This window comes from Pseudomonas sp. MF6394, from assembly GCF_002018845.1.
GTDB lineage: Bacteria > Pseudomonadota > Gammaproteobacteria > Pseudomonadales > Pseudomonadaceae > Aquipseudomonas > Aquipseudomonas lactis.
Genome location: NZ_MVOJ01000019.1, coordinates 57,672 through 115,342 on the forward strand (window position 1 = coordinate 57,672; position 57,671 = coordinate 115,342).

The following is a 57,671-nucleotide window of genomic DNA, read 5'->3' on the forward strand; positions in this document are numbered from 1 at the left end:
TGATAGAACATTCAATGAGGATTTGAGCAATGTGGCGAGCATCCTGAACGACACGCAAATACGACCTTATCTGAAAATCCTCAAAGAAAATGACGACAACTCAATAAAGTTAGAGTTGAGAAAGAACCTTCAAGATGTAAAAACAAACCTTGAAGAGCTTGCGCGGCGCATGACTGCGGCACTGGATGGTTTTGAAACAGTGACTCTTACTGATAACTCGGGAGAAATTGCCACACTCGAATCAGAGCGCATCAAATTATTAAGCAATCTTCCAGCAGATCAAAAAGAGCTTAGTGGAAAGCGAGGGAAATATGAAACGCTTGAAAAAGCAATTATTGAATTTGAGTCAAAAACATTCATTGACAGGGGGCAGCCTATTTTTGATGAAGTAAAAACAGCGGTGACTTCAGCCGTTAACTCCCCATCAAAAAAAGCGACAATAGCTGTAGAATCAGGCTTGAACGTTGCGCAAAAAGTGCTCAATATCTTGAACGATCAGCTTAAGTATAACCACCTAGTAGAAGCGCGTGATAAATTAGCTGGGGAGATTTCCATTCGGCAATCCCAGATGAACTACGAACAAAAGAAAGTAAACGAAATTGATGATAAAAAAAGCGCATTGACGGCGATACAGGATATCTTCGAGCCGCGGGAATTGTACGTGGCAGAGGCTCGAAAAATCATCGGAATGTTGACTGGACTCATCAACGAAGTTTTTTCTCCGTACGATATAAATTCCACCGATGGCCTGATTTCCATTGGCGACAAGTTCCTAGAAAATTTACCGGATGTCCCTCGGCATATTGATGCTATTGCATTTTACTGGTTGCGCCGCACTAACTGACTCAACGGTTTAGATTTAAGCTTTCCGGCGCATATATCTATTATGCCCCCCTTATTAAGCATGGCTGCACCTCTATCTTTTAGAGTTGGCAATTTCGATAAATAGATTGCATTTTCTCGAATGGCAAGCGGCCTTCTATCGCGTCACTCGCAATCAATGAGAGGATTAACAATGGACGCAGCTACAGTAACCCTTTTCTTCCGAGACCCCAAGCTCACTGCATTCAACAGAAATCAGCCCGATTTCTTAGTACACTATAATGAACAAATTGAATTTGCTTATATCAAGGACCCTTATATTGCTTTCGAAGAGAATTACGGCGACGTGCCTCACTATTGGAAAGGTAAAGGTGCTGAGCTTGACAGGTTCATCAAAAATGCCATTAGATTTCATAGAGATGGCGATGCCATAGCTGAAAGGTCTTTGCTTGTTCGCTCTGAAATCATAGACATCGCAAACAATGTCCAGCGCTTTGGCGAATCAGTTATAAGCATCATCAACAACACCTCAGCTGAAACCAAAAGAGTTGACCATTTAAGCCAGTTTGAAATTGACCAATTCGATGCCTCGTTACTCAGCGTCGAAGATATTTGCCAACGCAATTCACTCTCTAGCCATATGGAAGCACTGCAAACCACAACGTCTACGGCTTTCAAACGAGTCAGTGCATTTCAAAATACTGTCTCCGAATTCAAACACTTTGTTGTGAATGATCTTCGCCCTTATGTAGAAGGTCCGATAAATCAGGCTTTTCCAAAAACGGCACCGCTTCTTGAAGCTGTACGTGAAGAGATTCGACAAGCCACAAAGGAAGAGAACACTGAGAAATTAATAGAGGCTGAGTCTCGAGAAAAGATATTATTAGAACAAAGAGAAGAGGAAGCATCGCCGAGGAATCACACAAGGATTATGTCCCCCTTGATCTCCCTGGTAGTATGTGGTTGGTATCTAGGATTATCTGAGTCTGTGGCACGCGTAGATCCAGCCATTGTGAAATTTGAAAAACTTTGGATAGAAACTTCCAGCTTTATCCAGAACGCTCAACGCAACACTGACCAAATCACAAATATTAAAATGCTTAAAGTCTTTAAAGTGACAATGCAAAATATTATGAACGATTGGGCCAGCGTCAAAGTCCTGCTAGGATCCATATGACTCGCTATAAACTAGGTCTCTGCAACTTCAAAAGACGATCAATCTGGCCTCGATGGCTTGGAATAGTAAAGGAATTAGTGAAGAGCACATGAATTGAATCCGGCTTTTCACTATTTAAGAGATGAAGTGGGCGTTGCTCGCGAGTGAGAAATGCAGTAGCCAGCATGGGGCTGTCACAGCTAGCAAATCGGCTTACCGCGATAGTGCTCTCTTAAACGCGGCTTATTCGATGAAGGCGGTGAGGGCGGTGAAATAGTCCAAGGGCCGACTCAGGGCAGGGCGGTGAGAGGTGCAGGTTGTTGAGTTTTGGCGGGGGCTGTCAACTCGAACAGGCAGCGCGCTTTGCTGACACAAGATTGATCTCGATCAGGTGACCCCGCTGGCTCGCTCTATAACCTTGGGCGCTTATCGATGGCCAGGGACGGCTCAACGAGCAGCTCTGGTCGCACATTCTCAAGGAAGAGTCAGCCATGCGATCACTGAAGATCCTGTTGTTATCATCGGCATTCAACGGTTTAACCCAACGGGCCTGGCTGGATCTGCGCCAGGCGGGTCACGACCCCAGCGTTGTGGTATTCACCGATCAAGCCACCGTGTGCCAGCAGGTGGAGGCGTCCGGCGCCGATCTGGTGATCTGCCCCTTTTTGAAGGACCGTGTGCCGCACCAACTGTGGAGCCATCCCCTGCGCCCGGTGGTGATCATCCATCCGGGCATCGTCGGCGACCGTGGCGCCAGTGCGCTGGATTGGGCGATCACCCAGCAGGCCAGCCGTTGGGGCGTCACCGCCTTGCAAGCGGTGGAGGAAATGGACGCCGGGCCGATCTGGTCCACCTGTGAGTTCGACATGCCCGACCAGGTGCGAAAATCCGAGTTGTACAACGGCCTGGTGAGCGACGCCGCGATGGTTTGCATCCGTGACGTCGTGGCGAAATTCGCCAAGGGCTTCGTGCCGACACCGCTCGATTACACCCAACCCAGTGTTATCGGACGCTTGCAGCCGAACATGACCCAGGCTGACCGCACCTTCAGTTGGTTCGATTGCGCAGCCTTTATCAAGCGCAGCATCGACGCTGCCGATGGCCAGCCCGGCGTGTTGGCGAGCCTGTTGGGCGGGCAATATTACCTCTACGACGCGCACTTGGACGCCCGCCAGGGCACCCCCGGCGAAATCCTCGCGGTACAGGACGACGCCGTGCTGGTGGCGGCTGGGGATTACAGCCTGTGGATCGGCTCGCTCAAACCCAAAGGCCCAGAGACCTTCAAGCTGACGGCACGGCATGTTCTGGCGCAACGGCTGGCCGGCGTTCCAGTGCTGGACAGTTCAATCGCCCGCCAGCCGTTCAACGAGCGGGTCTATCAACCTATTCGCTACCAAGAGTTCGGCCACGTCGGCGAACTGACGTTCGAGTTCTACAACGGCGCCATGAGCACCGAACAATGCCAGCGGCTGGTGGCAGCGTTGCGCTGGGCCAAGGCGCGAGACACCCACGTGTTGCTGATCAAGGGCGGGCGCGGTAGCTTTTCCAATGGCGTTCATCTCAATGTCATCCAGGCCGCCGACGTGCCGGGGCTGGAAGCCTGGGCCAATATTCAAGCCATCGACGATGTGTGCCTGGAGCTGCTCACCGCCAGGCAACTGGTGATCAGCGGCCTGACCGGCAGCGCGGGCGCAGGCGGCGTGATGCTGGCGCTGGCCGCCGACATTGTATTAGCCCGCGAAGGTGTGGTGCTCAACCCGCACTACAAAACCATGGGGCTCTACGGCTCCGAATACTGGACGTACAGCCTGCCACGGGCCGTGGGCAGCGAAATCGCGCATAAACTCACTGAAGAATGCTTGCCCATCAGTGCCATTCAGGCCCAGCAATACGGCATGGTCCAGGCCATCGGCCCGCGTTGCCCACAGGCATTTGGCTTGTGGCTTTTGCAACAGGCCGACAGCGCGTTGACCGATGATAAGTACCTTCACGCACGCACACGCAAAGCCACGCTGGATACTCAGAAAGTTGAACGCTGTCGCGAGCAGGAACTGGCACAGATGCGTTTGGATATGGTGGACAACCGCCAGCAGTTTGCCGAGAAGTGTCGCAACTTCGTGTTTAAACGCAAAACCTGCCAGACCCCGCAGCGGTTGATTGCGCCGTGGGCGTTGAAGTACGAGGCTGGCGTGCCGCAAAGCCGGATGCTGAATGACTGACCGTCGACGCGGGGAGGGCGCGGCGGCCAGTCCAGCCTCGCATTGGGTCATAGGGTTGCCCATAATGGAGGCCAACTCGCCCAACCGCAAAGACCCCGAGGCCCCATGGAACTGCACAACCTGAACGATAACGCAGCGCTCGTATGACTCGGGCGCTGTTTATTTCGTTGGATGGGCCCAAGGGCACCGGCAAAACCACGCTGTTGGAGGCCGTTACGACAGCATTGAGGGCCGACAATAAAAAGGTCGTCCGACTGTGCGAGCGCAAGAGCGATCCCTATCGAGCGCAAACGATGGCGCTGGTTAACAAATTCGCCAGAGACCCCAGCCGGGACCTGGAACTTGAGGTGTGTGAGCGCTTTGCTGACAGCCGCAGTTGGATTACCCAGCACGTACTGGCCGCACAGCCACCTGACAGCATCATCCTGATGGATCGCTGGTACCCGTCTGATGCAGCGTTTCGTCGATTGATACCCTTTGCAGACATTCTTGAACTGAACATTCATCGACAGGTGCAAGTGCCGGATCTGCATGTGGGGGTTGTCACCGCGGCGCAAATATCCTGGGCACGGGCGGCAGCACGACGGCGCGGGCTGAGCAGTACGGTGATGTCTAAGCTGGAGGAGCAAGTTGTGTGTACCGAGGCTTTTGAACGAGCAGCTGTGGGGCAGGGGTGGGTGATGTGTCGCAATGAGGGGACGATTGAGGAGGCGATGAGGCGGGTGGTTTCGCAGATATATAAAGTCCTTTGATCTAATTGATCTGGACCAAGTGAGGTTCATCAATTTGAACTAATCGCTAAGCCTGTCCAACTAACGCTTTGCACGTTGCCTCAAGTCCAGGTTTCTCCTGGGTTACCCAATTAAAAACGAAGGTTTGGTTCATCATGAAGAGCGAACAGGTAGAAGGCGTTGTAGAAAAGGTTGCTGGCAAAGCGCAGAGCGCAGTCGGGAAGCTTTTTGGCGATTCGAAGTTGGAAGCTGAGGGCGCTGGACGCCAGGCAGCCGGTCAACTGACGCAAACTTATGGCGACGCACTGGACAGTGTTTCTACATTCGCCAAAGAGAAGCCGGTTGCTGCACTGGCAATCGGAGCTGTTGCTCTATTGGTGCTGAAGAGATTGCTTGGTCGCTGAACCTCAGCAAGATTTCCCTCGTACTCCTTGGAGTTCCGCGCCAGGAGGTACGAGGGCGGTAAGCCATAGCCCTTAAACCAAGCCTTCGCGTTTGTATTGATTTGCCGAACTGTCAGCGGGCTTGGGTTTTCTGGAACAGGTCAACTGGTAAGCAATTGCCAACCATATGAACCACCCCGGCATGACCATCAAGGCAATTCGGGTGTCGGGTCTCAACGCCAGCAGACAAAGAACAAAGCCCAGAAACGCCAGAGAGAACCAGGCCATCGGTGCGCCGCCAGGCATCTTGTAGGTCGATTTTGCATGCAGGTCAGGACGCCTGTTGCAATAGGCAATGTACGACGCGAGGATCGTCGACCAAGTGAAAATCACCAGAATTGCTGACACGGTAGAGACGATGGTGAACGCGGTCATGACTTCTGGAACGATGAACAGCAACAACACGCCCAGCAGCATCAACAAGGTGGTGAACGCCAAGCTCAGCAGAGGCACGCTATTGCTCGACAGACGCCGGAAAATCCCCGGAGCGTTGTCCTGATTAGCCAGTCCGAACAGCATCCGGCTGGATGAAAATACGCCACTGTTGGCCGATGAGGCGGCGGATGTCAGCACCACAAAGTTGACGATACCGGCCGCTGCGGGGAACCCCGCAACAAGAAACAGCTCGACGAAGGGGCTCTTGTTGGGCGAAACCTGTTGCCAGGAAGTCACTGCAATAATGCAGGCCAGTGCCAGCACATAAAACAAGATGATTCTGAGCGGAATCGAGTTGATGGCTTTAGGCAGGGTCTTTTCGGGGGAGCGCGTTTCGGCGGCTGCGGTGCCGATCAGCTGGGTGCCCGCAAATGAGAAAATCGCCATCTGAAACCCGGCAAAGAAACCGAACAAGCCGTTGGGGAATGCGCCCTGTTTATCCAGCAAGTGGTTCAGGGACGCGGTGACGCCACTGGGTGAGACAAAGGAGCTGGCAATCAGCACCATGCTCACCCCAATCAGGGCAACGACGGCAATGATTTTGATGATCGCGAACCAGAACTCCACTTCACCGAAGAGCCTGACAGTCAGCACGTTCAAGGCGAACAGTGTTATCAGCATGCCGATGGCTGGTATCCAGGCGGGTATATCAGGGAACCAATACTGAAAAAATCCACCCACCACGACTGCATCACCTATCACTGCAACGCTCCAGCTTAGCCAATATGACCAGCCGAGAAAGAATGCTGCGCGTGGGCCAAGATAGGCACCGGCAAAATCAGCGAAGGTTTTGAAGCTCAAATTGGAAAGTAACATTTCGCCCATGGCACGCATGACGAAGTAGACGAACAGTCCGATGATCATATAGATGAGGATGATCGACGTGCCGGAGAGGGCGATGATCTTCCCGGAACCCATGAACAGGCCTGTCCCGATAGCACCGCCCATGGCCATTAACTGAATGTGACGATTGCTGAGTGTGCGCTGCAGCGCGGGCTGTTCAACCCGCTCGGACGGAGTCGATTTCATTACAAAACCTCTTGATTTTATGTTTTTGAGTTTTGGTAGAAAAGTGGGAATCAGGTGACCTTGATCGAGATGTAATGGCTACTGACGGTTGTGGTTTGCGGAGTTTCAGGCCCGTTTGCTCTCGTAACCATGCAGCACATTGACTGCATTGATCCCGATTTCATCGACCATGTAGCCACCCTCCATCACAAACAGGGCAGGGCAGCCCACGCCGGCTATCAGCTCGCCGATGCCGATGAAGTCTTCGCTTTCAAGCAAAAAGTGGCTGATGGGGTCGTCCTTGAAGGTGTCGACGCCCAGTGAAATAACCAGCACGTCAGGGGCAAATTGCTGGAGTTTCTTGCAGGCGTGGAGCAAGGCGTTGCGGTAACTTTCCCAAGAGGTGTTCTTCGGCAGCGGATAGTTCAGGTTGTAACCTTCGCCGTGACCAACGCCGACTTCGTGGCTGTAGCCTGAGTAGTACGGATAGGACACCGTCGGTTCGCCGTGCAGCGAGACAAACATGACGTCACTGCGCCCGTAGAAAATATTCTGGGTACCGTTGCCATGATGAAAGTCGACATCCAATACCGCGACACGCTTGGCGCCTCGGGTAATAGCCTGCTGTGCGGCAATGGCTGCGTTGTTCAGATAGCAATAGCCGCCCATGTATTCACGTGCTGCGTGATGGCCGGGTGGGCGGCATAGGGCAAAGGCACTGTCGTGACCTTCATCGATCAGCGCAAGTCCGGTCAGCGCGATATCGGCACTGGTTTTTACCGCTTGCCAGGTGGTGGCGGTAATGGGTGAGCCGGCGTCCATGGCGTAGAAACCCAGCTTGCCGTCGATGAACGTCGGGACTTGCTCGTTGGCCAGATCACGCACTGGCCATACCAGCGGCAAGGCATCGTGGGTGCGCCCGGTTGCACACCATTCAGACCAGGCAGATTCCAGAAAAGTTACGTAGCGCTCGCTGTGCGCGTTGACATAGCACGACCGATCAAATGCTCGCGGTTCGATGATCTGGCCAAGACCTACCTGTTTGACCCGATGGTGGACGGTATCGGCCCGACTGGGCTGTTCGAAGGACGGCTTGAGCACGCCGTCTTTCAATTCGGTGCCGTGGTGCAAACGGTGGGAATCACTGAAAACTGTAAACATTGTGCGCATCCGCTGATATGGGCCAGTGCAAATATTCTGTTCCGGCTCTGATGCGCTTTCTTTGCTTTGTTTTCGTGGTTTACTGGATTATTCGGGCGTTTTTACTCAGGAATGACGTAATGCAGAAAAAAACATCCAAACGCATCAGTCTCGACGACACCGACCTGGCGATTCTCGCGTTGCTGCAGGAGGATGCGAGTATTTCCAACTCTGAGCTCAGTGAGCGCTTGTCATTAAGCCTGACACCTTGTTGGAGGCGGCGTAAGAGAATGGAGGAGGCGGGCGTGATTAAAGGCTACCAGGCGAACCTTGATCGACGAATGCTGGGGCTGGATATCATGGCGTTCGTGCACATCCGTTTTTCCACCCACGCCGACCACGCTCCCGATGCTTTTGAGGCAGTGATTGCTCAACTGCCTGAAGTGTTGGCCTGTCACAAGATCACTGGGGATGCCGATTACGTGCTGCAAGTGTTGGCAGAGGATCTTGATAGCTACAGTGACTTTATCGAGCAGGTGCTCAGGCGTCAGGTGGGTATTGCGTCCATCCAGTCCAGTCTGGCTTTACGCGAAATTAAGACCAGTAGCCGTATCGCGATACCCAAATCGATCAAGGCGTGAATGGGCAGGGGTTAGATCACGAAGTGGAACCCTGTCTTTAGCAGCGATTGGCGCATTTGTATCGTTTTGTATCTGCGCTTTGGATAGATACACAGCGATTCCTTTAAGTCGGTTGATGACACATACGGGATACCTGCGGGGCTTTAAATGAACCCATCGAGAAGGCGCAAACCTTCTCCAATGGATGACTCATTTAACTCGCGGCTATCTCTGCGCGTTTCGCGACGTTGTCGACCAATGACTTATAGGAAATTCAAAATGCCTGCAGCTACGTTCGGTTTCACCTGGCGCCATTGTCTGGCTTCTTCCGTGAGCATGGGCGCTTTGGGGTTGGCCCTGATAGCCGGCAGCGGTGCTGCATGGGCTGCTGGCCCGGCCGCCGATGCGTCAGTTGCCAGCTCGGCCTCGACCCATCCCGAATCGATTAGACCTTATCGAATTCACGTCGATGAAGCTCAAGTGACCGATCTGAAAAAGCGCATTGCGGCGACCCGCTGGCCGGACAAAGAAACCGTCAATGACGTGTCCCAAGGCGTGCAGTTGGCCCAGGTCCAGGCGCTGGTGAAGTATTGGGGCAGCGGCTATGACTGGCGCAAGGCTGAAGCGAAGCTCAATGCGCTGCCTGAATTCATCACGACTATCGACGGCGTCGATATTCAATTCATCCATGTTCGCTCGCCAAACCCCAACGCGATGCCGCTGCTTCTGACACACGGATGGCCTGGCTCACAGTTTGAGTTCCTGAAGACGATCGGCCCGCTCACGGATCCCGTTGCTTACGGCGGTAAGGTTGAAGATTCGTTCGACGTGATCATTCCATCGATTCCGGGACACGGCTTTTCCGGTAAGCCAACTGAATTGGGTTGGGGGCCGGATCGAGTCGCGAAGGCTTGGGATGTGCTCATCAAGCGTCTGGGTTATACCCACTATGTTTCCCAGGGCGGAGATCACGGTTCGGTCATATCGGATGCATTGGGCCGCCTGAATCCGCCGGGGCTGTTGGGCATTCACTTGAACATGCCGGCCACCATCCCGCCCGAATTGGTCAAGCCGATCAATAGTGGTGACCCGGCCCCTGACGGGCTCACTGAGCCTGAACGCAAGGCGTTTGATTCCTTGAGCACCTTCTTCGGCCGCAATGCAGCATACGGCGCGATGATGGTGACGCGCCCGCAGACTATCGGTTACCTGCTGGCCGATTCGCCTACCGGAACTGCGGCGTGGATGTACGAAAAAATCGCCGCGTGGACGGACAGTGATGGCCAGCCTGAACGGGTATTGACCCGTGACGAGATGCTGGACGATATCAGCCTGTACTGGCTGACGAACGCAGGCGCATCGTCATCGCGTTTCTACTGGGAAAACAACAACAACAATTTCAGCGCTGCCGCGCAGAACACCGCAAGCATCAAGGTGCCGGTGGCGATCACGGTCTTCCCGCACGAGATCTATCAGGCGCCAAAAAGCTGGGCGCAACGCGCTTACCCATCACTCTCCTACTACAGCCAGGTTAACAAGGGCGGCCACTTCGCTTCCTGGGAGCAACCTCAATTGTTCAGCGAAGAATTGCGGGAGGCCTTCCGGCCGCTGCGCGCCAAGCTGAGCGCAACCAAGACAGCCCAGTAGCTCAAACCCAATCCAGTCAACACACCGGGCCGCTATTCGGCGGCTCGCTACGGAGAAACACCATGGAGATGACCTTGCTGAACAATCAAAAATCCAGCCGCCTGCGGGGTCTTGCCCCATCGCTGTTGGCAGCAGCGATGCTGCAATTCGCAGCGTTGGCTGTCGGTTTTTCCCAAGCCAGCGCGGCTGATGTGCCCGCGTCCACCATTGGGGCTATCACCCCGGGAGCTCACACCTCTCTCGGTGCTCTTAAGCATGTGAAAGCGGGGCTGCTGGACGTTTCTTACGCGGAACTCGGCCCAGCCGATGGCCCTGTGGTCATTTTGTTGCACGGCTGGCCCTACGATATCAACGCATACGCTGATGTCGCTCCTGCTTTGGCGGACAAGGGATATCGAGTGTTGATCCCTTCTGCGCGTGGTTATGGCGATACGCATTTTCTCTCGGCCAAGACAGTTCGCAATGGTCAACCTGCTGCGCTGGCGACCGACCTGATCGACTTCATGGACGCGCTTAAGATCAAGACGGCGGTACTGGGTGGGTTTGACTGGGGCGCCCGTACTGCAGATATCGTTGCCGCACTGTGGCCGGAAAGAGTGAAAGCCCTGGTCGCTGTGAGCGGTTACCTGATAGGCAGCCAAGAGGCGGGCAAGGCGCCATTGCCGCCAGCCGCCGAACTGCAGTGGTGGTACCAGTTCTACTTCGCGACCGAGCGCGGGCGTCTGGGCTACGAGAAAAACACCCATGACTTCGCCAAGCTCATCTGGAAGCTGGCGTCACCACAGTGGAATTTCGACGACGCCACTTATGGGCGCAGCGCGGCGTCCTTGCAAAACCCTGATCACGTGGCCGTGTCGATTTTCAACTATCGCTGGCGCCTGGGGTTGGTCAAGGGCGAGGCCAGATACGACGCGCTGGAGAAGAAACTCGCGGCATTTCCATCCATCAGCGTGCCCACCATCACCCTGGAAGGTGATGCGAACGGCGCACCGCACCCACCTGCCGAAGCGTACGCCAAGCGCTTCACTGGCAAGTATGAGTACCGATTGATCACCGGTGGTGTAGGCCACAATTTGCCGCAGGAAGCGCCGAAAGCCTTCGCCCAGGCGGTGATCGACGCCGATCATCTTTGAAAACCGGCTGAGAGGAGGGCGATGATGAAGCTGAAATTTCTGGCCGCGATGTCGGCTGCCATTGCAATCGCAGCGTTGACCGCTACCGGTGTCGCCTCGGGCGACGCCAGTAAGGGCGACGCCTCACCGATCTATGGCGTGAAATTGCCGGAAAACTACCGCCTATGGCCGCTGATTGCGCCGGCGCAGGAAGCGGCCCCCCTGCACGAACTGCGAGCCGTGCTGGGCAATGACTTGGCCATCAAGGCTTATCAGGATTCAACGCTGCCATTCCCTGATGGCACGGTGCTGGTAAAGCTGGCCTGGAAACATGTGCAGTCTTCGGAATTCGAGCCGGCGTCCATCCCGGGGCCGGCCACGACCGTGCAGGTGATGGTCAAGGACTCGAAAAAATATGCAGCAACCGGTGGTTGGGGATTCGGGCGGTTTATCAACGGTAAACCGGCCGATGAAGCCCAACACGCAACCTGCTTCGCCTGTCACCAGGCGCGAGTGCGTAATCACGACCTTGTCTTCACGCGCTTCGCTCCCTGATTTCCCGTCAAACCCGGAGTTAACAATGAAAAAAGTATTAACCACACTGGCCGTCGCCGTCAGCCTGAGCATGGCGACACACGCCTGGTCGCAAACTGAAAAACCCACGATTGTGCTCGTGCATGGCGCCTTTGCCGATGCGTCGAGTTGGAATGGCGTGGTGAAGATTCTCGAGAAGGACGGTTACCCGGTGGTTGCCGCTGCCAATCCATTGCGCGGTGTAAAAAGCGATGGTTCGGCAATCTCGGCATTGCTGACGAGCATTCATTCGCCGTTGGTGTTGGTCGGCCATTCCTATGGCGGCAACGTTATCAGTGATGCGGCCAACGATCATGCAAACGTCAAAGCCCTGGTTTACGTCAGTGCGTTTGCACCTGAGGCCGGGGAAACCGTCGCCGGGCTGGCCGGCAAATTCCCGGGCAGCACGCTGGGCCCAACGCTGGCTGCGCCTGTACCGCTGGCCGATGGGGGCAAGGACTTGTACATCCAGCAGGACAAGTTTCACAACCAGTTCGCCGCTGACGTCCCCGCGAAAGAGGCAGCATTGATGGCCGCCACCCAACGCCCGGTAACGGAAGCGGCGCTCAACGAAGCGTCCGGCAGCCCTGCCTGGAAGCACATTCCGTCCTGGTACATCTACGGCGACAAGGACAAGAACATTCCCCCGCAAGCCATGGCATTCATGGCCAAGCGCGCCGCTGCCAAAGCCGTGGAGGTGGTCAAGGGCGCTTCCCATGTGGTGATGGTTTCGAACCCGGAACCGGTTGCCCGCCTCATCGAAAAAGCCGCTACCGCGAAATGACACGCCAAGGGCGAAGCGGCGTTTTCAGCGCTCTACGCCGAGGCGAGTTTTGCACGTCGCACGGCGGGTTTCGTTTTGAAGTTGTGCAACGCTGAAACGCGGGAGAGGGGGGTATTCGACGCGGCCAACGCCTGGGCATACCGGGCGTTGTGCTTATCGCGGGCAACCGCAATCAATCAGGTACGCGACGATGTGGAAGATCAATCACAGTTACATTGACGGAGCATTCGTTCCCGTTCATGGCAATGAAACGGTGCAATGTCGTTCGGTCGGTGACGCTACCGTGGTGATGGAGCCGGTCGGAGTCGCGGCGCTGTTTGCCCCCTGGAACAGCACCGCCGGGACGATATGCAGCAAACTGGCATTGCCATCGCGGCGGGTTGTGCCTCGGTCATCAAACCGAGCGAGTTGAGCCCCTTGCAAACCACCGTGCTCGCCCAAGCGCTGCATCGCGCAGAGTTGCCCAACGGGGTTTTCAATATTCTGTTGGGACGCGGCAGTGATGTGGGTGACGAAATCAGCGCCAGCCCACTCATCGCGAAAATTTCATTCACCGGGCCCACCGCCACCGGAAAGCTCATTGCACGTGCCGGAATCGAGACCATGAAGCGAGTGAGCCTGTCGCTCACGGGGAAGTCGGCCTCTATCATCCTGGATGACGCCGAACTCGACATCGCCATTCCCCTGGCTCTGAATGCTGCGTTCATGAACAACGGTCAGGCATGTGTCGCTGGCACACGTCTGCTGGTGCCACGCTCGCACGCCGAGGACATTATCAAGCGCGTGAAAAGCCTGGTTGAAGCGATGGTCGTCGGCGATCCGCAGGATCCGGCCACTGCTCTCGGGCCGCTGGTCAATCGCGCCCAATTCGACCGCGTACAAGCTTTCATCCGCCGCGGGCAGGCGCAAGGCGCGACGTTGATTATCGGCGGGGAGGGCAGGCCGACCGGCTTGAACAAGGGCTATTTCGTCAGGCCTACGGTCTTTGCCGACGTCAGCAATGACATGGACATCGCGCAAGAGGAGATTTTCGGCCCGGTGCTATCGATCATTGCGTATGACTCGCAAGAACAGGCGATCGCTATTGCCAATGCCAGTCTCTACGGTTTGCAGGCGTATGTATTTTCCCGGCAACCGGAGCGTGCCCAACGCCTGGCGACCCAGCTGCAGGCCGGCTCGGTGTTGATCAACAGAATTTCGCCAGAGCTGCTGGCGCCGTTCGGCGGGGTAAAGCAGTCCGGTGTCGGCCGGGAGTTTGGAGTCTTTGGGCTGCAAGCATTTCTTGAGGCCAAAAGCATCGTGTCCGATTAGCCTGGGGTGGGCGGGAGAGGGTGGTCGCGCAACCCAGGCCGCAGGAGAAAAAGCTAATGGCCCACAGCGCGTTGCCTGTGGGCCATGGATTTTCAAGGGTTACGCGGCTGGAGCTTTCGCCTCCTGCAGCAGTTGCTGAATCATCTTTTCCTGCGTCTCGTAGCGACCTTCTCCGAAGTGGGTGAAACGCACTTGCCCTTTGGCGTCGATCAGGTAATGCGCGGGCCAGTACTGGTTATCGAAGTTGCGCCAGATCGCGTAGTTGTTATCGATGGCTACCGGGTAAGTGATGCCGAGCTTTTTCACCTCATCCCTGACATTGCTGATGATGCGTTCAAAACCGTATTCCGGGGTGTGGACGCCGATTACCACCAAGCCATCCTTCTCGTACTTCTGCGCCCAGTCCTTCACGTACGGCAGGGTGTGCTGGCAATTGATGCAGTCGTAAGTCCAGAAATCGACGAGCACCACTTTGCCTCTGAGCGATTCACTGGTCAGTGCGGGCGAATTGAGCCATTCCACCGCGCCGGACAGCGACGGCATCGGGCCTTGGGCGTTGTCGAGGGTGGGTTCGGCCTTGGCCTTGCTTACCAGGTATTCGACGACTTTGGGGACGCTTTGCAGCACGCCTTTTTCCAGCACGCTGACGCCTTCGGACGACGCCCCGGCCAACAGCGTCTTGTCGGCACCGGTAGAAATCATCAGCGCTGCGGCCAGGACCGCAAAACCGGTGGCGCGCCGCAGCCAACCCGTGACCGGAATCGAGGCCTTCAGGCGATTGACTAAACCGCGTCCGGCAAAAATCAGCATACCCAACGACAGTGCACTGCCCAGGCCGTAGGCCACCAGCAGCAGGCTGGTTTGCGCATTGGCGCCTTGCAGCATGGCGCCGGTAAGGATCACCCCGAGAATAGGCCCGGCGCACGGCGCCCAGAGCAGGCCAGTGGCGACGCCGATCATCAGCGAACCCAGCGGCCCGGACATGTTGCGCGTCTGGGGGTCGAGGCGATTGCCCAGTAACACGAACGGGCTGGCCAGCCAGCCACTGATCCGCGCCGAGATCAACGACAAGGCAAACAGCGCCATCACCACCAGTGCCACATGACGTCCGGTGTTGTTGGCCTGAATCACCCATTCACTGCTGACCACGGCCAGGCTGGAAATCAGCGCGAAGGTCAGGACCATGCCACCAAGGGTAAGCAGGATCGACGAGCGTGTGCGGTCGATACCGGCGAACAGAAACGGCACGACCGGCAGGATGCAAGGGCTGAGGACGGTCAATAAGCCGCCCAGGAATGCGATGAGGAACATAAGGGTCTCCTGATGAAATGTGGGCCGGGCTCAGTTATCGCTGTGGCACTCGGCAAATTTGCGATAGTTCAGGATCTCGGTCTTGCCCTGCGAATTCAGGTAGGTCAGCTGGGCATCGACAATGCCGCAGGCAGCCCCGGCATCCTGTGTCAATGCCACCACTTTCTGGATGTCCAGGTGCGTGCCGTAGGTGTAGGTCTGCGGCGTGACGTCGGCGTCGGCGCGGGCCGAGAAGGTGCAGATATTCAGGGCGGCAAACAGGCAAGTGGCATAGAGGGTATTGGTGTTCATGGTCGTTTCCTCAAGGCTTCAAGGGTTGGGTCGTTCAGTTGAGCCGAGGCGCTTGGGTTGGCCTCGATGTGGCTCATTAGAAGCCCGCGAGGTATCTCGTCTGTGTCAAAAACAGGCGCGGATAAATCGGTTCGTATCAGGACCCCGTCCCGATACACAGCCATACAAAACCCCGGAAATTGTTGTTTTTGCCTCTGCATGTATCCTTCGCCACAGCAGATACACTGCAATACAAACCGCCGCGGGCGAACGAGCTCAGCCTCTATAGACTGAGCCGCAATTCCCATTGACAGAGGCTTGGCCCATGGAACACGTTGATCACATCCTCATCGTGGACGATGACCGTGAGATTCGAGAGATGGTAGGCAACTACCTGAAGAAGAACGGCCTGCGCACGACCGTGGTTGCGGATGGCCGTCAGATGCGCTCGTTTCTCGAGTCCACGCCGGTAGACCTGATCGTGCTTGACATCATGATGCCCGGCGACGATGGCCTGGTGCTCTGCCGCGACATTCGCGCCGGCAAACACAAGGCCACGCCGGTGCTGATGCTGACCGCTCGCAACGACGAAACCGACCGCATCATCGGTTTGGAAATGGGCGCTGACGATTACCTGGTCAAGCCGTTCGCCGCCCGTGAATTGCTGGCGCGCATCAACGCTGTGCTGCGCCGTACGCGCATGCTGCCGCCCAACCTGGTTGTTACCGAAACGGGAAGGTGGCTGGGGTTCGGGCGCTGGCGCCTGGACACCTCCGCCCGCCATCTGCTTGATGAAGACGGCACCATGGTCGCCCTCAGCGGCGCTGAATATCGCCTGCTGCGGGTGTTCCTCGACCATCCGCAGCGGGTACTCAATCGCGACCAGTTGCTCAACCTGACCCAGGGCCGTGACGCCGACCTGTTCGACCGTTCCATTGATCTGCTGGTCAGCCGCCTGCGCCAACGCCTGCTTGACGATGCTCGCGAGCCGGCTTACATCAAAACCGTACGCAGCGAGGGGTATGTCTTCTCGCTGCCGGTGCAAGTGCTTGGAGCACCGGCATGAAGCCTTCGCTGCATTGGCCTCGTACCCTCATCTCGCGGCTGTCGCTGATCTTTCTGGTAGGGCTGACCCTGTCGCAGGCCTTGTCCTTCGGCGTGCAGTATTACGAGCGTTACGAAACCGCAAAAAACACCATGCTCGGTAACCTGGAAACCGATGTATCGACGTCCATTGCCATCCTTGACCGCTTGCCCGCCGAGGAACGCATGAGTTGGTTGAAACAACTGGATCGACGCAATTACCGCTATTTGCTCGACGAAGGCTCGCCAGGCGTCGCTCTGCGTGACACGCCGATTGCAGTGACCTCGATCAAGGAGGCCATCGGCAAGGATTACCCGATGACCGTGACAGACATTCCCGGGCCTATCAAACATTTCCAGGTCCATCTGAAACTGGCCGACGGCAGCCCGGTGACCATCGACGTGCGCCCCTCGATGGTGCCGTTGTCGCCGTGGCTGCCGGTGGTTTTGCTGGGCCAGTTGGCCTTGATGATTCTATGCGCGTGGCTGGCTGTGCGCATTGCCATACGCCCGCTGACCCGCCTGGCCCAGGCCGTGGAAAACCTCGACCCCAATACTCACCCGGTGCATCTGGATGAACAAGGCCCGACCGAAGTCGCACACGCGGCCATCGCCTTCAATGCCATGCAGGCGCGCATTGCGGCCTATCTGAAAGAACGCATGCAACTGTTGGCGGCGATTTCCCACGACCTGCAAACCCCAATCACGCGCATGAAGCTGCGTGCCGAATTGATGGACGACTGCGGCGACAAAGACAAATTGTGGAATGACCTCGGCGAGATGGAACACCTGGTGCGTGAAGGCGTTGCCTATGCCCGCAGCGTGCATGGCGCCACCGAGGAAAGCCGCCGTACCGATCTTGATTCATTCCTCGACAGCCTCGTGTTCGACTACCAGGACATGGGCAAGGACGTGCAGCTGAGCGGCAAAAGCAACGCAGTGATTCACACGCGGCCCCACGCGCTGCGCCGAGTGCTGGTAAACCTCACGGATAACGCGCTCAAATTTGCCGGTGCAGCGCAGCTGCGGGTCGAGCCGAAGGAGGGCGACAGCCTCTCGGTGACCGTAATGGATCGTGGCCCCGGCATCGCCGAAGAGGAGCTGGCCCGGGTGATTGAGCCATTTTACCGCGTGGAAAATTCGCGCAACCGCAGCACCGGCGGCACGGGCCTGGGGCTGGCTATCGCACAGCAACTGGCACAAGCCCTTGGCGGCTCCCTGACCTTGAGAAATCGCGAAGGCGGTGGACTGTGTGCTGAACTTAGATTACCGGCGCGCTTATCGTAGGAGGAGCCAATCACCAGGGTTGTGGCACGGGGCGTCACGCCGCTGCTCGCCGCACCGTAGGCGCTGACCATGGTGCTTAACGAAAAGGTCGTGACCGCGAGCATGCTTGAGGCAATGATGCCCAATATCTTATCGACGGCGTCGGCACCCATGCGGGCGGACAACGACTCGGGAATGTAGTCCTTGAAGACAACGGCGAGTAACGCGGTCGCAATACCCAGCAAGGAAAACAGGCTCGCCCTGAACCAGAGCCGTTTGGTCAATTGGTGTAGCACCCAGCGCCAGCGTGCGAGCATTTTTGGTTACCGCACACGGAATGACTCGCTTGAACATATCTGACATAGCACATGATTTAACATAATATACATTATGCGTACCTTCGTATTTTTACGTGGGGGGCTCGGGTGGTCAGATTTGAAGCCTGACGCGCGTCTTATCGTTACTTGAATAATCACCCCATACGGCTACTTGCAGGTTCGTACTCGCTGCGGCAACCTGCTCGGCTCAATCATGATGGAACCTGATCTGTGATGTCACCAGTTGCAATGAACGATCCAAATCTGCAGGCATTCATCGCCCGGTTGATGGTCGACAAGCTGGCCGCTTGCTCATCAGTTCTTAACGCTCCGTTGCCAGGTGACGGTATTCAGTTCCCGGTCAACAAGCTCGTGGTCAAAGGATACGAACCCTTGAGGTGTCACCACAATTGCCGGGTGCATCAGCTTCGTAACCAAGGCGACGTCATCTACGGCTGGAACCTCTATTCCGGGATGATCGAGGGCGACTTGTTCTACGTGGCCCAGCCTCATGCGATTTGGAAGAAGGATGATCAGTACGCCGATGTTACCCCTGAATTCGATAAGCGGATCAGCCACATTCAGACGTTCACGTTCCTGCCCGATAACCGTGTGCCGATCGGCCACACCATTAGGTTCAAAATTCCACCCTTGTTCATCCACGGTGCAGGAATGTATTGCTGGGCTTCCGGTCTTAATAATAACAGCAGGTATTCGAAGGACTATTTCGAGGTAATGACGATGAGTTCAGATTTCGCCATCGAGGCGCTAAACCTCGCTCCGAGTTGACGCCGAGGGCGTTCAATTGCATAACTAAACTAAATGACTATTTAGTTTAGTTATATTGGTTAAACCAAGACAGGTGTCAGAAAAAGGACCAACTCAGTGCTGGTCGATACCGTCGATGTGCTGGTGAACAACCATTTGAATCCAGGGATTTTACCCAAGAATGGCACGCTTCTGACGACGGTTGTATTCAGATCCGAATAAACACCACCCACAGCAATGGTCTGGCCAAACGGCGAAAAAAACCGGGAAGTCAGCGAGGTTGTGTTGATTGGCGGCACGCCATTCATGGCATTGGAATAATCAGGCTCATCCTTTGAAAGGATGACATCCAGCAGCACGCCCTTATCGTTAACGATCGGAGTCACGTCGAGCGACAAAGCAGCCTGCTTGAAGGATGTCGACGTTGCACCATCGCCGGCCGATTGCTGATAAGGAACCTGAGAGCCTTTAACAATTTTGGCTTGATGACGGTCAGAGGTATAAACGCGAGGACTGGAAATCACCCTGCCCTTACCTTCCTGCTCCATCGCTGAAAGCCTGGCATCGAGCGTTAAAGCGCTTGAGACAATGCAAACAGCCCCGTTGGAGGCAGAGTTTGGGTCTACCTACCAGAGCTGATCGAGGGACCAAACGCTGGCCTTACAAGCGTGCGAGGAAAGCTACTATCCCTGACAGCGCAAATGGAAATGGCGATAGGAAGTGACCGAAAGCACCCGCTATGGCACTGCTTGCAAGAGCTGAAAAGCTGCGTAGCAGTCGACGATTAAAAGCAAACGGGAGGTATAAAAAAACCGCTCAAGAGAGCGGTTTTTTTTATCATTCTGTATTGTCGGGTGTGCGGTAGATTTGGAGCCAATGCCGATCTGGCTCGCTGGTCGGCGGAGCATATTCGTCGTCACGAATAGTGCAGTATCGACCATACTTTGAGACAACTGTCTTACCGTTCATCGTGACCTCCTGAAAGGAGCCGCCGTTTTTACCCACTTTTTGATGGGGGCCTACAAAAATTGCCATATAGATATCCTTGATGTGCTTTCCATGGCTCATGGCCATCACACATATCCTTGCATACGATGGTTTTTTTAGCTATCTAGCTTTGGTTGAAAAAAATAATGCGGCACATCCTCCTAGTTTTTGCCTGGTCTCGGCATGTTCTAGGCTCCGCATAATGCACGCTATGTGTAAATCCGACGCCGGAGCTTCGCGATGATCCCGGCGCCAGATTCGACCCTTGGCCGGCATCGCTAACATACGTGCACCACATTATGCGAACCGTACTATACGGAGCTGGGGGGCTCTGGTGGTCAGATTTGAAGCACGGTTGAGGCTCGGGGTTCAGATTTCTGCGGAATAGCCTTAGCCTGGCAATCTTGGCGTCAGGCTTAGCAGTGGATTCTCCTCAACTGAACACGCTCTGGCCTTGCGAGCTCTTTGCCGCTGCCGCAGGCTATGTCCTCAATCAAAAAGGAGTCTTTAATGTTACCCATGGCATTGAGCAATGGAAATTTGCCGAAATTCATCCAGAAGATAATGTCTGAAGAAATCACCGGGAATGCCTTGCCGCTCGGGAATCCTGAGCCAATAGACGGATCGTATTTCGAGGTAAAAAAAATCCTGGCCCCCATTTACCCGGTACTACAATGTCACCACAACTGCCGGATTCATCAACTCAATAATCAAGGTGAAGTGATTTACGGCTGGAATCTGCTGACAGGCGTGATCGGAGGGAATACGTACTGTGTTGCCCAGCATCATGCAATCTGGAGAAAAAACGGTTACTACTTGGACGTCACCCCAGAGCTAAACCCTGCGATCACAAAAATCACCTTCCTCCCCGATAACCGGCTGCAAATTGGTCATGGCATTACGATCAGCACTCCATCCCTGTTGCTTTGGGGCGCAGGAAGTATCGGATGGTGTGATGGCATTCAAGACGACAGCATAATGAAGCCCCATTACTTCGAAACGATCAAACAAAGTTCTACGTCAGCGACAGTTGCATTGGCATTGACTCCTCCCTGATCACTTGGCAGCCACTATCAATATAACTAGACCGAATAGTCATTTAGTTTAGTTATATGCAGGCTGCTTATCGCCTCTACTGGAACCCGGGCCAGGTTCTTAGGCTCCTACATCTTGAATCGATCAACCGACTGCGACAGCTGCCCTGCCAGGCTGGATAGCTCATCGGTGGTCGATGCCGTGCCCGCGATTACCCGGCTGTTACTTTCCGACATCCCCGCAATCCTCTCCACCTGATGAGCAATCTCATTACTGGCCAGGCTCTGCTCGCTAATAGTGCGGGAAATATCATTGACCAATTCAGTGGTACTCAGCGTAGCCTGGAGGATCTCGCGAATGGCGCGTTCCACTTCGGCAGTCACTGCCATGCCCTTGTCCACTTGAGCAACGCCCTCCTCCATGCTGATCACCGCTGCTCGGGTGTTCTGCTGGATGCTCCCAACCATGCTGGCGATTTCCTGGGTGGAGGCGCTGGTGCGTCCCGCCAGGCTGCGCACTTCGTCGGCCACGACTGCAAAGCCGCGCCCTTGTTCACCGGCGCGGGCGGCTTCGATGGCGGCGTTCAGGGCCAGCAGGTTGGTCTGGTCGGCAATCCCCTTGATCACCTGGATGATGCTGTAGATCGCTTCAGACTCCTTGTCCAGTGTGCGGATCACTTGGGCTGACTGTTGGGCAGAACGGGCGATGCCGTCCATGTCGCTGACCACCTGGTGAATGACGCGGCCGCCGTCCTTGGCCAGGGTTTCAGCCTGGCTGGCCATGTCCAGGGCACGCTGGGCGTGACGGGTGATTTCTTCGATGCTGGCGGTCATTTCGCTTGCGGCGGCGGCCATGGTGCTGGCGGCGACGCTTTGTTGCTGGCTGCTGCCTGCCACTTCATGGCAACCCTGGCTGAGGCGCTCGCTCATGCCATTGACGCCATGGGCGTTGCTGCGAACCACTTCGATCATGCCGCGCAAATCCCGCTGCATCGTCGCCAGGCTGCGAATCAGTGCACTGGCTTCGTCCTGGTTCTTGGGTTCGACAATCGGCTCGCTCAGGTTGCCATGGGCAATGCTCTGGGCAATATGGCTGGCGGTGCGCAACGGCCCCATGATGCTCAGGGTCACCCAACGTCCTTGTGCCAGCAGCAACAGCAGGCTCGCGCCCAATACGATAATCAAGGTCCAGTTGGCGTTACTGATGGTTTGCCGGGTACCGGTGCTGGTGAGTTGGGTATTGTTTTCGATCAGTTCGCTCAACGCCGCCATTTGTTCTTCCAACTGGCTGAACGCGGCATTGAAGGTCTGCAGTTCCCCTCGTGCGGCCTCGGGGTTCTCCAGGGCCAGGGCGACGATGCGCTCGCCGGCGCTGATGTAGGTGTCCAGACTGGGTTTGATTTTTTCCAGGCTGGCCTTGATCGAGGCGTCCAGTGGCAGCTTGAGGTTTTCCGCCAGCACCTCGCGGAAGTGTTCGGCATGCTCCTTGATCGAGCTGTTGACCTCGGCCGGCGTACTGGTGCTTTTGCCCAGCCCGACCAACATGGCAGAAAGCACATCCGCACGCAGGGCGTCGTGCATCATGTCGGCTTCCATGTGGTTGCGCAGTACCGTCATGCTGACGTCGTTGTCCTGTACCGCATCGGCCATCCGCGTATTGCCCAGGTAGCCAGCCAGGCTCATGATCAAAGCGGTGAGCAACCCGGTCGCAATCAACAGCACCAAGCGTAATTTGATCGTCATAGTGGTACCCCGTGCCAGGCCTGCCGGTTGGGAACCCAACCGTTTGAGTGTCGCTGCTAGCTGTATCGGCAGCTGTTGCTTGTTAGTGAAGCCTAAGTTTGCGGATCTGCGCGGTTCCCTTAAGCTGAGCGTCCGTTGCTCTACCTGGATCTGCCAAATGCCTCAACGTATCGCCCGTCTGGCCTTGTTGCTGGGCTTGATCACCGCCGTCGGCCCCTTTGCCATCGACATCTACCTGCCAGCGCTGCCCACCCTGGGCGCCAGCCTCCAGGCCTCGCCGGCGGCGGTGCAGATGAGTTTGACGGTGTTCTTCATGATTATCGGCGTGTGCCAGTTGTTCTACGGCCCCCTCAGCGATGTGTTCGGGCGTAAACCACCGATTTATGCGGGTTTGGTGATCTTTGCCATTGGCAGCGTCGGCTGCGCACTGGCCCCGACTATCGAAGTGCTGATCGGCTTTCGAGCCATACAAGCGTTCGGTGCCTGCGCGGGGATGGTGATCCCAAGGGCGATCGTCCGCGACCTGTACACCGGCCATGAAGCCGCGCGTCTGATGGCTTTGTTGATGCTGGTGATGAGTGTTTCACCGATCCTCGCGCCTTTGGCCGGTAGCCTGGTGATTTCGATCTGGAGCTGGCGCGAAGTGTTTGCCGTGTTGGCGGTGGTGGCCGTGCTGTGTCTGGTGATGACCGCTGTACAACTACCAGAAACCCACCCGGCCGAGCGCCGCCTGGGCAAGACCCTGGGCCAGGCGTTCGGCAGCTATGGCGCCCTCCTGCGCGACCCGGTTTTTACGGGATTGTCGGTGGTGTGCGGGTTTGGCCTGGCTACCTTCTTTGTGTTCATCGGTAGCGCGCCCTTCGTGTATATCGAGTATTTCGGCCTGACGCCTACCCAGTTCAGCCTGTGCTTTGCCCTCAACGCGGCCTCGTTTTTTGCCATGAGCCAACTGACCGCACGCCTCAGCGCCCGCTTTGGGCTGGCGCCGTTGATTCGCTGGTCGGTGGTGGGCGTGGCGGCGGTCATGAGCTTGCTGGCGGCGACTACGCTGTGGGGCGACAGCCTGGCCCTGATGATGGGGCTGTTGTTTATTGGTTTTGGCTTTCTTGGCCTGCTATTGCCGGCGGCCGGGGTGTTGTCGTTAGAGGATCACGGTGCAGTGGCCGGTTCTGCGTCTGCACTGCTGGGCGCGATCCAGATGGTCACTGCTGCTGTTGCGATGACCTTGGTGGGCGTATTTGCCGACCACACCCCGGCGCCGATGTTGATCGGTATCGCGTTGTGTGCGCTTGCCGCGATGCTGACCACCTGGTGGACGCTGCGGCGCTTACCGGCTCATTTGGCTTCAAGCGCCCCGCCCTCCTCCTGAGTATGGTTGTAGCAGCCAACGGTAACCACGATGCGAAGCGAGTCGCTCTTGATCTTGCCGTTGCTCTGCTTTTGATCTTGATCTCAGGCGCCCCGTTAAACCACGCTGGCCGAACGCAGGCTTGAATTCGTGGGTAACCCGGCAGGACGCCGGGTTAGCCGTCCTGGGCCAAGGATGGCCCATGACGGCGGCCCACGGATTCAAGCCGGAGTGAGGGCACACCGAGCCCAGGCGAGGTGCCGAGTGGTGGGGCAAAAGCGTTTTGCTTACTTTTGCGCTTTTCAAAAGTGAGCCGCTGTCAGAGCGGAACCCTAGGTGGCCGTTACCTAAATAACGGATATGTACTCGGTCTAACTGTGTTGACTGTCAGGCCATCATCGCAGGCAAGCCAGCTCCCACATGCCCCCGCCGCCTACAAATCAAACCGATCCACCGCCCGCCGCCGCTCATTGTCGTCACGCACGTCATAGCTGGCAGTGGTCTGGATGTTAGTGTGATGCGCCAGCTTCTGCGCAATCGACAAATCATGCTCCTCGATCACCCGCGTGATAAACGAACGACGGAAATCATGGGGCATGATCTTGACCCCCACCTGATCACCACGCTGGCGCGCGATGTAGTAAATCGCATGCTTGGTGATGCGTTCCCGGGTGATATGGCTGCCTCGACGGATGCGGTTAAACAGGAAGCTGTCGTCCTGCTCACCTTCCTTGAGCTGCTCGCGACGAAACGCCAGCCAGGCCTGAAGTTTGGCAAACGCCCAGTCCGGCGCGTACTTGACCAGTTCCTTGTTGCCCTTGCCGATCACGCGCAAACTGCGCTCGTCAAAGTTGACCTGCGCCAGGTCCAGGTTGACCGACTCCGACTTGCGCATGCCCGAGCCATATAACAGCCCGATCACCGCGGCATCCCGCAGGCCCTGGGGCCGAGGGTCGGCGGCGCAGACGTCGAGCATCTCGCGGATCAACGTGCGGCGCAGGTTGCGGCCCTGGCCCAGGCGCGTACCGGGTGTGGCCTTGACCGAGCGCATCTTCAACAGGTGGTCCTGGCTGATCAAGCTCATGCGCCACGCCTCGTTCATCACCCCGCGCACCGCATTCACATACAGCGACGAGGTGTTCGGCGCAAAGCCGTCCTCGCGCAAGGCAGCCACCAATGCAATAACGTGTTCGGGCTGCAGCAGGTGCCAGTCAATCTCTTCCAGGTTGAGGTCTTCAAAACCCAGGCGGTCGGCGGCATCCTGCAGCACGTAGCGCATGGTCAGTTGGCTGGAAGGCGCCAGGCGGGTGAGATAAAGGGTCAGCGGGTTGCAAATGGACTCGGTCAAGGTAGATCAGCCTTTGGATTAAATACACCGACCAACTATTTGATTAATCGATGTATTTAGTGGGTTGGCGAAGGCCGAGTCTAACCCAGGACCGGCCCTGGCACAAAATCACGGGGCTGTATCGTCGTCCTCGCTGGCTGCCTGGGGTTGGGCCAGGGACTGGCTCCAGTCGGCGTCCTGTTGCTGCATCAGCGCGAACCACTGCTGGCGCATAAAGGCGAGGTAACTGTCCGGCGCCTTGGCAAAGTCCTTCTCGTCGCCATAGCAACCCGGCAGTGGCAGTTCGGTGCCCTGCTCCTTGTATTGGCTGACCAACGCTTGCTGCGCCGTGACGCTGCAGTCAGTGGGTAGTGGCATGCCGCGCAAGGCGCCCGCGTCTTCATCCCACCAACTGGCGCCCACGCGGTCAAGACCACGCAGACGATACTTCTCGGACTTGCCGACATGCATGATCAGCTTGAATTCGTTGGGGCTGACGTCACTGGTGCAAGCGCGTGAATAGCCGACGGTAGCCTGGGTATTGCCATCGCCCAGCAGGTCGGTGACCTTGGTGGCGGCCCGGTCAAAGCGCAGCCCGGCGTCGAACTCGCAGTGCTGCACATCGTCATACAGCATCCAGACGCGCTTGGGGCGCTCGCCACTCAGCACGTACTGCGCCGCGTAGACAAAGGCCGATTGGGTACCATCGTCATCGCGCTCACCGGCTTGCTCGGCGAGTACCAGCAGGTTTTTGCCCTGGCGGTCATCCCAGGTATACGCGGCGACTTGCTTGCCGCGCACTTCCACCCCTTCCGGCACCTGCTCCAGAGGCGTCAGCGCAACGCCCTGATCGGCCCGCACGCTGGTGGCACAGGCCACCGTCATCAACAATCCCATCAGCACGGGCCGCAATGGGCCGCGCAAAAGCTGCACGCTATTCATCCGAGTACCCTGGCAAGAGAGGGCTTACTTTACCGGCACTTGAGCGCCAATGCAGAGAAGATTGTTGAAGGGCGCTCATTGGCCCGATCACCTCGCTCAAATTGAACCACGCGCCCTGCACGAAGCTCCGATATCGCCCTGTGAGGCTTACCTGTAACGCCTTGATTACTTAGCTGAACCCTAGCTGTCTGCCTGTCAAATAAACGAGTTTTTCATCCGCCTTTCATATTCGTTGCACATTTTTGCGCTTAACCTTGTAGACAACACTTAAGAGCAATCCGTGGATTATCGACTAACCTATTGAAAACGCATCATCTTTAGCCCCGTTTTGTAACCTGCGGGCTGTAGTTTTGCCCAATGAACGCTGCTGTTTTCACGCTTGAAGTCGCTTTAGCCCGAGGTCATGAATCTTTGAAACCCTACCCTATTCATTGCGTGTCGATCGTTATCCCGGTCTACAACGAACAAGAAAGCCTGCCTGAGTTGCTGCGCCGCACCACGGCGGCCTGCAAGCAACTGGCTTACGAATACGAAATCATCCTGGTGGATGACGGTAGCCGCGACAATTCGGCCCAACTGCTCGAAGACGCCGCCGCCGAAGACGGCAGCAACGTGGTAGCGGTGATCCTTAACCGCAACTACGGCCAGCACGCGGCGATCATGGCCGGCTTTGAACAGTGCCGTGGCGAAGTGGTGATTACCCTCGACGCCGACCTGCAGAACCCGCCGGAAGAAATCCCGCGCCTGGTCGAGCAAGCCGCATTGGGCTACGACGTGGTCGCCACCGTGCGCAATAACCGCCAGGACTCGGCCTTCCGCCGCTGGCCGTCGCGCTTGATCAACCTCGCCGTGCAGCGCTCTACCGGCGTGGCCATGACCGACTACGGCTGCATGTTGCGCGCCTACCGCCGCACCATCGTCGACGCCATGCTCGCCTGCCGTGAGCGCAGCACGTTCATTCCTATCCTGGCCAACGGCTTTGCCCGCCACACCACGGAAATCCTCGTGCACCACGCTGAACGTGAGCACGGCGAATCCAAGTACAGCGCCATGCGCCTGATCAGCCTGATGTTCGACCTGCTGACGTGCATGACCACCACGCCCTTGCGCCTGCTGTCCATCGTCGGCTTTAGCCTCGCGGCGCTCGGCGTGCTGTTTGCCTTTGCCCTGATTGTCATGCGCCTGGCGTTCGGCGCCGACTGGGCGGGTGATGGCCTGTTCGTGCTGTTCGCGGTGCTGTTCGTGTTCACCGGGGGCCAGTTCATCGGCATGGGCCTGCTGGGCGAATACCTGGGCCGCATGTACAGCGATGTACGCGCCCGCCCACGCTTCTTTATTGAAAAAGTGCTGCGCAACCAACCGGCAGCACCGGCTCCAGTCGTCGTGGTTGACGGCCTGGTGTCTTCCCATACGTCTACTTCTTCTTCGGATCAGGTCCAGTCATGAGTTCAAAAGCTGTTGTATTCGCCTACCACGATATTGGCTGCGCAGGCATTGAAGCGCTGCTCAGCGCCGGTTACGACATTGCCGCCGTGTTCACCCATGCCGATGACCCCAAGGAAAACAACTTCTACGGTTCCGTCGCCCAACTCTGCGCACGCAACGGCATCCCGGTACATGCTCCGGAAGACGCCAACCACCCGCTGTGGATCGAACGCATTGCCAAGCTGAACCCGGAGTACATCTTCTCGTTCTACTACCGCAACCTGCTGAGCGAACCGCTGTTGGCCACCGCCCGCAAAGGCGCGTTCAACCTGCACGGCTCGTTGCTGCCTAAATACCGTGGCCGCGCCCCGGCCAACTGGGTGTTGGTCAAAGGCGAAACCGAAACCGGCGTGACCCTGCATCGTATGGTCAAGCGTGCCGATGCCGGCGCCATCCTGGCCCAGCAGAAAGTCACCATCGAGCGCAGCGATACCGGCCTGAGCCTGCATGCCAAGCTGCGTGATGCGGCCGCTGCCCTGCTGCGCGATGCCCTGCCACAGCTGGCCCAAGGCAAGCTGAGCGAAACCGCCCAGGACGAAAGCAAAGCCACCTATTTCGGTCGTCGCACCGCCGCCGATGGCAAGCTGGACTGGAAACAGCCCGCCGAGCAACTGTTCAACCTGGTGCGTGCGGTGACCCAGCCGTACCCGGGCGCCTTCTGCGCCGTGGGCGAGCACAAGCTGATCGTGTGGCAAGCCGACGTGGTCAAGGGCAACGAAGGTCTGGCGCCTGGCCGTGTGATCAGCGTCAACCCGCTGCGCATTGCCTGCGGTGAAGATTCCCTGGTGGTCAAGTTCGGCCAGCGCAACGAAAACGGCCTGTACCTGGCGGGCCCGTCCCTGGCCGATGAACTGGGCCTGGTGGATGGTTCTGTACTGCGCGGCGCCGAGTCAGGCCGCAAGCCGCGCCGCACTCGCGTGCTGATTCTGGGCGTCAACGGTTTTATCGGTAACCACTTGTCCGAGCGCCTGCTGCGTGACGACCGCTACGAAGTCTATGGCCTGGACATCGGCTCCGACGCCATCGAGCGCCTGCGCAGCCACCCGAATTTCCATTATGTGGAAGGCGACATCAGCATCCACACCGAGTGGATCGAATACCACATCAAGAAATGCGACGTGGTGCTGCCGCTGGTGGCTATCGCTACGCCGATCGAATACACCCGTAACCCGTTGCGCGTGTTCGAACTGGACTTCGAAGAAAACCTGAAGCTGGTGCGCTACTGCGTCAAGTACAACAAGCGCGTGATTTTCCCGTCGACCTCGGAAGTCTACGGCATGTGCCAAGACCAGTACTTCGACGAAGACACCTCCAACCTGGTGGTGGGCCCAGTCAACAAGCAGCGCTGGATCTACTCCGTCTCCAAGCAACTGCTGGACCGCGTGATCTGGGCCTACGGCGACAAGGGCCTGAAGTTCACCCTGTTCCGTCCGTTCAACTGGATGGGCCCGCGCCTGGACCGCCTGGACTCGGCGCGCATCGGCAGCTCCCGCGCCATTACCCAACTGATCCTGAACCTGGTGGAAGGCACACCGATCCGTCTGTTCGACGGTGGTGAGCAAAAGCGTTGCTTCACCGACATTGCCGACGGCATCGAAGCCCTGGCGCGCATCATTGATAACGACAATGGCGTGTGCGACGGCCAGATCATCAACATCGGCAACCCTGAAAACGAAGCCAGCATCCGCCAGTTGGGCGAAGAGCTGCTGCGTCAGTTCGAGGCCCACCCGCTGCGCCACAACTTCCCGCCGTTCGCTGGGTTCCGCGACGTCGAGAGCAAGGCGTTCTACGGCACGGGCTACCAGGACGTGGCGCACCGCAAGCCAAGCATCGAAAACGCCAAGCGCCTGCTGAACTGGGAGCCGAGCGTGCAGATGAGCGAAACCATCGGCAACACGCTCGATTTCTTCTTGCGTGAAGCCATGCTTGAAATTGCGGACAAAAAGTAATGCAGGCAGGTCTTCGCATCGACGTCGACACCTACCGCGGCACCCGTGAAGGTGTGCCACGGTTGCTCGACTCCCTGGCCGAAGCTGGGGTCAAAGCGACGTTCTTCTTCAGTGTCGGGCCGGACAACATGGGGCGCCATTTGTGGCGCCTGATCCGCCCGCAGTTTTTGTGGAAGATGCTGCGTTCCAACGCTGCCGGCCTGTATGGCTGGGACATCTTGCTGGCCGGCACCGCCTGGCCAGGCAAGCCGATTGGCCGCGACCTGGGGCATTTGATGCGCCAGGCCAAGGCCGCCGGGCATGAAGTCGGCCTGCACGCCTGGGACCACCATGGCTGGCAGGCCAACACCGGGCGCTGGAGCGAGGCACAGCTGGTCGAGCAGATTCGACGCGGCGTAGACACCTTGAGCGACATCCTCGGCGAGCGCGTCGACTGTTCAGCGGCCGCCGGCTGGCGTGCCGATGAGCGCGTGGTGCAAGCCAAGCAAAGCTTCAACTTTCGCTACAACAGCGATTGCCGGGGCACCAGCCTGTTTCGACCAACCTTGGCCGATGGCAGCGCGGGCACCCCACAAATTCCGGTAGACCTGCCGACCTTCGACGAAGTCGTCGGGCCGGTGGTGGCTGCCAACGATTTCAACCGCTTCATTCTTGATCGGTTCAGCGCGTCAAAGCTGAACGTCTATACGATCCACGCAGAAGTAGAAGGGATTCTGATGGCCAATGATTTTCGCCAGTTGCTCGCCCAGGCCGGGCAGCGCGGCATTGATTTCAAACCTTTGGGCGAGCTGTTGCCTGCGGATGTGACCACCCTGCCCCAGCAACAGCTGGTGCGCGGCGCCTTGAGCGGCCGCGAGGGTTGGCTGGGAGTGCAGCAGGCATGATCCGCCGCTGGGCGTTGCCCCTGCTCCTGCTGGCGTTTGCCGTGTTCTACCTGCTGCCATTGGCCACCCATGGCCTGTGGATTCCAGATGAAACCCGCTATGCGCAAATCAGCCAGGAAATGCTGCTGACCGGCAAGTGGGCCGCGCCGCACTTCATGGGCATTCGCTACTTCGAAAAGCCCGCCGCAGGCTATTGGATGATCGCGCTGGGCCAGGCGATCTTCGGGCAGAACCTGTTCGGCGTGCGGTTTGCCTCGGCATTGAGCACCGGTTTGAGCATTCTACTGGTGTATCTGGTCTCTCGCCGGTTGTGGAACGACCCGCAAAAAAGCCTGGTCAGCACGCTGCTCTACATGAGCTTCGTCAGCGTGGCCGCGCTGGGCGGCTATGCCAACCTGGACCCGCAGTTCACCTTCTGGGTCAACCTGACGGGCGTGGCCTTGTGGTTCTGTTTCGACAGCACCACACGGCGTGCGCGCTTGTGGTCCTGGGCCTTGCTGGGCCTGGCGTGCGGCATGGGCTTCATGACCAAGGGCTTCCTGGCCTGGTTGCTGCCGGTGCTGGTCGCCCTGCCCTACGCCGTCTGGCAAAAACGTTTTGGCGAGTTGTGCAAATTTGGCCCTGTTGCCGTGGTGGTGGCGATTGCTGTCAGCGTGCCGTGGGCCCTGGCCGTGCACCTGCAAGAGCCGGACTACTGGCATTTCTTTTTCTGGCACGAGCACATTCAACGCTTTGCCGGTGAAGACGCCCAGCACGCCGAACCCTTCTGGTATTACTTGCCGCTGCTGGTCGCGTTCGCGCTGCCGTGGGTCGCCGTTCTGCCGTCCGCGCTCAAGCAGGCCTGGCTGCAACGACGCGTGCCGAAAACCGCGTTCCTGTTGCTGTGGTTGTTGATGCCCCTGGCCTTTTTCAGCCTGGCCAAAGGCAAGCTGCCCTCCTACATCATGCCGTGCATGTTGCCCCTGGCCTTGCTGATGGGCTCGGCCCTGAGCGACAAACTGGCTCAAGGCCACGGCCGCGTGCTGCGCATCAATGGTTGGTTGAACCTGGCGATCGGTGTGCTGGTATTGCTGGCCCTCAGCTGGTTCCAGTTGAAGAAGCCGGTATACGAACCGGGTGAGGAAACCCTCAGCCTGGTGCTGGTGTTCATCTTCTTGTTCGGTTGGATCGTGGTCAATCTGCTGCAAGCGGCACGCCCGCTGAAATTGTGGGCCGCGCCGCTGATCGGCAGTGGCTTACTGGTGCTGCTGGTGCCTGCCGCATTGCCCCACTCGGTGGTTTACAACAAGACCCCGGACCAATTCATCATCGATCACATCGACGAGTTGCAGCCCAGCGTTGCCCTGCTGAGCAACGACCTGGGCGCCGCCTCGGCGTTGTCCTGGCGCCTCAAACGCCCCGATATCACGCTGTACAACACCTCGGGTGAGGTCAAGTACGGCCTGGCTTACGAGGACACGGCGCCGCGCCTGGTCGACCGTAACCGCATCCAGTCATGGATGGCCGAAACCCGTCGTACCGGCGCGGTGGGCGTGGTGATGCGCGTCAATAGCACCGGTGAAAAGGAAGAGCTCGCACTGCTGCCCACCGACGGAAAACGGTATGCGCAGGGCAAGATCGTGATCCTGATTTTCCCGCAGGTCGCGCCATGATCACCCTGCTGCTACTGCTCACGGCCTGCCTGTTCACTTGCATGGGCCAGGTCTCGCAAAAGTTTGCCGTGGAAAGCTGGCGCGGCATGCCGGATGGCTGGGTATCGAAACTGCGCTCGCCGTGGTTGTGGTCGGCGCTGGTGTGCCTGGGCCTGGGCTTGCTGGTGTGGCTGCTGGTGTTGCAGCGCCTGGAAGTGGGTATTGCCTACCCCATGCTCAGCCTGAATTTTGTGCTGGTCACGCTGATGGCGCGCTTTGTGTTCCACGAGCCCATTGATGGCCGTCACTGGCTGGGTGTGGGGCTGGTGATTGCCGGCGTGGTCTTGCTGGGGCGTCAGGTATGAGTCGCGTGCGGGGTTTCGCCCTGGCCCTGGGCAGTGTCGGCCTGGTGAGTGGTGCCCAACTGGGCATGCGCTGGAGTATGACGCGCCTGCCGCTCCCCTCTGAATGGCTGGCCGCCTTCACGGATAACCGCATCGACCTGGGCGCCCTGGGCGTGGTGATCCTGGCGATCATCGCCTATGCGCTGTCGATGCTGTGCTGGCTCGGCGCACTGAAGCACTTACCCCTGGGCCGCGCCTATTCGCTGCTCAGTATCAGCTACGCGCTGGTGTATTTGCTGGCCGCCTGCCTGCCGGTGTTCAACGAAGATTTTTCGCTTTCAAAAACCCTGGGGGTGGCCTTGGTCATCCTCGGTGTACTGGTTATCAACTCTCGTCGTGCTAGCACCTCAAGTCCCAGGAATACCCCATGAAAATCAGTGTATTTGGTAGTGGTTACGTTGGTCTGGTCCAGGCCACTGTATTAGCCGAAGTCGGTCACGATGTCATTTGCATGGACGTTGACAAGCACAAGGTCGAATCGCTGCAGAAAGGTCACGTGACCATCTTCGAGCCGGGCTTGGCAGCCATGGTCAAGGACAACCTGGAAAGCGGACGCCTGCGCTTTACCCACGATGAGAAACTCGCCGTCGAACACGGTGAAGTGCTGTTTATTGCCGTGGGCACGCCGTCGGATGAAGACGGTTCGGCCGACTTGAAATACGTGCTGTCGGTGGGTGATGCAGTTGCCCGCCACCGCGTGGCGCCGGTAATCCTGGTGGAGAAATCCACCGTACCGGTCGGCACCGGCGACACGTTGCGCGATCACATCCTCAATAACCTGCGCGCCGCCGGCCGTGAGCTGCAGTTCGATATCGTCTCCAACCCGGAATTCCTCAAGGAAGGCTCCGCCGTTGCCGACTGCCGCCGCCCGGACCGGATCATCATCGGCTGTGAGCGTGAAGAAGTACGTGACGTGATGCGCGACCTGTACGCGCCCTTCAACCGCAACCACGACCGCATCATCTTCATGGACCTGCGCAGCGCCGAACTGACCAAGTACGCCGCCAACTGCATGCTGGCCACCAAGATCAGCTTCATCAACCAGATCGCCGAACTGGCCGAACACCTGGGCGCCGACATTGAGTCGGTGCGCCTGGGCATTGGTGCCGACTCGCGCATCGGCTACCACTTTATCTACCCCGGCTGCGGTTATGGCGGCTCGTGCTTCCCCAAAGACATGCGCGCCCTGATTCACAGTGCCAAGCAGGCCAACTGCTCCAGCGACCTGCTCGAAGCCGTGGAAGCCATCAACCAGCGCCAGAAGAGCAAGCTGTTCGAGCGCATCAACGCGTTCTTCCAGGGCAACCTCAAGGGCAAGACGTTCGCTCTGTGGGGCCTGGCCTTCAAGCCCAACACCGATGACATGCGTGACGCCCCCAGCCGTGTGCTGATGGAAGCGCTGTGGGCCGCTGGCGCCAATGTGCGTGCGTTCGACCCGGAAGCCATGCAGGAAACCCAACGCATCTACGGGGACGACCCGCGCCTGATGCTGATGGGCACCCCGGAATCCACCTTGGGCGGCGCCGATGCGTTGATCGTGTGCACCGAGTGGCAGCAATTCAAGGCACCGGACTTTGACCTGATTCACCAGCGCCTGAAAACCCCGGTGATCTTCGACGGCCGTAACCTGTACGACGGCGAACGCCTGGCGCGCAAAGGCTTCAAGTACTTCCCCATCGGCCGCGGCGACTCCTGCGAGTTGCCGATCCCCCAGCAAAACTGGGTGGAACAGGCCAAGGACGCTTGCTAGGTGAACATCGCCTTACCGTCCGCGCAGCGTGCAACGATCCGTCACCAGTCCCTGGGGCTTGGGCTCTTGGCGCTGGTGCTGTTTATCGCCGGCAACTGGCACCAGGCGATCATCGGCTTTGATTCGCGCTTCGTGGTGTTTGCCCAGGAAATGCTGCGCCATGGGCCAAGCTTCTTCCCCACCACCTATGGCCAGCCGTATGCCGATTACCTGGCGACGTCGACCCTGCTGACGTGGCTGCTGTCGTTGCCCTTGGGCCAGGTCACCAGCCTGACGGCGTGGCTGCCCACGGCGGTGGCGTCGGCGCTGATCGTGGTGCTGGTCTATCGCCTCACCGCGCCCTACTCGCCGCGTTGGGGCCTGCTGAGCATTGCGATGCTGCTGCTCAGCAGTACCTTCATCAGCGAAACCCGCGCAGTCTCCCTGGATCAGATGCTCGCCGCCGTGGCGTTGGCGGTGTTCTACCTGGGCTATGCCCATGACCATTTCGCCGCTGCAAAGCGCCTGCATTGGGTGTTTTTGCTGCTGCTGTTGGGGTTTGCCATTCGTGGCCCGATTGGCCTGGTGATCCCTACGGGTGTGTTGTGCAGCTACTACCTGATCAACCGCCAGTGGCGCCAGCTGTTCAGCTTCGGCCTGCTGGCACTGGCGCTGCTGGCGGCGTGCGTCGGCCTGTTGCTGCTGCTGGCCAAGCTCAGCGGCGGTGAAGACTTTATGCATGACGTGATTCGCATGCAGTTCCTGGGGCGCATGGATGGCAGTGGAGGCTCCGGCGGCGTGCTGTATTACTTCACCAGCTCTTTGGGCAATTACGCCCTGGCCTATCCCACTGCGTTGTTGGTGCTGCTGGCGGTGCTGATGGGCGATCGACGCGCGCCGGACCCAGCCTTGAAGCTGGTGCTCTACTGCGCAGCAGCGGCTGTGCTGGTGATGCTGGGCCTGTCGGTGCCTCAAGCCAAGAAAGCGCGTTATATCCTGCCGATGTTGCCGATGGCCGCGATCATTGCCGCGTACCCCTTCCAGGCCACGCAAGGGCGACTGTTTGCCTGGCTGCGCGCCTTGATGCTGGGCATCTGGACGCTGTTGCCAGCGCTGCTGGCCATTGGCCTGGTGGTGGCGCGGCGGCGTTACCCGGAGCCGCTGGCCGACCTTGCGTTGATCTTCGTCGTGCTTGGTGTGCTGCAGGTGCTGGCCCTACTGGCATTGTTCCGCTCGCGGCTGCGCACCTATGGGCCCGCCTTGGCCGCCGTACTCGCCCTGTGGAGCACCTACATCATGGCGGTCGAACCCCTGGAACGTCATGTGTACGACACTCGCACCTTCAGCCTCGCCGTCAAGGCGCACGTTCAGCAGCAACCGGCGCCGCTGGTGTTGCATGCACTGGGCAAAGACGCGAAAGCCATTAAGTTCATGGTCAACTTCGATTGCGACAAGGTGCCGTTGTTTACTCAGCTGCCCGCCGAATTGAAACCCGTCCAGGCGCCGGCATGGATAGTGATGAGCCTGGCCGACTTCCAGGCGCTGGACGATCCGCGCCTGCGCTCAATCACGCCGACGCTCACGGCAGCGTTCGACAAAACCCCCTATGTGTTGCTGCATTTGGCAAAAACCTCGACGCCCTGAGTGCTTTTCTCGCTGCATTGTAAGAAAGAACGCCCACTGCTCAACGAGTGGGCGGCTTTCATCATAGGTACCAAGAAAGTGCCTACATTTGTTTGCGTAATGGCTGGTGCACTTTCCCTTCCGGTGCTCGGAGCCCAACTGTAGACTCGCTGCCACGTGCACTCACTATCTACCACCCGACCGTCAAGACTAACCTGTAGCGCTTGGGTCAGGGCACTTCACAACAACAAGGACGTTGTAGGCTGCCCGCGCGCGATGGCTTACTTCATTGAGAGGACAATGCCGTGCGAGATGACCTGTTAACCGTACCTTTACCCAGGCTTGATCGTTTGATGGCGTTGCGTGACGCACTGGTGGCGTTGAAGGGGCCGCTGGCCGACGATCCCAGGCTGCGCGAAGACCTGCAAGAGCGCCTGTTCAATGAAGAAACCCACAGTCGCGTGCTGGGCAAGATCAACCCAACGACGGCCACAGCCACCGGGCCGATCACCTACGGCGACGCCTTTTAACTGCATTTTTTTTGTATTTAACCTTCATTAATATGCAGTAGCGCCCCTGGATCAAGCGCGGCACACTGCACAGGTTCCTTCCCCCAATGTTGGAACCTTCAAAGGGCTGTTCCGGGAAACCAGGCAGGCCTTTTTTTTCGCCCGCCGTTTATGGACCGTCTTTCAATGCTCGCTCGCTGGTTACCCGCTGCAATCAACACCCGTCCCGCCGAATGGAGCCGTGCAGCCATCGGCATGGCCCTGGGCACGCTATTGAGTGTCTGGGCTTGTGCCCAAGTATTCGGCATGGAGGTGGCCCTGCACCTGCTCGGCCCTCTGGGTGCCTCGGCGGTGCTGTTGTTTGCCGTGTCCTCGGGGGCGCTGGCCCAACCCTGGTCGATCATCGGCAGTTACCTGTGTGCAGGCGTCGTCGCGCTGCTGGTCGCCCGCGTCCTGGGGCGCACCTTGGGCAGCGCGTGCCTGGCGGCGGGTATGACCGTGGTCCTCATCTGCTGGCTACGCTGCCTGCACCCGCCGGCCGGTGGCCTGGCCATGACCCTGGTGCTGGCCGATCCGGCATCTGTCGCCCTTGGCTGGTACGAATTGGCGCCGGTGATGCTCGGCGCTGGCGCCCTGCTCGCCTGCGCGTTGGCCTATAACAATGCCACGCGCACACGTTACCCCAAGGGGCTTGCCGAGCCTGCACCGTTTATCCTGGGCACTGCCACCGCCGTCAGCGAGCCGAGCATCACGGCAGCCGACCTCAAGCTGGCGCTGGCCGAGATGGAACAGTTCTACGACGTCGAACCGACAGAGCTGGAGCAACTGATCCACGCCGCCGAGGGCCATGCACGGCGTCGCAGTATCGGCGAGGTTCTGGCCAGCCGGGTGGTTTGACCGGCACTGCATAAATGCAACAACGACCTGCACGATTCCGGGTTGTACGGGGCAAATTTGCACTGGTACGATCACAAGAGAGTTCACCCGCGAACATCTTGATAAAGACAATAAAAGCAGGGAGTTAGAGATGACTGCTCAGGTTTCATCCCAAGCAAGCCACGCCGAGGTCCAGCAGGACGCTGTTCTGGCACAGGTGCGTAACCACATCGGCCACCTCACCCTCAATCGGCCCGCCGGCCTGAACGCCATCACCCTGGACATGGTCCGCCAGTTGGCCGCGCACTTGCAGGCCTGGGCCGACGACCCCGAGATCTACGCCGTGGTACTGCGCGGCGCCGGCGAGAAAGCCTTTTGCGCTGGCGGCGACATCCGTTCGCTGTACGACAGCTTCAAGCAAGGCGACACCCTGCACCAGGAATTCTTCGTCGAGGAATATGCCCTCGACCTGGCCATTCATCACTACCGTAAACCCGTACTGGCATTGATGGACGGCTTCGTCCTCGGCGGTGGCATGGGCCTGGTGCAAGGCGCGGACCTGCGGGTGGTCACCGAACGCAGCCGCCTGGCGATGCCGGAAGTGGCCATCGGGTACTTCCCGGATGTGGGCGGCAGCTATTTTCTCTCGCGTATTGCTGGCGAGCTGGGCACCTACCTTGGGGTGACCGGGGTGCAGATTCGCGCGGCGGATGCCTTGTATTGCGGGCTGGCAGACTGGTACATCGACAGCGCCAAGCTGGTTGAGCTGGACCAGAAACTCGACGGCCTGCAATGGCACGACTCGCCGCTCAAGGACTTGCAAGGCGCACTCGCCAAGCTCGCCGTGCAGCAATTGCCCGACGCCCCGTTGGCGGCCTTGCGCCCGGCCATTGACCACTTTTTCGGGTTGCCGGACGTGCCCAGCATCGTCGAGCAACTGCAACAAGTGACCGTGGCCGATAGCCATGACTGGGCGCTGACCACCGCCAACCTCATGCAGACCCGCTCGCCCCTGGCCATGGCCGTGACCCTGGAGATGCTGCGCCGCGGCCGCCACTTGCCACTGGAACAGTGCTTTGCCCTCGAACTGCACCTGGACCGCCAGTGGTTCGAGCGCGGCGACCTGATCGAAGGGGTTCGCGCCCTGATCATCGACAAGGACAAGACTCCGAAGTGGAACCCACCCACCCTCCATGCGCTGGATGCCAGCCATGTCGAGAGCTTCTTCCGCGACTTCGTGCAGATTGGGAAATAAGCCATGCAAGATCTTGAATACACTGAAGAACAAGTGATGATCCGAGACATGGCGCGTGATTTTGCCCGTGGCGAAATCGCCCCCCATGCCCAAGCCTGGGAGAAAGCCGGCTGGATCGACGACGCCCTGGTGGCGAAGATGGGCGAGCTGGGCCTGCTAGGCATGGTGGTACCGGAAGAATGGGGCGGCACCTATGTCGATTACGTCGCCTACGCCCTGGCCGTGGAGGAAATCTCCGCCGGTGACGCTGCGACGGGCGCGTTGATGAGCATCCATAATTCAGTGGGTTGTGGGCCGATCCTCAACTACGGCACAACCGAACAGAAACACACCTGGCTGGCCGAACTCGCCAGTGGCCAGGCCATCGGTTGCTTCTGCCTGACCGAACCCCAGGCCGGTTCCGAAGCCCATAACCTGCGCACCCGTGCCGAGTTGCGTGACGGGCAATGGGTCATCAATGGCGCCAAGCAGTTTGTCAGCAACGGCAAGCGCGCCAAGCTGGCCATCGTGTTTGCCGTGACCGACCCGGAACTGGGCAAGAAAGGCATTTCAGCGTTTCTGGTGCCCACCGATACCCCAGGTTTCGTGGTCGACCGCACCGAGCACAAGATGGGTATTCGTGCTTCAGACACCTGCGCCGTCACGCTCAACCAATGCAAGGTTCCCGAAGCCAACCTGCTAGGTGAGCGCGGCAAGGGCCTGGCCATCGCCCTCTCCAACCTGGAAGGCGGACGCATCGGCATCGCCGCCCAGGCCCTGGGCATTGCCCGCGCCGCGTTTGAAGCCGCGCTGGCCTACGCCCGTGATCGGGTGCAGTTCGACAAAGCGATCATCGAACACCAGAGCGTGGCCAACCTGCTGGCCGACATGCACACCCAACTCAACGCTGCGCGCCTGCTTATCCTCCATGCTGCGCGCCTGCGCACCGCCGGCAAACCCTGCTTGTCCGAAGCCTCCCAGGCCAAGCTGTTCGCCTCGGAAATGGCCGAACGGGTCTGCTCCAAGGCAATGCAGATCCATGGTGGGTATGGGTATTTGGAGGATTACCCGGTGGAGCGCTACTACCGGGATGCACGGATCACGCAGATTTACGAAGGCACCAGCGAGATTCAGCGGATGGTGATTGCCAGGGAGTTGAAAAACTACCAGCTCTGACGGACACCACACCATCGCCTTCTGTAGGAGCGAGCTTGCTCGCGAAAAACGTCAACGATAACGCGTGCTTGCTGACTGACCGCGGCGTCTGTGAGCTTTTCGCGAGCAAGCTCGCTCCTACAAAAATGCCTTGACCGTCTGGCATTATGGCTTGCCTGCGATGCAGACACCTCGGTACATCAGGGTACCGATCAACGGTAACCACGATGCGAAGCGAGCCGCTCTTGCTCTGCTTTTGATCTGCTCTTGATCTTAGGCGCCCCGTCAAACCACGCTGGCCGGAATTCGACAGGGATTTGGGGGGTAAACCGGCAGGGATGCCGGTTTAGCCGCCCCGCGCCATGGATGGCGCGGGGCGGCGGCCCCCCAAATCACTGGCGGATTACGGGCACACCGAGCCTAGGCGAGGTGCCGAGTGGTGGGGCAAGAGCGTTTTGCTTACTTTTGCGCTTCTCAAAAGTGAGCCGCCGTCAGGGCGGAACCCTAAGTGGCCGTGACCGCAGCAATGGATATGTACACCATCCAACTGTGTTGACTGTCAGGCCGCCTTCGCGAGCAAGCCCGCTCCCACAGTTGGATTGCGGGGGTATCAGGTAGATAGGTGTCGGCTGGCAGGCCGTCATCGCAGGCAAGCCAGCTCCCACAGTTGGATCGTTGGGGTGTCAGGTAGGTAGGTGTCGGCTGGCAGGCCACCCCCCCACCAGGTTACTTATCCTTAAATTCCGGCGCCCGCTTGGCCACAAACGCGGCCATGCCTTCCTTCTGGTCCTGGGTCGCAAACGCCGCATGAAACACCCGACGCTCAAAACGCACGCCTTCAGACAGGCTGACTTCAAACGCACGGTTCACGCTTTCCTTGACCATCATGCTGATCGGCACAGATTTACCGGCGATCAGGGTAGCCACCTTCAGCGCTTCCTCCAGCAGTTCATCGGCGGGCACAATGCGCGCCACAACCCCGCAGCGCTCGGCCTCCACCGCGTCGATAAAACGCCCGGTCAGGCACATCTCCATGGCCTTGGCCTTGCCCACCGCACGGGTCAGGCGCTGGGTGCCGCCCATGCCCGGCAGCACGCCCAGGTTGATTTCCGGCTGGCCAAACTTGGCGGTGTCGCCGGCAAGGATAAAGTCGCACATCAAGGCCAGTTCACAGCCGCCGCCCAGGGCGAAACCATTCACGGCGGCAATGATCGGTTTGCGGCGGTTGGCCACGCGGTCGCTGTCGCTGAACAGGTCGTCCATATAGATCTGCGGGTAGGTCAGCTCGGCCATTTCCTTGATGTCGGCACCGGCCGCGAAGGCTTTTTTCGAGCCAGTCAGCACGATGCAGCCAATTTCCGGGTTGGCTTCCAGGCTGTCCAGCGCCTGGTTCAGCTCGCTGACCAGTTGTGCATTCAAGGCGTTCAGTGCGCTGGGGCGGTTAAGCGTGATCAGCCCGACACGGCCCTGAACGTCAAGCAGGATGGTTTCGTAACTCATGTCTCGGCTCCTTAAAGATTGCGTGAGATGACCATGCGTTGAATATCGCTGGTGCCTTCGTAAATCTGGCAGACCCGCACATCACGGTAGATCCGCTCCAGGGGGAAGTCGTTCAGGTAACCGTAACCGCCCAAGGTTTGCAAGGCGGCCGAGCAGACTTTCTCGGCCATTTCCGAGGCAAACAGCTTGGCCATGGACGCCTCCACCAGCGCTGGTTTGCCGCTGTCACGCAGGGCAGCGGCGTAATGCACCATCTGCCGGGCGACGGCGATCTGGGTGGCCATGTCGGCCAGGCGAAAGGCGACGGCTTGGTGTTCGATCAGCGGCTTGCCAAAGCTTTCACGTTCACGGGCATAGTCCCGGGCCGCTTCGAAGGCGGCGCGGGCCATGCCCACCGACTGGGACGCGATGCCCACGCGGCCACCTTCCAGGTTGGCCAGGGCAATTTTATAACCTTCGCCCTCCTCGCCCAGGCGGTTGGCCACCGGCACTTTCACGTCTTCAAACAGGATCTGGCAAGTGTCCGAAGCATGTTGCCCCAGCTTGTCTTCCACCCGCGCCACGGTGTAACCGGGCGAATTGGTGGGCACGATAAACGCGCTGATCCCACGCTTGCCCGCAGTAGGGTCGGTGACTGCAAACACAATCACAATCCCGGCGTTTTGCCCGGAGGTGATGAACTGTTTGCAGCCGTTGAGTACATAGTGGTCGCCTTCAAGGCGTGCACGGGTTTTCAGGCTGCTGGCATCGGAACCGGCCTGGGGTTCGGTCAGCGCAAAAGCACCCAGCATAGCGCCGCTGGCCAAGGGCGTGAGGAACTGCTCTTTCTGCTGGTCATTGCCAAACTTGAGTATCGGCACGCAACCCACCGAGTTGTGCACGCTCATGATCGTGGAGCACGCACCGTCGCCCGCGGCGATTTCTTCCAGGGCCATGGCGTAGGCCAGGTAGCCGGTGTCGCAACCGCCCCACTGCTCTGGCACCAGCATGCCGAAAAAGCCCAGTTCGGCCATTTCCGCGATGGCCTCCTTGGGAAAGCGATGCTCGCGGTCCCACTCGGCGGCGAAGGGTTTCAAACGTTCCTGGGCAAATGGCCGGGCGGCGTCGCTGATCTGCAATTGTTCGTCATTGGGCAACATAGGTCATCCTCAATACAGGCATTCAACGGCCATGGCCGTGGCTTCACCGCCGCCAATGCAAATGGCTGCGACGCCACGCTTGAGCCCCTTCTGGCGCAGGGCCGCGAGCAATGTCACCAGGATACGTGCGCCAGAGGCGCCAATGGGGTGGCCCAGTGCGCAGGCGCCGCCATGCACGTTGACCTTGTCGTGGGGAATCTCCAGCTTGCTCATGGTCACCAGGCTGACCACGGCGAAGGCTTCGTTGATTTCGAACAGGTCCACCTCGTCGAGGCTCCAGCCGGTCTTGCTCATCAGCTTACGGATCGCCCCCACCGGCGCCACCGGAAACAGCCCAGGCTCATCGGCAAACGCGGCGTGCCCATGGATCACCGCCAAGGGCTTGAGGCCACGCTTGAGCGCCTCGGACTCACGCATTAGCAACAACGCCGCCGCGCCATCGGAGATCGAGCTGGAGTTGGCTGCTGTCACTGTACCGCCGTCACGGAACGCCGGTTTAAGGCTGGCGATCTTGTCCAGCTTGGCTTTCGGCGGTTGTTCATCATGGAGGATGGTTTTTTGCTCCTTGCCCACGGTGACCTGCACCGGGACGATTTCGCTGGCAAAGCTGCCGTGGGTGATGGCCTCCTGCGCGCGGGTCAGGGAGGCGATGGCAAACGCGTCCTGGGCCTCACGGGTAAAACCATTGTGCTCGGCGCAGTCCTCGGCAAAGGTGCCCATCAGGCGCCCCTTGTCGTAGGCGTCTTCGAGGCCGTCGAGGAACATATGATCAAGCACCTTGCCGTGGCCCATGCGGTAGCCGCTGCGCGCGCGGTCCAACAGGTACGGTGCGTTGGACATGCTTTCCATGCCCCCCGCGATCACCACATCAACGCTGCCAGCGCGCAGCGAATCGTGGGCCAGAATCGTCGCTTCCATGCCGGAGCCGCACATCTTGTTGAGGGTGGTGCAGCGCGTGCCCTTGTCCAACCCGGCACCCAGGGCGGCCTGGCGAGCAGGCGCTTGCCCAAGCCCGGCGGGCAGCACGCAGCCAAACAGCACTTCGTCGACGGCATCGGTGGCGATACCGGCGCGCTCGACCGCCGCACGAATGGCGGCAGCGCCCAGTTGCGGCGCGGTCAGGCTTTTGAGGTCGCCCTGAAACCCGCCCATGGGCGTGCGCACAGCGCTGACAATCACAATAGGGTCGTTCATAGTCATTGCTCCTTATTTGGCGGCCATGCGCAAGGCACCGTCGAGACGGATCACTTCGCCATTGAGCATGCTGTTTTCAATGATGTGGCGTACCAGCGCGGCATATTCGGCGGGTTTGCCCAGGCGCGGCGGGAACGGCACGCCGGCAGCCAGGGACTCACGCACCTCTGGGGTCATGCCGGCCATCATTGGGGTTTCGAAAATGCCCGGTGCGATGGTCATCACGCGGATACCAAAGCGCGCCAGTTCCCGTGCGGCAGGCAAGGTGAGGCTGGCAATCGCACCCTTGGAGGCGGCATACGCAGCCTGGCCTATCTGCCCATCGAACGCCGCCACCGAGGCGGTATTGATGATCACGCCACGCTCGCCGTCGGCATTCGCCTCGGTTTCAGCGATCGCCGCAGCGGCCAGACGCAGCAGGTTGAAGCTGCCGATCAGATTGACGTTGATCACCTGGGCGAAGTTTGCCAGGCCGTGCGGGCCATTCTTGCCGAGGATCTTCTCGCCGCGCACCACACCCGCGCAGTTGACCAGGCCATGCAAGCCACCAAAGGCTTCGACCGCTGCCTTCACCGCCGCTTCTGCAGCGGCTTCCTGGCTGATGTCCGCCACGGCACTGCGGGCATTGTCGCCCAGTTGCTGGGCCTTGGCGGCCACAGCGTCAGCGTTCAAGTCCACCAGCATCACCTTGGCACCCGCAGCGATCAGCATTTCAGCGGTGGCCGCGCCGAGGCCCGACGCGCCGCCGCTGACCAGGAATACCTTTTTTTCAATCTGCATCGTTGTTTCCTTTTAAAGAGATCACGCCACTGCCGCCTGGGCCTTGGCTATTTCCTGATTGCGCAAAATAAAGCGTTGCAGCTTGCCGCTCGGGGTCTTGGGCAAGTCGCTGACAAATTCGATTTCCCGTGGGTACGCATGGGCGGCCAGGCGCTGGCGCACATGCAGGCGCAGCTCTTCGGCCAGCTCGGGGGTGGCGCGGTATTGCTCGCTGATCACCACAAAGGCTTTGACCAGCTCGGTGCGCTCCGGGCAAGGCTTGCCGACCACCGCCGCCTCGACCACCGCCGGGTGCTCCACCAACGCACTTTCCACATCGAAGGGGCCCACGCGATAGCCGGATGTAGTGATCACGTCGTCACTGCGCCCGACAAAGCTGATGCTGCCGTCCGGGTTCAGCTCCACGGTGTCGCCGCTGAGGTAGTACTTGCCAACGAACGCCTTGGTTTTCACGCCGTCGTATCCGGCGAACCAGCACATGGGCGATTGCTCGCGGTCGATGGCCAGGATGCCGGGCTGGCCGGCCGGCAGCTCTTGATGGTCGTCATCCAGCACCACGATGCGATGCCCTGGCGAGGCAAAACCCGCCGAACCCACGTGCACCGGATGCGCCAGGCCGTGGTGGTTGCACAGCACCATACCCAGTTCGGTCTGGCCGTAATGGTCGTGGATGGTCACGCCCAGGTTGTCGGCGAACCAGCGAATCACCTCCGGGTTCAACGGCTCGCCAGCGCTGCTGACGATGCGCAGCTTGCCCTTGATCGAACGCGCGAACTGTTCGCCACCGGCAATCAGCAGGCGATACGCCGTGGGCGAACCGGTCAGGTTGGTGATTGCGTATTTATTGATCACCCGGCAGGTGCTTTCCAGGGTGAACGGGCCATCGTAGAAGGTGATCGGGTGCCCCATGGACAACGGCCCGGTCACGCCGAAATAGATGCCATAGGCCCAGCCAGGGTCAGCGACGTTCCAGAACGCGTCTTCGGGGCGCAAGTCCACGGCGTCGCGCATATAGCCCTGGAACGCGACGATGGCCTTGAGCGGCACCGACAGCGCCTTGGACGGGCCGGTGGTGCCCGAGGTGAACATCAGCAAGAACGGCTCCTCTGCGCCCAGTAGCACCGGCTCGCAGTGAGAAGAGTAATGGGGCAGTTCGGCCCAGAAGCTGTAATCGCCACGTACGATGCCTTCACCCTTGGCCCCGGCCACCGTGACGATGGTCGGGCAGTCGGCGACCTCAGCCAACTTGGGGCGGTTCACTGCATCGGTGACCACCAGCGCTGCGCCGGAACTGTTCAAGCGGTGTTCAATCGCCTTGGGACCGAACGCGGTAAACAGTGGCTGATAGACCGCGCCGATGCGCCAGGTTGCTAACACCACCACCAGCAATTCGGCGGTACGCGGCAGCAGGCCCGCCACCTTGTCACCGCGCTTGACGCCCCTGGCCAGCAGGAAGTTGGCAAAACGCGCGGCCTGCTCCTGCAGTTCGGTGAAGGTCGAGGTGGCGCTACGCCCGTCCTTGCCTTCCCAGAACAACGCGATACGCCCCGGCAGCGCGTGACGGTCACAACACTCCACACAGGCATTGAGCGCTTGCAGATTGCCGGCCAGTGCGGCGTCGACGGTGTGCTGGTAATCAAACTCGGTGGTGGCAGCCAAATACTCACGCATCGCTTTCTATCCTTCTGTGTTTTTATTTTCAGGACATTTTCAACTCGATAAAACCGCTGAAATAGTCGCTCCAGAGCGGCGCAGCGGCAATGGTCAAAGCTTTCAACTTGGCTGACTGGTTTGGCCAGTCCATAGTAAAACGCGGGGGGGGTTCGCTTTTCTGTGGGAGCGGGCTTGCTCGCGAAGGCGTCGGCCCAGCAAACATCGAGGCTGACTGACCCACCGCCTTCGCGAGCAAGCCCGCTCCCACAGGGTTATGTACTGCCGGCTCCCACGTCAGTCATTGAGTCGACTGATCAGGCGGTCGATCCAAGTGATTGGACGCTCCGGGTGCCAGCTTCTACCCTGATGATCTGCGCCGCCACAGAAGCCCGCCATGATCGTTCGCCCCAAACCCAACGTCCTGGGTATCCTGTTCTCCCTCAAAGGCTCCATTGCCAAGCGCATTGCCTGGCGCAGCCTGCTGGTCACGCTGTTGGCCTCGGTCATCGTGCTGGTGGAAACCCTGCACCCCGCCTATTTTTCCAAGGTCAACGCTACGCCCTTCACCTTGCTGGGCCTGTCGCTGTCGATCTTCATGAGTTTTCGCAACAACGCCTGCTACGACCGTTGGTGGGAGGGGCGTAAGCAACTGGGGCAAATGGTCATTGACGTGCGTTCGCTGATTCGCGAGACCCAGGTGCTGGGGGACACCGCCGAGCGTGCTGGCCTGCTGCGCGGCCTATGCGGTTTTGCCCATGGTTTGGTCGCGCATTTGCGTCATGAAGATCAAGCCCGGGCGATACACCCTTGGATCAGCGTGCCAGCGGGCCACCCCAACCTGTCGGACAGCGTGCTGCAAACGGTCGGTGCGCGCTTTTCGGTCCTGGCCCAACAGGGTGTGATCAGCGAATGGCGCTACACCCAGCTGGAAATCCGGTTGGTCAGCCTGAGCCAGGTGCAGGCGGCGTGTGAGCGGATCAAGACCACGCCACTGCCCTTCCCCTACACCCTGCTGTTGCACCGCACCATCTACCTGTTCTGCATCCTGCTGCCGTTCGCCATGGCCGAGCCACTGGGCTGGTTGACGCCGGTGTTCACTGCGATTGTCAGCTACACCTTCTTTGGCCTGGATGCGATTGGCGACGAATTGGAGGACCCTTTCGGCTTCGACGAAAACGACTTGCCGTGTGACGCCATCCTGCGGACATTGGAGCGTGAGATTCTCGCAGCCCTGGGTGAAGTCAACCTGCCGCCTGCGTTGGAACCAGCGGACTACGTGCTGACCTGACGCGGGTTTGACACTCGCCTCGCACTGACCGAAGCTTGGAACTTTGCTGCCCAAGCTTTCGGACGCCTGCATGTCAAAGTCACGCCGTTACTCCATCATCGGCCTGTGCGCCCTGTTGCTGATCGTACTGATCATCTGGTTTTTCTCCCGCACCCCGACAGTGGCCGTACCCCCGGCCATCGCCCATGGTTATTCCAAGGCCTTGAAGCAAGCGCATAACGGCGAGCCCGGCGCCGCGCGCGTGCTGTACCAACAGTTGGGCCGGCCGGACCTGTCGCCCGAACGCCGCGCCGCCTTGCATGCTGAGTTACCCAATTACCCCAGCCCCCAGGCGCTGAAGCTGGCCGATAAAGACCTGGCCAATGAATCGGCGCTGGTGCGCGAAGCCGCGATTCACAGCATCGTCGGCCTGGTGCCCACCGGCCAACGCACCCTGCTGCTCGGCCCGGTGCTGGATGATCCCGAACAGTCGGTGCGCTTTGCCGCCGCCAACGCCTTGCTCGGCCTGTCTCCCGCCACCCTGGGCCTGTACTTTGGCCCGCTGCAGCAGGTGCTCGACGAATTCGTGAAAACCCTCAAGGCCCAACCCGAAACCGCTGAAGGCTGGATTCAATTGGCGCGCCTGTACATCCACAGTGCCCTGCTGCCGGAGGCGCAAAACGCCCTGGAGCAGGCAATGCGTTTGCAGCCGGACAACCTGCAAGCGGTGGTATCGCAAATCGAACTACTGGACAAACAAGGCAAGACCGACGACTCGCGCCAACTGTTGGCCCGGCAACTGGCGGCTCATCCGGAATCGGCCTACCTGCAACATGCATTAGGCATGTGGCTGCTGCACCATGGCGAGCGCCCCTACGCCCTGCTCGGCCTCTCCAAGGCGGTGGAGCTTGAGCCGGACAACCCGGATTATCGCTACGACCTGGCGACGACACTGCACGACCAGGACGAAGTAGAGGCGGCCCAGCGCCAGTTGGAAGAAATCGTCCAGCGTGATCCCGCCAACCGCAAAGCCCGCGTGTTGCTGGTCAACTACTGGAAAGAGACCGGACAGTTGCAGAACGTCCAGGTGCTGCTCGCCCAACTGGAGCAACAGAACCCGGATGATCCGGCGTTACAGCAGGGCCTGTAATTCTTACAAAACGTTGAACCGCTACGTGCCACTACGGTCAAGTGAATATGGCGCGTCCGAGTCGGCGCGCCCCTCTACTTGTACGTGACCTGAGGGCACTTCTTGAGTACATCCAATCAGCTGTTGAGTGAAAAGGCGGCCACCGGCATCGAAGGTCTTGATGACATTCTTGCCGGCGGGCTATCGCGCAGCCACGTGTTTTTGCTTGAGGGCGAACCCGGCACCGGTAAAACCACCGTGGCCCTGCACTTTCTGCAGGCCGGCGCGCAAAACGGCGAACGTTGCTTGTATATCACCCTGTCCGAAACCGAGCACGAATTGCGCCAGGGCGCCAAATCCCATGGCTGGGACCTCGATGACCATATTCATATCTTCGAACTGACCCCGCCCGAAAGCTTGCTCAACGCCGAACACCAGCAAAGCCTGCTGTACTCCTCCGACCTGGAACTGGGGGAAGCCACCCGCCAGATCTTTGAAGTGGTGGAACGGGTCAAGCCGACCCGCGTGGTGGTAGACAGCCTGTCGGAGATCCGGCTGTTGGCGCAAAGCTCCTTGCGCTATCGCCGGCAGATCCTGGCGATCAAGCACTACTTCGTGCGCTATGACGCCACCGTATTACTGCTGGACGACCTGACCACCGAATCCCTGGATAAGACCGTGCACAGCGTGGCCCACGGGGTAATTCGCCTGGAGGAACTGACGCCCAACTACGGTGCCGAGCGTCGTCGCATCCGGGTGGTGAAATACCGGGGCCAGAAATACCGTGGCGGCTTTCACGACTTCACCATCATGGGCGACGGCATTCACGTATTCCCGCGCCTGGTGGCGGCTGAGCATCGCGGCGGTTACAACCGGCAAACCTTGAGCAGCGGTATCGAGGAATTGGATTCTCTGCTCGGCGGGGGAATCGAGACCGGCTCCAGCAGCCTGATTCTCGGCCCGGCCGGTACCGGCAAGTCGCTGATCTCGATGATCTTCGCCGCTGCTGCCGTGGCCCGTGGCGAAAAGGCTGCGCTGTTTATCTTCGATGAAGAACTGGGCCTGCTGTTCGAGCGTATGAAGAACATGGGCATCGACCTCGCCGCGTTGCGAGACACCGGCAACCTGCTGATCGAGCAGGTCGACGCCGCCGAACTCTCCCCCGGCGAATTTTCGCACCGGGTGCGCCGTTGCGTGGACGAGCGCGGCATCAAGACGGTGGTCATCGACAGTATCAACGGCTACCAGGCCGCCATGCCCGAAGAGAACGCGCTGATCCTGCATATGCATGAACTGTTGCTGTACCTCAACCGCCGCGGGGCTGCCACCTTCATGACGGTGGCCCAGCACGGCCTGGTCGGCGACATGCAGACGCCAGTCGACATCACCTACCTGGCTGACACCGTGATCCTGCTGCGTTATTTCGAGGCTCTGGGCAAAGTTCGCCGGGCCATTTCGATCATCAAGAAGAGAACCGGCTCACATGAGTCGACTATCCGCGAATACCGCATCGGCAGCCGCGGCATGACGGTGGGTGTGCCCCTGGATAACTTCCAGGGTGTGCTGCGCGGCATTCCGACCTATATGGGCGCCGGCTCCCCCCTGCTCAAGGATGAGGGCTAGTGCCGGCCCTTTCTCCTGTCTCCGAGCGCGCCATCGTGCTGGCGCCCATGGGCCGCGACGGCTCATTGGCGCTGATGATGCTAAACGAAGCCGGCTACAGCGGGATCGTCGCCAATAGCCTGGCCGCCCTGTGCGAAGAGCTGACCCAAGGCGCCGGCCTGCTCATCATTGCGGCTGAGGCGCTGCGTGGCGTCGACCTGGAGCCGTTACTTGAGTTGTTGCATCAGCAGCCGGCCTGGTCCGACCTGCCGATCGTGCTGATGACCCAGCATGGCGGCAAAGAGCAGAACGGTTCGAGCCGACTGAGCGGCTTGCTGGGTAACGTCACGTTTCTGGAGCGGCCATTCCATCCCATCACCCTGATCAGCCTGGTCAGCGCCGCCCTGCGCGGTCGGCGGCGCCAGTACGAGGCGCGGGACCGCTTGATTGACTTGAGCGAGAGCGAGCTGCGGCTGCAGCGCACCCTGGAAACCCTCGAGCAGCAAGTGGAAGAACGCACCGCCCAACTGCGCCACAACGAAGAAGCCCTGCGTCAGTCGCAGAAAATGGAAGCCGTTGGCCAGTTGACCGGCGGTATCGCCCATGACTTCAACAACATGCTCACCGGCATTATTGGGAGCCTGGAACTGCTGCGCCGACGTGTGGCGCGAGGCAAACTGGATGACCTGGACGGCCTGATCGACCTGGGCGTGACCTCCGCCAACCGCGCGGCCAGCCTCACCCACAGACTGTTGGCGTTCTCCCGTCGATAATCGCTGGACTCCAAACCCGTGCAGATCAACCAGTTGGTCGCGGCCATGGGCGAATTGTTGCAACGCAGCATCAACGAAAGCATCAGCCTGGACATGCGCTTGAGCGACGCCTTGTGGACGGCCGAAGCCGACCCGAACCAGCTCGAAAGCGCCCTGCTCAACCTGGTGATCAACGCGCGCGACGCCATGCCCACCGGTGGCACGCTCACGGTGGAAACCACCAACCGCCACCTCGACAGCGTCTTCACTGCCGCCTACGGCACCCTGACACCGGGCGATTACGTAGAGCTGAGTGTCAGCGACAACGGTTGCGGCATACCGCAGCACTTGATGGGCCGCGTGTTCGATCCATTTTTCACCACCAAGCCCATCGGCCAGGGCACGGGGCTGGGGTTGTCAATGATCTACGGCTTCGCTCGCCAGTCTCGTGGGCATGTGACCATCCACAGCGAAGTCAACAAAGGCACCACGGTCAGCTTGTTCTTGCCGCGTTTTATCGGCGAGCCCCAAGCCCAGGAGCCGCTCAACCCGACATTGCTGCCGTTTGCCAATGCAGGGGAAACGGTGTTGATCGTCGAGGATGACCCCGCGGTTCGGGTGCTGGTCAGCGCCGTGCTCAAAGAGCTGGGTTATGGGTTCGTCGAAGCCGCAGACGCGAACACGGCGGTGCCGATCATTGAGTCCGAGCAGCGCATTGACCTGATGATCAGCGATGTCGGGTTACCCGGTATGAATGGCCGGCAATTAGCGGAAATCGGCCGGCAAATTCGCCCTGAACTCAAGGTGTTGTTCATTACCGGGTATGCCGAGCATGCGGCGGTGCGTGGAGGGTTCCTGGACCCGGGGATGCAGTTGATCACCAAGCCGTTTACGTTTGATTTATTAACGGCCACAGTACGGGAGATGATTCGGGAGTAAGGGGCCTTTATCAGAACTGACAGCCCTCTCGCTGTGACGAAGGGGCTGATCATCTTTTAGCTTGCCTTAAACTTTACTGGGCGATAATAAAAGGGTATTTCCTTTCCAGACCGAGAGCCGCTAATTCCTTTAGGGCCGGTTTTACTTGTACCAAGGGACAAATTCAGCTGAAGCTGATTGTAGATCCTCTGGTTAATATCAGCGGCTGAAGCCCCGGGACTGGTCAGATTTATATTGGCTTTTAAAGTACCAACGTCTTCAGGCACGACGTACGCACGAACAGGCCCTTGAAACGCCTTGACATCACGCTTTATTAATTTCCCAAAATGGCTCCCAAAAGAATTGGCAGACCCATTGGCTGAGTGACACATCAACAAGCGTACATTGTTGAACTTTTCAGGACTAATGCCCGAAGCGCGAAGGTGCTCCAGCAGATCAGCGGGCGTGTTCTTCTTACCATTGAAAAACATACTCATTGGCTCATCGGTGAGCAGTTGTTTAAAATTCGGATTGACCCCATGGGCACAGATATTAAGTCTCTCCACGCCTTTATATTTATCCACATAGCAAAAAATACCATCGCCGAGCACCTTAAAATCCTTGATTTCGCGCCCCAAGTGTAATGCGTTATCATTGGCCAGGCTTTTTTCCAGGTGATTGGTTTTTTTTCTGCGGCGTACCACTTCGCCGACGCCATCTGCGACATCGTCTGCAGTGCCCACGCTGTCCTCAAAATACCTGGCGGTTTCAGGTGTGAAGTTTTCCAGGGGGTTGCCATAGACTTTGTTCTTGGTTACATCATAAGGTAACCATCTACCAGTCGCCTCATCGAACTTCGCCGCGACGTTCGATATCGGCGCACCGTTGACCGGTTTATAGGTGCCTATTGCAATATCGTGTCTATTGGAGAGCTTAAGTAAATCGACACTGTCGGAGGCCCCTGTCAACCTGCCAAACCACTGACGGCTTTTGGATAGCAGTCCCTCCCCCCCGTTCGTCGTCGACCGAAACAAGTTACCCACGCCGGCTGTCGATTTTCCAGCGGTGAGGTACTTTCCGAAGCGGCTTGACCCCGCGCGAGCCGCTCCACTACCCGCCTTTCCTAGCCCTGCGGTGGTAGCGTATAGCACGATATCAAAAATGATATCCGCAGCTGCATCTTTGTAATTCCCGTGTGCCAAATTCCACAACGCAGACCCTCCGGGTATTAAACCCAGTACCAGGTTACGAAAAAACTCCTGTTTTTCTTTTTCTTGATCAAACGTTGTTACTTCGCGAGTGGAGGCCTTCACATCCTCCATGGCGTAGGATCCTATAATGTTTTTGGAGAGCCACATACCCAAAAAATTACTTCGGTCACTGGAAAATGAATCCGGTAGGAAATCTTCGTTATCTGGGACGCCCCGCACATGGGCGGCGTCATCAGAGGCCGGATGTTTTTGAATGGTATCAACGGTAAATTTTTTTCCAAGACCGCCGTACTGGATTTCCGTCTCCGTACCTTGAGGCCCCTCATGGAAGGAGTTATTCCAATCGTCTCGTTTTCGTAGCTCTTTGCGCTGAGGATCAAACTCATAGTAAGTTTCGACACCGTTACGAACGGTTTTAATAATCAGTGACCTGTCTTCCTGATGCCGCGAAAAACCGTCGGAATGGTGTAGAGTGCCCCCACGACCTGCGAGTGTTTCCGTACGCGTTGTCTGACCTTTTTCATAGATTTCCAAATCGCCCCATTCGATGTTTTTCCGATCTTCCAAGGGTAAGTTGGAAATAAGCTTTTTGGTCACGGTACTCCAGGCCTGCGACAAATCCTCCGCGTACTGATCGAACGCTTGGCTGTGTTTTGTTATTGGATCTGGCATCGTTAAAAGTTGGTTGATGACCGTTTCAGTAATCTTGGGGTTGGTAGAGTACCACCCCACCGTCAACCCTGCTTTTTTTGCCAAAAAAAGGTCCAGCAGTGAATAACTACCTTCCGGATCTAATGTGAGGGATGGGGTTAGTCTATAGCCATCTGTTTGAGTAACATGACTGCGGATACTTTTTTCTTCAAACGGTATGCCCTCACCGAAGTGCGCCTTGAGCTCGGCCAGTGCTATAGAGCGCTGCGTCGGGGGTGAGGACGTCAATACGTCAGCGGCGCTCAATATCTGCTGTTGCTCCTGACGGAATGCCTTCTGGGTTTCTTCCAGCTGTTCAGCGGTAGGCTCCTTTGTTATCGAGAGCTTGCCGTGCGCTTTGCCCCATTCGCGGATCCCAGGCCAGGCCGTCAGCGTTTGAATCTCTTGTTCATGGTCTGTAATAGGGTCAATAGCATCGAAATTAACAATTTCGCTAAAGCTCATTCGTATAGCGGCACCCGGGCTGGTTGCTTCAATCCGGCCTACCGCAGCCTTAAGATTGAGCCAGTTAGCTGAGAGGTAGGTCACGTCGGCGGGAATATCTTTGACACATAGCTCTGGAGCGGCACGACTCAGTAGAAGCATTGTCGCGATTGGAGCGGCCTCTGGTGTGGTTTTGTTTGTCTGCAACAGATGATCGATCAGCCCTTGCTTGATGACGGACAAGGGCTGGTTATTGAACTCAGGCGCGGTGAGATTAAACCCGGCAATGTGATCGGGTTTTGCCTCAACCAGACTTTGTGAGTCCAGTGTCACAGCCAACACCGTCAACAATACTTCCCGTGGTGTGGAGTGTTGCGCCACCTGCCCCATTCGCTTTTTCAGCTCTATGCCTAATTCTTGGCCCAGACCGCTATTGAGGATCCATTGTACGGTGGCGACTGGATCCCCTTGATTGAGTACGGGCCGGGGGACCTGTTTTACCAATGCCCCCAACACATCAGCACTGCCAAGCCGAGCGTCGCTGCTCAAACCAGGCAATGGCGGCTGGTTGTCAATGACTATGCGCACAAGTTCAGACTGGTCCTCGATGGACATTGGCATGGGCCATGCCAATGCACCGGCAAAGTTTCCGTCGGTTGTTTGAGGCAATGCAGGGGAGCCCAGAACATGGATCAGATTTTTCAGTTCGTCCACATTGTTTGGCACGTGCCAGCCATTTGCATGAAGCAGGTCTTGCAGACTGGCGTCGGTTTGTTGCGTTTCTTGTCGGTAGGTTGAGTCTGGGTGGGTCGAGACCCGTGCATCGGCCAGATACCTGGCAAGGAATTCAGGATGGGCCTGGCTAAATTTCTTCATTTTCTCAAGCAACGCGAATTTGTTGACGCTATCGCCTAGCTCGCGCTTTTGCTGTTCCAGTATCTCGGGCGATTGAGCGACAAGATCAACATAAGTATCAGCGCCCAACACATCGAATTCCTGGTTATGTTCAAGCTGCGTGGCCCGGGAGAGCACTTCTTCTTTTCTGTAAGGCAGCAGTACCTCACCGTAAAAACGAGCAATCAGAATCAACGGCGCCTGCTGTGGGCGAGTTGGCGCGTCAACGATGGAAGCCCCCAACGCTTTCACGGCCACCATGATCGGCCCCGTAGCCTCCCGCCAGCCGGGGCCTTGTTCCGAACCGCGCAATTCAGTACGTTCGCCATTGATCGTAACGGTCAGTACGTCACTGTGAGGGTTGACGGTGATGGCTTGTGAGGTATCGATATTCTTCGATTTCGCCCATTCCAAGAACGCCGGACTATGTGTAACGTTGTACAGTTGCTGCCACCATGCGCCAAACCGCGAGTCATTAGGAATATCGTCAATTGTTTCATCGCCCGTATTTGTCTGCGTTGCTTGGCGTATAGCACTCGCATAAAGCTCCAACAGCCGCTTATCGCCAGTTGCTCCGGTGGCTTGGGCTTGTTGTATGGGCGCCTCGATAGAAAGCGGCCGCGAGTTCGTCACCGGATCAGACAGGCGGTTGCTTGAGGAAATATTGGATAGGGTCATGGGTCAACCTTCTGAAAGTCAATTAATCTCGTCGGTGATGAATGTGGCTCAACACCGACGAGATTAATGGGCTGAATCTGTCAGAAGGTTCCAGCTAGAACATATAAAGCAACGATATTTCGACACCGCCTTGGCAAAAGGCATTCATAACTGGCTGAAATATACTTTCGTGACATTATCCAAATTGTTACAACTTTCTTCGTCTAAAAACCAAGATGGATACGAATGTTGCCACTATCTTCTTGCTTGAGTCAGTCTTTCCTCGGATGAGCAGAGTTGCTCAACCTGAAGCCCTTACTCCATCGACTGATGTTGGACTTATCCGCGAGGATTTCCCCCGCGGTAGCTGACGTTGAGAACTTAGGCAAGCAATCGCTGGATATGCTCCTGCAACGTATCCAAATCAAACGGCTTGGCCAGGATGGGCGCATTGCGCGTGATCGGGCTGTTGCAGTCGAGAATCTCCTGCGGGTAACCGCTGATAAAGATCACTTTCAGTTCCGGACGCAGCTTGATTGCCGGCTCGGCAATCTGCACGCCGGAAATCCCACCCGGCAGGCGATAATCGGTGACCATCAAGTCCAGGTGCGGCTTGGTCGCAAGGATTTCGAAGGCCTGCTCCCCGTCGATCGCCTTCAAGACCCGGTAGCCCAAGCCTGCCAGGTACTCGCCCAGCACAAACATAATGGATTCGTCGTCCTCGACGATCAGTACGACATCTTGTGCATCTTCACTCATGGGAAGCCTTTGTCCGGTCAATTGCTGCAGTTACGACCATGGGGTCACGCAGAGGTTGCGTTGGGGCGACGATTGATTTCACTCGGCCACTTCCAGGGGCAGGCACACCCGGAACAGGGCGCCCTCACCTATCTGGCTCTCGACCTCAATCGTGCCGCCATGGGCCGCCACGATCTGCTCGGAAATAAACAGGCCCAGGCCCAGACCGGCGGCGGAATGGTTGGCCGAAACCCGCTCGAACTGCTGGAAAATACGCTTCTGGTTCTCCTCGCTGATACCAATGCCATGGTCGCGCACCTCTACCCGCGCTTCGCCATGCTCGGTATACACCCGCACCTGCACCGGGCTCTTGGCCCCGTAGCGCAAGGCGTTGGTCAACAGGTTGGTGATCACCTGCTCGATGCGGAACTCATCCCAACAGCCTTCCACCGGGCTCTCGGCCTGCAATTGCATGGACGACTCGGCGGCGGCCACTTGCGGCGCGAAGTTATCGACCAGGTTGCGCACCAGTTGCGCCAGGTCGATGGGTGCCGGGCGAATCGACAGTTTGCCGGTGCGGATACGCGACACGTCGAGCATGTCTTCGATCAGGCGGATCAGGCTCTGGATCTGGCGCTCATCGCGGTCAACCATGGCGTGCATCTTGTCCAGGGTAAACGCCGCCGCATTGTCTCGGGCCAGGTGCATCTTGCGCAGTTGGGTCTCCAGGATCAGCCCGTTGAGAGGCGTACGCACTTCGTGGGCGACAATCGACATGAAGTCGTCACGCATGCGCACCGCTTGTTCCAGCTCGGCCTGGGTGGCTTGCAGGCGCGTGAGCAGCAGCTCCTGCTCGCGACGGCTGCGCTCCAGCTCCTCGACTTGCAGCTTCATCGCCTTGCTTTGGCGATACAGGTCGACGAACACGTTGACCTTGCTCTTGACCGCATGAATATCCAGCGGCTTGTGCAGGAAGTCCACGGCGCCGCTTTCGTAGCCTTTGAAGGCGTAGTTGAGTTCGCGGCCAGCGGCGCTGACGAACACGATGGGGATGTTCTTGGTCTTTTCAGTGCCGCGCATCAGTTCGGCCAGTTCGAAACCGTTCATGCCAGGCATCTGCACGTCGAGGATCGCCATGGCGAATTCATGTTCCAGCAACAGGGACAACGCCTCGTCGGCACTCAATGCCTTGAAGACCTGGCGATCCTCACGCTTGATCAGCGCCTC

At 58.4% G+C, this 57,671-nt stretch carries 49 protein-coding genes and 4 pseudogenes (2 of these 53 cut by a window edge); 34 read left to right on the plus strand and 19 right to left on the minus strand.

All coding sequences use genetic code 11. The features are described 5' to 3' along the window. The 5 genes from MF6394_RS19485 to MF6394_RS19505 form a co-directional block, all read left to right on the plus strand. A protein-coding gene (locus MF6394_RS19485; RefSeq protein WP_078467333.1) for an alpha-xenorhabdolysin family binary toxin subunit B crosses the window boundary here: on the plus strand, window positions 1-844 show its 3' portion. 149 nt of this gene lie to the left of the window's left edge; the window shows 844 of its 993 coding nt (coding positions 150-993); the start codon falls outside the window, past its left edge; the stop codon is at window positions 842-844. Between the two features lie 171 nt (window positions 845-1,015). Beyond that, entirely contained in the window at window positions 1,016-1,999 is a 984-nt protein-coding gene (locus tag MF6394_RS19490; RefSeq protein WP_078467334.1) for a hypothetical protein, read from the plus strand. Between the two features lie 470 nt (window positions 2,000-2,469). Beyond that, a complete protein-coding gene (locus MF6394_RS19495; protein WP_078467335.1) occupies window positions 2,470-4,197 on the plus strand; it encodes a hydrogenase maturation protein in 1,728 nt (575 codons plus the stop codon). 143 nt (window positions 4,198-4,340) lie between these two features. Continuing rightward, window positions 4,341-4,949 (plus strand): dTMP kinase, encoded by a 609-nt coding sequence (locus MF6394_RS19500; RefSeq protein WP_078467336.1) that lies wholly within the window; start codon window positions 4,341-4,343, stop codon window positions 4,947-4,949. A gap of 134 nt (window positions 4,950-5,083) precedes the next feature. Then, window positions 5,084-5,332 carry a CsbD family protein gene (locus tag MF6394_RS19505; RefSeq protein WP_078467337.1) on the plus strand — a complete coding sequence of 83 codons (249 nt, stop codon included), beginning with the start codon at window positions 5,084-5,086 and terminating at the stop codon, window positions 5,330-5,332. Window positions 5,333-5,404: 72 nt separating this feature from the next. On the opposite strand, the gene MF6394_RS19510 is transcribed toward MF6394_RS19505, so the two are convergent. Both MF6394_RS19510 and MF6394_RS19515 read right to left on the minus strand, forming a co-directional pair. Beyond that, window positions 5,405-6,835, minus strand: a complete 1,431-nt coding sequence (locus MF6394_RS19510) for an amino acid permease (RefSeq protein WP_078467338.1) — start codon at window positions 6,833-6,835, stop codon at window positions 5,405-5,407. Between the two features lie 105 nt (window positions 6,836-6,940). Continuing rightward, window positions 6,941-7,975, minus strand: a complete 1,035-nt coding sequence (locus MF6394_RS19515; protein ID WP_078467339.1) for a histone deacetylase family protein — start codon at window positions 7,973-7,975, stop codon at window positions 6,941-6,943. Window positions 7,976-8,094: 119 nt separating this feature from the next. Between MF6394_RS19515 and MF6394_RS19520 the strand changes: the two genes are divergently transcribed. From MF6394_RS19520 to MF6394_RS19545, 7 genes and pseudogenes are all read left to right on the plus strand, one after another. Then, entirely contained in the window at window positions 8,095-8,595 is a 501-nt protein-coding gene (locus tag MF6394_RS19520) for an Lrp/AsnC family transcriptional regulator (RefSeq protein ID WP_047710852.1), read from the plus strand. 258 nt (window positions 8,596-8,853) lie between these two features. After that, window positions 8,854-10,221, plus strand: a complete 1,368-nt coding sequence (locus MF6394_RS19525) for an epoxide hydrolase family protein (protein WP_078467340.1) — start codon at window positions 8,854-8,856, stop codon at window positions 10,219-10,221. A 62-nt stretch (window positions 10,222-10,283) separates the two neighbouring features. Further along, entirely contained in the window at window positions 10,284-11,354 is a 1,071-nt protein-coding gene (locus MF6394_RS19530; protein ID WP_078467341.1) for an alpha/beta fold hydrolase, read from the plus strand. Window positions 11,355-11,378: 24 nt separating this feature from the next. Further along, on the plus strand, window positions 11,379-11,888 hold the full coding sequence (locus tag MF6394_RS19535; protein WP_078467342.1) for a cytochrome P460 family protein: 510 nt from the start codon (window positions 11,379-11,381) through the stop codon (window positions 11,886-11,888). Window positions 11,889-11,913: 25 nt separating this feature from the next. Then, window positions 11,914-12,690 (plus strand): alpha/beta fold hydrolase, encoded by a 777-nt coding sequence (locus tag MF6394_RS19540; protein ID WP_047710856.1) that lies wholly within the window; start codon window positions 11,914-11,916, stop codon window positions 12,688-12,690. Window positions 12,691-12,702: 12 nt separating this feature from the next. Further along, a pseudogene (locus MF6394_RS34675) lies at window positions 12,703-12,780 on the plus strand (creatininase family protein); the annotation flags it as partial. A gap of 258 nt (window positions 12,781-13,038) precedes the next feature. After that, entirely contained in the window at window positions 13,039-14,001 is a 963-nt protein-coding gene (locus MF6394_RS19545) for an aldehyde dehydrogenase family protein (RefSeq protein ID WP_238597305.1), read from the plus strand. A 99-nt stretch (window positions 14,002-14,100) separates the two neighbouring features. Here the strand turns inward: MF6394_RS19545 and MF6394_RS19550 are convergent, their stop codons facing one another. Further along, window positions 14,101-15,312: a cytochrome c biogenesis protein DipZ gene (locus tag MF6394_RS19550; protein ID WP_078467343.1), complete on the minus strand. Its 1,212-nt coding sequence runs from the start codon at window positions 15,310-15,312 to the stop codon at window positions 14,101-14,103. Between the two features lie 30 nt (window positions 15,313-15,342). Then, the gene (locus MF6394_RS19555; protein ID WP_078467344.1) at window positions 15,343-15,603 is read right to left on the minus strand and encodes a DUF2790 domain-containing protein; all 261 of its coding nucleotides are present in this window, start codon (window positions 15,601-15,603) and stop codon (window positions 15,343-15,345) included. Between the two features lie 304 nt (window positions 15,604-15,907). Here MF6394_RS19555 and MF6394_RS19560 point away from each other — a divergent pair, with 304 nt between their 5' ends. Beyond that, the gene (locus MF6394_RS19560; protein WP_044273799.1) at window positions 15,908-16,648 is read left to right on the plus strand and encodes a response regulator; all 741 of its coding nucleotides are present in this window, start codon (window positions 15,908-15,910) and stop codon (window positions 16,646-16,648) included. Further along, window positions 16,645-17,952 (plus strand): sensor histidine kinase, encoded by a 1,308-nt coding sequence (locus tag MF6394_RS19565; RefSeq protein ID WP_078467345.1) that lies wholly within the window; start codon window positions 16,645-16,647, stop codon window positions 17,950-17,952. Before MF6394_RS19560 ends, MF6394_RS19565 begins: the two co-directional genes overlap by 4 nt. Here the strand turns inward: MF6394_RS19565 and MF6394_RS19570 are convergent. Then, a pseudogene (locus tag MF6394_RS19570) lies at window positions 17,937-18,248 on the minus strand (DUF2254 family protein); the annotation flags it as partial. The gene MF6394_RS19565 and the pseudogene MF6394_RS19570 overlap by 16 nt on opposite strands. 234 nt (window positions 18,249-18,482) lie before the next feature. Here MF6394_RS19570 and MF6394_RS19575 point away from each other — a divergent pair. Then, window positions 18,483-19,037, plus strand: a complete 555-nt coding sequence (locus MF6394_RS19575; protein WP_153046026.1) for a hypothetical protein — start codon at window positions 18,483-18,485, stop codon at window positions 19,035-19,037. Window positions 19,038-19,096: 59 nt separating this feature from the next. On the opposite strand, the gene MF6394_RS19580 is transcribed toward MF6394_RS19575, so the two are convergent. Both MF6394_RS19580 and MF6394_RS19585 read right to left on the minus strand, forming a co-directional pair. Beyond that, a complete protein-coding gene (locus MF6394_RS19580) occupies window positions 19,097-19,564 on the minus strand; it encodes a hypothetical protein (protein ID WP_078467347.1) in 468 nt (155 codons plus the stop codon). 289 nt (window positions 19,565-19,853) lie between these two features. Then, a complete protein-coding gene (locus tag MF6394_RS19585; RefSeq protein ID WP_202971611.1) occupies window positions 19,854-20,090 on the minus strand; it encodes a hypothetical protein in 237 nt (78 codons plus the stop codon). 335 nt (window positions 20,091-20,425) lie between these two features. Between MF6394_RS19585 and MF6394_RS34185 the strand changes: the two genes are divergently transcribed. Together MF6394_RS34185 and MF6394_RS19590 are read left to right on the plus strand one after the other, a co-directional pair. Then, window positions 20,426-20,575 carry a hypothetical protein gene (locus MF6394_RS34185; RefSeq protein ID WP_161952175.1) on the plus strand — a complete coding sequence of 50 codons (150 nt, stop codon included), beginning with the start codon at window positions 20,426-20,428 and terminating at the stop codon, window positions 20,573-20,575. Next, entirely contained in the window at window positions 20,568-21,059 is a 492-nt protein-coding gene (locus tag MF6394_RS19590; RefSeq protein ID WP_153046027.1) for a hypothetical protein, read from the plus strand. Before MF6394_RS34185 ends, MF6394_RS19590 begins: the two co-directional genes overlap by 8 nt. Window positions 21,060-21,166: 107 nt before the next feature. Here the strand turns inward: MF6394_RS19590 and MF6394_RS35210 are convergent, their stop codons facing one another. Continuing rightward, window positions 21,167-22,030, minus strand: coding sequence for a methyl-accepting chemotaxis protein (locus tag MF6394_RS35210; protein ID WP_371914714.1), 864 nt, complete (start codon window positions 22,028-22,030; stop codon window positions 21,167-21,169). Then, window positions 22,025-22,780, minus strand: a pseudogene (locus tag MF6394_RS35215) (MCP four helix bundle domain-containing protein); the annotation flags it as partial. The pseudogene MF6394_RS35215 and the gene MF6394_RS35210, both read right to left, overlap by 6 nt. 157 nt (window positions 22,781-22,937) lie before the next feature. On the opposite strand from MF6394_RS35215, the gene MF6394_RS19600 reads away from it, so the two are divergent. Continuing rightward, complete coding sequence (locus MF6394_RS19600; RefSeq protein ID WP_044273838.1) at window positions 22,938-24,149, plus strand: multidrug effflux MFS transporter; 1,212 nt, start codon at window positions 22,938-22,940, stop codon at window positions 24,147-24,149. 412 nt (window positions 24,150-24,561) lie between these two features. On the opposite strand, the gene MF6394_RS19610 is transcribed toward MF6394_RS19600, so the two are convergent. Together MF6394_RS19610 and MF6394_RS19615 are read right to left on the minus strand one after the other, a co-directional pair. Beyond that, on the minus strand, window positions 24,562-25,476 hold the full coding sequence (locus MF6394_RS19610; RefSeq protein WP_078467350.1) for a site-specific integrase: 915 nt from the start codon (window positions 25,474-25,476) through the stop codon (window positions 24,562-24,564). 108 nt (window positions 25,477-25,584) lie between these two features. Continuing rightward, on the minus strand, window positions 25,585-26,397 hold the full coding sequence (locus MF6394_RS19615) for a M949_RS01915 family surface polysaccharide biosynthesis protein (protein ID WP_047710871.1): 813 nt from the start codon (window positions 26,395-26,397) through the stop codon (window positions 25,585-25,587). Between the two features lie 411 nt (window positions 26,398-26,808). On the opposite strand from MF6394_RS19615, the gene arnC reads away from it, so the two are divergent. The 12 genes from arnC to MF6394_RS19675 all read left to right on the plus strand — a co-directional run bounded on the left by arnC (window position 26,809) and on the right by MF6394_RS19675 (window position 39,897). Continuing rightward, window positions 26,809-27,843: an undecaprenyl-phosphate 4-deoxy-4-formamido-L-arabinose transferase gene (gene arnC / locus MF6394_RS19620; RefSeq protein ID WP_003191219.1), complete on the plus strand. Its 1,035-nt coding sequence runs from the start codon at window positions 26,809-26,811 to the stop codon at window positions 27,841-27,843. Next, a complete protein-coding gene (gene arnA / locus MF6394_RS19625; protein WP_044273842.1) occupies window positions 27,840-29,831 on the plus strand; it encodes a bifunctional UDP-4-amino-4-deoxy-L-arabinose formyltransferase/UDP-glucuronic acid oxidase ArnA in 1,992 nt (663 codons plus the stop codon). Before arnC ends, arnA begins: the two co-directional genes overlap by 4 nt. Continuing rightward, window positions 29,831-30,715, plus strand: a complete 885-nt coding sequence (gene arnD, locus MF6394_RS19630; protein WP_047710873.1) for a 4-deoxy-4-formamido-L-arabinose-phosphoundecaprenol deformylase — start codon at window positions 29,831-29,833, stop codon at window positions 30,713-30,715. The genes arnA and arnD overlap by 1 nt, the downstream gene beginning before the upstream one ends. Beyond that, a complete protein-coding gene (gene arnT / locus MF6394_RS19635) occupies window positions 30,712-32,367 on the plus strand; it encodes a lipid IV(A) 4-amino-4-deoxy-L-arabinosyltransferase (RefSeq protein WP_078467351.1) in 1,656 nt (551 codons plus the stop codon). The genes arnD and arnT overlap by 4 nt, the downstream gene beginning before the upstream one ends. Continuing rightward, window positions 32,364-32,711 (plus strand): 4-amino-4-deoxy-L-arabinose-phosphoundecaprenol flippase subunit ArnE, encoded by a 348-nt coding sequence (gene arnE / locus MF6394_RS19640; protein WP_047710875.1) that lies wholly within the window; start codon window positions 32,364-32,366, stop codon window positions 32,709-32,711. Before arnT ends, arnE begins: the two co-directional genes overlap by 4 nt. Further along, complete coding sequence (gene arnF, locus MF6394_RS19645; RefSeq protein ID WP_078467352.1) at window positions 32,708-33,121, plus strand: 4-amino-4-deoxy-L-arabinose-phosphoundecaprenol flippase subunit ArnF; 414 nt, start codon at window positions 32,708-32,710, stop codon at window positions 33,119-33,121. Before arnE ends, arnF begins: the two co-directional genes overlap by 4 nt. After that, window positions 33,118-34,500 carry a UDP-glucose dehydrogenase family protein gene (locus MF6394_RS19650; protein ID WP_034135652.1) on the plus strand — a complete coding sequence of 461 codons (1,383 nt, stop codon included), beginning with the start codon at window positions 33,118-33,120 and terminating at the stop codon, window positions 34,498-34,500. The genes arnF and MF6394_RS19650 overlap by 4 nt, the downstream gene beginning before the upstream one ends. Continuing rightward, complete coding sequence (locus MF6394_RS19655; RefSeq protein WP_078467353.1) at window positions 34,501-36,123, plus strand: ArnT family glycosyltransferase; 1,623 nt, start codon at window positions 34,501-34,503, stop codon at window positions 36,121-36,123. It abuts the gene before it with no gap. A 296-nt stretch (window positions 36,124-36,419) separates the two neighbouring features. Then, window positions 36,420-36,632: a type VI secretion system contractile sheath small subunit gene (locus MF6394_RS19660; RefSeq protein ID WP_228391147.1), complete on the plus strand. Its 213-nt coding sequence runs from the start codon at window positions 36,420-36,422 to the stop codon at window positions 36,630-36,632. Between the two features lie 165 nt (window positions 36,633-36,797). After that, window positions 36,798-37,508, plus strand: a complete 711-nt coding sequence (locus tag MF6394_RS19665; protein ID WP_047710878.1) for an HPP family protein — start codon at window positions 36,798-36,800, stop codon at window positions 37,506-37,508. Window positions 37,509-37,638: 130 nt separating this feature from the next. Then, the gene (locus MF6394_RS19670; protein WP_047710879.1) at window positions 37,639-38,742 is read left to right on the plus strand and encodes an enoyl-CoA hydratase/isomerase family protein; all 1,104 of its coding nucleotides are present in this window, start codon (window positions 37,639-37,641) and stop codon (window positions 38,740-38,742) included. A 3-nt stretch (window positions 38,743-38,745) separates the two neighbouring features. Beyond that, window positions 38,746-39,897: an acyl-CoA dehydrogenase family protein gene (locus MF6394_RS19675; protein ID WP_047710880.1), complete on the plus strand. Its 1,152-nt coding sequence runs from the start codon at window positions 38,746-38,748 to the stop codon at window positions 39,895-39,897. 705 nt (window positions 39,898-40,602) lie between these two features. Here MF6394_RS19675 and MF6394_RS19680 read toward each other — a convergent pair. The 5 genes from MF6394_RS19680 to MF6394_RS19700 are packed head-to-tail and all read right to left on the minus strand — an operon-like array spanning window position 40,603 to window position 46,160. Further along, the gene (locus MF6394_RS19680; RefSeq protein ID WP_044273861.1) at window positions 40,603-41,376 is read right to left on the minus strand and encodes an enoyl-CoA hydratase; all 774 of its coding nucleotides are present in this window, start codon (window positions 41,374-41,376) and stop codon (window positions 40,603-40,605) included. A gap of 11 nt (window positions 41,377-41,387) precedes the next feature. Next, entirely contained in the window at window positions 41,388-42,515 is a 1,128-nt protein-coding gene (locus MF6394_RS19685; protein ID WP_078467355.1) for an acyl-CoA dehydrogenase, read from the minus strand. 9 nt (window positions 42,516-42,524) lie between these two features. Continuing rightward, a complete protein-coding gene (locus MF6394_RS19690) occupies window positions 42,525-43,709 on the minus strand; it encodes an acetyl-CoA C-acyltransferase (protein ID WP_047710882.1) in 1,185 nt (394 codons plus the stop codon). Between the two features lie 12 nt (window positions 43,710-43,721). Then, window positions 43,722-44,489, minus strand: coding sequence for an SDR family NAD(P)-dependent oxidoreductase (locus MF6394_RS19695; protein WP_078467356.1), 768 nt, complete (start codon window positions 44,487-44,489; stop codon window positions 43,722-43,724). A 21-nt stretch (window positions 44,490-44,510) separates the two neighbouring features. Beyond that, on the minus strand, window positions 44,511-46,160 hold the full coding sequence (locus MF6394_RS19700) for an AMP-binding protein (protein ID WP_078467357.1): 1,650 nt from the start codon (window positions 46,158-46,160) through the stop codon (window positions 44,511-44,513). Window positions 46,161-46,536: 376 nt separating this feature from the next. Between MF6394_RS19700 and MF6394_RS19705 the strand changes: the two genes are divergently transcribed. From MF6394_RS19705 to MF6394_RS19720, 4 genes and pseudogenes are all read left to right on the plus strand, one after another. Next, entirely contained in the window at window positions 46,537-47,430 is an 894-nt protein-coding gene (locus MF6394_RS19705; RefSeq protein WP_078467358.1) for a bestrophin family protein, read from the plus strand. Window positions 47,431-47,500: 70 nt separating this feature from the next. Then, the gene (locus MF6394_RS19710) at window positions 47,501-48,559 is read left to right on the plus strand and encodes a tetratricopeptide repeat protein (RefSeq protein ID WP_078467359.1); all 1,059 of its coding nucleotides are present in this window, start codon (window positions 47,501-47,503) and stop codon (window positions 48,557-48,559) included. 102 nt (window positions 48,560-48,661) lie between these two features. Further along, on the plus strand, window positions 48,662-50,161 hold the full coding sequence (locus tag MF6394_RS19715; RefSeq protein WP_032897276.1) for an ATPase domain-containing protein: 1,500 nt from the start codon (window positions 48,662-48,664) through the stop codon (window positions 50,159-50,161). Then, a pseudogene (locus MF6394_RS19720) lies at window positions 50,161-51,831 on the plus strand (ATP-binding protein). Before MF6394_RS19715 ends, MF6394_RS19720 begins: the two are co-directional and overlap by 1 nt. A 56-nt stretch (window positions 51,832-51,887) precedes the next feature. Here the strand turns inward: MF6394_RS19720 and MF6394_RS19725 are convergent. From MF6394_RS19725 to MF6394_RS19735, 3 genes are all read right to left on the minus strand, one after another. Further along, window positions 51,888-55,727: a hypothetical protein gene (locus tag MF6394_RS19725; RefSeq protein ID WP_078467360.1), complete on the minus strand. Its 3,840-nt coding sequence runs from the start codon at window positions 55,725-55,727 to the stop codon at window positions 51,888-51,890. Between the two features lie 360 nt (window positions 55,728-56,087). Continuing rightward, a complete protein-coding gene (locus tag MF6394_RS19730) occupies window positions 56,088-56,465 on the minus strand; it encodes a response regulator (RefSeq protein ID WP_003217591.1) in 378 nt (125 codons plus the stop codon). A gap of 78 nt (window positions 56,466-56,543) precedes the next feature. After that, a protein-coding gene (locus tag MF6394_RS19735) for a hybrid sensor histidine kinase/response regulator (protein WP_047710888.1) crosses the window boundary here: on the minus strand, window positions 56,544-57,671 show its 3' portion. Its footprint extends 66 nt past the window's final position; the window shows 1,128 of its 1,194 coding nt (coding positions 67-1,194); its start codon lies off the right edge, out of view; its stop codon occupies window positions 56,544-56,546.

What these genes read in the sequence shown, in the direction of transcription:
- MF6394_RS19515 (WP_078467339.1), bottom strand. Translation starts at nt 7,975, where the DNA reads ATGTTTACAGTTTTCAGTGATTCCCACCGTTTGCACCACGGCACCGAA.
- arnT (WP_078467351.1), top strand. Translation starts at nt 30,712, where the DNA reads ATGATCCGCCGCTGGGCGTTGCCCCTGCTCCTGCTGGCGTTTGCCGTG.
- MF6394_RS19685 (WP_078467355.1), bottom strand. Translation starts at nt 42,515, where the DNA reads ATGTTGCCCAATGACGAACAATTGCAGATCAGCGACGCCGCCCGGCCA.
- MF6394_RS19585 (WP_202971611.1), bottom strand. Translation starts at nt 20,090, where the DNA reads ATGGCCATGAGCCATGGAAAGCACATCAAGGATATCTATATGGCAATT.
- MF6394_RS19500 (WP_078467336.1), top strand. Translation starts at nt 4,341, where the DNA reads ATGACTCGGGCGCTGTTTATTTCGTTGGATGGGCCCAAGGGCACCGGC.
- MF6394_RS19710 (WP_078467359.1), top strand. Translation starts at nt 47,501, where the DNA reads ATGTCAAAGTCACGCCGTTACTCCATCATCGGCCTGTGCGCCCTGTTG.
- MF6394_RS19580 (WP_078467347.1), bottom strand. Translation starts at nt 19,564, where the DNA reads ATGGAGCAGGAAGGTAAGGGCAGGGTGATTTCCAGTCCTCGCGTTTAT.
- MF6394_RS19650 (WP_034135652.1), top strand. Translation starts at nt 33,118, where the DNA reads ATGAAAATCAGTGTATTTGGTAGTGGTTACGTTGGTCTGGTCCAGGCC.
- MF6394_RS19550 (WP_078467343.1), bottom strand. Translation starts at nt 15,312, where the DNA reads ATGTTCCTCATCGCATTCCTGGGCGGCTTATTGACCGTCCTCAGCCCT.
- MF6394_RS19615 (WP_047710871.1), bottom strand. Translation starts at nt 26,397, where the DNA reads ATGAATAGCGTGCAGCTTTTGCGCGGCCCATTGCGGCCCGTGCTGATG.
- MF6394_RS19680 (WP_044273861.1), bottom strand. Translation starts at nt 41,376, where the DNA reads ATGAGTTACGAAACCATCCTGCTTGACGTTCAGGGCCGTGTCGGGCTG.
- MF6394_RS19675 (WP_047710880.1), top strand. Translation starts at nt 38,746, where the DNA reads ATGCAAGATCTTGAATACACTGAAGAACAAGTGATGATCCGAGACATG.
- MF6394_RS19575 (WP_153046026.1), top strand. Translation starts at nt 18,483, where the DNA reads ATGTCACCAGTTGCAATGAACGATCCAAATCTGCAGGCATTCATCGCC.
- MF6394_RS19665 (WP_047710878.1), top strand. Translation starts at nt 36,798, where the DNA reads ATGCTCGCTCGCTGGTTACCCGCTGCAATCAACACCCGTCCCGCCGAA.
- MF6394_RS19535 (WP_078467342.1), top strand. Translation starts at nt 11,379, where the DNA reads ATGAAGCTGAAATTTCTGGCCGCGATGTCGGCTGCCATTGCAATCGCA.
- MF6394_RS19670 (WP_047710879.1), top strand. Translation starts at nt 37,639, where the DNA reads ATGACTGCTCAGGTTTCATCCCAAGCAAGCCACGCCGAGGTCCAGCAG.
- MF6394_RS19725 (WP_078467360.1), bottom strand. Translation starts at nt 55,727, where the DNA reads ATGACCCTATCCAATATTTCCTCAAGCAACCGCCTGTCTGATCCGGTG.
- MF6394_RS19730 (WP_003217591.1), bottom strand. Translation starts at nt 56,465, where the DNA reads ATGAGTGAAGATGCACAAGATGTCGTACTGATCGTCGAGGACGACGAA.
- MF6394_RS19690 (WP_047710882.1), bottom strand. Translation starts at nt 43,709, where the DNA reads ATGAACGACCCTATTGTGATTGTCAGCGCTGTGCGCACGCCCATGGGC.
- arnF (WP_078467352.1), top strand. Translation starts at nt 32,708, where the DNA reads ATGAGTCGCGTGCGGGGTTTCGCCCTGGCCCTGGGCAGTGTCGGCCTG.
- MF6394_RS35210 (WP_371914714.1), bottom strand. Translation starts at nt 22,030, where the DNA reads ATGCAGCGGGATTTGCGCGGCATGATCGAAGTGGTTCGCAGCAACGCC.
- MF6394_RS19705 (WP_078467358.1), top strand. Translation starts at nt 46,537, where the DNA reads ATGATCGTTCGCCCCAAACCCAACGTCCTGGGTATCCTGTTCTCCCTC.
- MF6394_RS19530 (WP_078467341.1), top strand. Translation starts at nt 10,284, where the DNA reads ATGGAGATGACCTTGCTGAACAATCAAAAATCCAGCCGCCTGCGGGGT.
- MF6394_RS19490 (WP_078467334.1), top strand. Translation starts at nt 1,016, where the DNA reads ATGGACGCAGCTACAGTAACCCTTTTCTTCCGAGACCCCAAGCTCACT.
- MF6394_RS19505 (WP_078467337.1), top strand. Translation starts at nt 5,084, where the DNA reads ATGAAGAGCGAACAGGTAGAAGGCGTTGTAGAAAAGGTTGCTGGCAAA.
- MF6394_RS19540 (WP_047710856.1), top strand. Translation starts at nt 11,914, where the DNA reads ATGAAAAAAGTATTAACCACACTGGCCGTCGCCGTCAGCCTGAGCATG.
- MF6394_RS19700 (WP_078467357.1), bottom strand. Translation starts at nt 46,160, where the DNA reads ATGCGTGAGTATTTGGCTGCCACCACCGAGTTTGATTACCAGCACACC.
- MF6394_RS19695 (WP_078467356.1), bottom strand. Translation starts at nt 44,489, where the DNA reads ATGCAGATTGAAAAAAAGGTATTCCTGGTCAGCGGCGGCGCGTCGGGC.
- MF6394_RS19560 (WP_044273799.1), top strand. Translation starts at nt 15,908, where the DNA reads ATGGAACACGTTGATCACATCCTCATCGTGGACGATGACCGTGAGATT.
- MF6394_RS19545 (WP_238597305.1), top strand. Translation starts at nt 13,039, where the DNA reads ATGCAGCAAACTGGCATTGCCATCGCGGCGGGTTGTGCCTCGGTCATC.
- MF6394_RS19525 (WP_078467340.1), top strand. Translation starts at nt 8,854, where the DNA reads ATGCCTGCAGCTACGTTCGGTTTCACCTGGCGCCATTGTCTGGCTTCT.
- MF6394_RS19600 (WP_044273838.1), top strand. Translation starts at nt 22,938, where the DNA reads ATGCCTCAACGTATCGCCCGTCTGGCCTTGTTGCTGGGCTTGATCACC.
- MF6394_RS19590 (WP_153046027.1), top strand. Translation starts at nt 20,568, where the DNA reads ATGTCTGAAGAAATCACCGGGAATGCCTTGCCGCTCGGGAATCCTGAG.
- MF6394_RS19495 (WP_078467335.1), top strand. Translation starts at nt 2,470, where the DNA reads ATGCGATCACTGAAGATCCTGTTGTTATCATCGGCATTCAACGGTTTA.
- arnA (WP_044273842.1), top strand. Translation starts at nt 27,840, where the DNA reads ATGAGTTCAAAAGCTGTTGTATTCGCCTACCACGATATTGGCTGCGCA.
- MF6394_RS19510 (WP_078467338.1), bottom strand. Translation starts at nt 6,835, where the DNA reads ATGAAATCGACTCCGTCCGAGCGGGTTGAACAGCCCGCGCTGCAGCGC.
- arnE (WP_047710875.1), top strand. Translation starts at nt 32,364, where the DNA reads ATGATCACCCTGCTGCTACTGCTCACGGCCTGCCTGTTCACTTGCATG.
- MF6394_RS19565 (WP_078467345.1), top strand. Translation starts at nt 16,645, where the DNA reads ATGAAGCCTTCGCTGCATTGGCCTCGTACCCTCATCTCGCGGCTGTCG.
- MF6394_RS19555 (WP_078467344.1), bottom strand. Translation starts at nt 15,603, where the DNA reads ATGAACACCAATACCCTCTATGCCACTTGCCTGTTTGCCGCCCTGAAT.
- MF6394_RS19520 (WP_047710852.1), top strand. Translation starts at nt 8,095, where the DNA reads ATGCAGAAAAAAACATCCAAACGCATCAGTCTCGACGACACCGACCTG.
- arnD (WP_047710873.1), top strand. Translation starts at nt 29,831, where the DNA reads ATGCAGGCAGGTCTTCGCATCGACGTCGACACCTACCGCGGCACCCGT.